The sequence below is a fragment of the Stenotrophomonas sp. YJH_SMC_37 genome, from assembly GCF_059370035.1.
The window spans coordinates 167,360-222,264 of record NZ_JCAFTG010000008.1 but is presented as its reverse complement, the minus strand read 5'-3'; the positions used below and the strand labels follow the sequence as shown (position 1 = coordinate 222,264).

General features: G+C 67.1%; 53 protein-coding genes (2 of these 53 running past the window's edge). 33 read left to right on the top strand and 20 right to left on the bottom strand.

What is annotated here, in order from left to right; genetic code table 11:
* The 10 genes from queF to AC5P8J_RS13515 form a co-directional block, all read left to right on the top strand.
* Window positions 1-725, top strand: partial view of an NADPH-dependent 7-cyano-7-deazaguanine reductase QueF gene (gene queF / locus AC5P8J_RS13560; RefSeq protein ID WP_019660849.1) — the 3' portion only. 94 nt of this gene lie to the left of the window's left edge; the window shows 725 of its 819 coding nt (coding positions 95-819); its start codon lies beyond the left edge, outside the window; its stop codon occupies window positions 723-725.
* Window positions 726-939: 214 nt separating this feature from the next.
* Window positions 940-1,233, top strand: coding sequence for a LysM peptidoglycan-binding domain-containing protein (locus AC5P8J_RS13555; protein WP_005419771.1), 294 nt, complete (start codon window positions 940-942; stop codon window positions 1,231-1,233).
* A gap of 43 nt (window positions 1,234-1,276) precedes the next feature.
* Window positions 1,277-1,789: a hypothetical protein gene (locus AC5P8J_RS13550; RefSeq protein WP_019660848.1), complete on the top strand. Its 513-nt coding sequence runs from the start codon at window positions 1,277-1,279 to the stop codon at window positions 1,787-1,789.
* 912 nt (window positions 1,790-2,701) lie between these two features.
* Window positions 2,702-4,924 (top strand): NADP-dependent isocitrate dehydrogenase, encoded by a 2,223-nt coding sequence (locus AC5P8J_RS13545; protein WP_495216860.1) that lies wholly within the window; start codon window positions 2,702-2,704, stop codon window positions 4,922-4,924.
* A 278-nt stretch (window positions 4,925-5,202) separates the two neighbouring features.
* Entirely contained in the window at window positions 5,203-6,168 is a 966-nt protein-coding gene (locus tag AC5P8J_RS13540; protein ID WP_495216859.1) for a hypothetical protein, read from the top strand.
* Window positions 6,161-6,709: a GTP-binding protein gene (locus tag AC5P8J_RS13535; RefSeq protein WP_134730120.1), complete on the top strand. Its 549-nt coding sequence runs from the start codon at window positions 6,161-6,163 to the stop codon at window positions 6,707-6,709. The genes AC5P8J_RS13540 and AC5P8J_RS13535 overlap by 8 nt, the downstream gene beginning before the upstream one ends.
* Entirely contained in the window at window positions 6,702-7,118 is a 417-nt protein-coding gene (locus AC5P8J_RS13530) for a roadblock/LC7 domain-containing protein (protein ID WP_019660844.1), read from the top strand. Before AC5P8J_RS13535 ends, AC5P8J_RS13530 begins: the two co-directional genes overlap by 8 nt.
* 53 nt (window positions 7,119-7,171) lie before the next feature.
* Window positions 7,172-7,531 (top strand): hypothetical protein, encoded by a 360-nt coding sequence (locus AC5P8J_RS13525; RefSeq protein ID WP_134735087.1) that lies wholly within the window; start codon window positions 7,172-7,174, stop codon window positions 7,529-7,531.
* Window positions 7,532-7,697: 166 nt separating this feature from the next.
* On the top strand, window positions 7,698-9,428 hold the full coding sequence (gene aceK, locus AC5P8J_RS13520; RefSeq protein ID WP_134735086.1) for a bifunctional isocitrate dehydrogenase kinase/phosphatase: 1,731 nt from the start codon (window positions 7,698-7,700) through the stop codon (window positions 9,426-9,428).
* Window positions 9,429-9,489: 61 nt separating this feature from the next.
* A complete protein-coding gene (locus AC5P8J_RS13515) occupies window positions 9,490-10,380 on the top strand; it encodes an energy transducer TonB (protein ID WP_134730138.1) in 891 nt (296 codons plus the stop codon).
* Between the two features lie 34 nt (window positions 10,381-10,414).
* On the opposite strand, the gene AC5P8J_RS13510 is transcribed toward AC5P8J_RS13515, so the two are convergent.
* The 3 genes from AC5P8J_RS13510 to trxA form a co-directional block, all read right to left on the bottom strand.
* A complete protein-coding gene (locus tag AC5P8J_RS13510; RefSeq protein ID WP_134730114.1) occupies window positions 10,415-11,989 on the bottom strand; it encodes a sensor domain-containing diguanylate cyclase in 1,575 nt (524 codons plus the stop codon).
* Between the two features lie 207 nt (window positions 11,990-12,196).
* Window positions 12,197-13,948 (bottom strand): transcription termination factor Rho, encoded by a 1,752-nt coding sequence (gene rho / locus AC5P8J_RS13505; RefSeq protein WP_019660840.1) that lies wholly within the window; start codon window positions 13,946-13,948, stop codon window positions 12,197-12,199.
* A gap of 228 nt (window positions 13,949-14,176) precedes the next feature.
* A complete protein-coding gene (gene trxA, locus AC5P8J_RS13500; RefSeq protein ID WP_005411275.1) occupies window positions 14,177-14,506 on the bottom strand; it encodes a thioredoxin in 330 nt (109 codons plus the stop codon).
* A gap of 509 nt (window positions 14,507-15,015) precedes the next feature.
* On the opposite strand from trxA, the gene rhlB reads away from it, so the two are divergent.
* The 8 genes from rhlB (at window position 15,016) to AC5P8J_RS13460 (ending at window position 23,046) form a co-directional block, all read left to right on the top strand.
* Window positions 15,016-16,740 carry an ATP-dependent RNA helicase RhlB gene (gene rhlB, locus AC5P8J_RS13495; RefSeq protein WP_019660839.1) on the top strand — a complete coding sequence of 575 codons (1,725 nt, stop codon included), beginning with the start codon at window positions 15,016-15,018 and terminating at the stop codon, window positions 16,738-16,740.
* Between the two features lie 144 nt (window positions 16,741-16,884).
* A complete protein-coding gene (ftsE, locus tag AC5P8J_RS13490) occupies window positions 16,885-17,571 on the top strand; it encodes a cell division ATP-binding protein FtsE (protein ID WP_032129538.1) in 687 nt (228 codons plus the stop codon).
* A 2-nt stretch (window positions 17,572-17,573) separates the two neighbouring features.
* Window positions 17,574-18,521 carry a permease-like cell division protein FtsX gene (gene ftsX / locus AC5P8J_RS13485; RefSeq protein ID WP_019660838.1) on the top strand — a complete coding sequence of 316 codons (948 nt, stop codon included), beginning with the start codon at window positions 17,574-17,576 and terminating at the stop codon, window positions 18,519-18,521.
* Window positions 18,522-18,528: 7 nt separating this feature from the next.
* Complete coding sequence (locus AC5P8J_RS13480; RefSeq protein ID WP_019660837.1) at window positions 18,529-19,371, top strand: response regulator; 843 nt, start codon at window positions 18,529-18,531, stop codon at window positions 19,369-19,371.
* The gene (gene ung, locus AC5P8J_RS13475) at window positions 19,368-20,081 is read left to right on the top strand and encodes a uracil-DNA glycosylase (RefSeq protein WP_099559903.1); all 714 of its coding nucleotides are present in this window, start codon (window positions 19,368-19,370) and stop codon (window positions 20,079-20,081) included. Before AC5P8J_RS13480 ends, ung begins: the two co-directional genes overlap by 4 nt.
* Before the next feature lie 278 nt (window positions 20,082-20,359).
* The gene (rpoH, locus tag AC5P8J_RS13470) at window positions 20,360-21,235 is read left to right on the top strand and encodes an RNA polymerase sigma factor RpoH (protein WP_099559904.1); all 876 of its coding nucleotides are present in this window, start codon (window positions 20,360-20,362) and stop codon (window positions 21,233-21,235) included.
* Between the two features lie 350 nt (window positions 21,236-21,585).
* Window positions 21,586-22,557, top strand: a complete 972-nt coding sequence (locus AC5P8J_RS13465; protein WP_227854145.1) for an RHS repeat domain-containing protein — start codon at window positions 21,586-21,588, stop codon at window positions 22,555-22,557.
* Between the two features lie 6 nt (window positions 22,558-22,563).
* Window positions 22,564-23,046, top strand: a complete 483-nt coding sequence (locus AC5P8J_RS13460; protein WP_494540016.1) for a DUF2247 family protein — start codon at window positions 22,564-22,566, stop codon at window positions 23,044-23,046.
* Between the two features lie 149 nt (window positions 23,047-23,195).
* Here AC5P8J_RS13460 and purD read toward each other — a convergent pair whose 3' ends face one another.
* Window positions 23,196-24,479, bottom strand: coding sequence for a phosphoribosylamine--glycine ligase (gene purD, locus AC5P8J_RS13455; RefSeq protein ID WP_021203249.1), 1,284 nt, complete (start codon window positions 24,477-24,479; stop codon window positions 23,196-23,198).
* Between the two features lie 60 nt (window positions 24,480-24,539).
* Window positions 24,540-26,123: a bifunctional phosphoribosylaminoimidazolecarboxamide formyltransferase/IMP cyclohydrolase gene (purH, locus tag AC5P8J_RS13450; protein WP_227852519.1), complete on the bottom strand. Its 1,584-nt coding sequence runs from the start codon at window positions 26,121-26,123 to the stop codon at window positions 24,540-24,542.
* A 224-nt stretch (window positions 26,124-26,347) separates the two neighbouring features.
* On the opposite strand from purH, the gene AC5P8J_RS13445 reads away from it, so the two are divergent.
* Genes AC5P8J_RS13445 through AC5P8J_RS13420 form a run of 6 tightly spaced genes read left to right on the top strand, consistent with a single transcriptional unit; the run spans window position 26,348 to window position 32,148 of the window.
* The gene (locus tag AC5P8J_RS13445) at window positions 26,348-26,965 is read left to right on the top strand and encodes a CDP-alcohol phosphatidyltransferase family protein (RefSeq protein ID WP_483017052.1); all 618 of its coding nucleotides are present in this window, start codon (window positions 26,348-26,350) and stop codon (window positions 26,963-26,965) included.
* 34 nt (window positions 26,966-26,999) lie between these two features.
* Window positions 27,000-28,751, top strand: coding sequence for a bifunctional alpha/beta hydrolase/class I SAM-dependent methyltransferase (locus AC5P8J_RS13440; protein WP_483017053.1), 1,752 nt, complete (start codon window positions 27,000-27,002; stop codon window positions 28,749-28,751).
* Window positions 28,751-30,079 carry a phosphatase PAP2/dual specificity phosphatase family protein gene (locus AC5P8J_RS13435; protein ID WP_483017054.1) on the top strand — a complete coding sequence of 443 codons (1,329 nt, stop codon included), beginning with the start codon at window positions 28,751-28,753 and terminating at the stop codon, window positions 30,077-30,079. Before AC5P8J_RS13440 ends, AC5P8J_RS13435 begins: the two co-directional genes overlap by 1 nt.
* Entirely contained in the window at window positions 30,076-30,513 is a 438-nt protein-coding gene (locus AC5P8J_RS13430) for a hypothetical protein (RefSeq protein ID WP_021203254.1), read from the top strand. Before AC5P8J_RS13435 ends, AC5P8J_RS13430 begins: the two co-directional genes overlap by 4 nt.
* A 13-nt stretch (window positions 30,514-30,526) precedes the next feature.
* Window positions 30,527-31,156: a lysophospholipid acyltransferase family protein gene (locus AC5P8J_RS13425; RefSeq protein WP_021203255.1), complete on the top strand. Its 630-nt coding sequence runs from the start codon at window positions 30,527-30,529 to the stop codon at window positions 31,154-31,156.
* The gene (locus AC5P8J_RS13420) at window positions 31,153-32,148 is read left to right on the top strand and encodes a phosphatidate cytidylyltransferase (protein WP_021203256.1); all 996 of its coding nucleotides are present in this window, start codon (window positions 31,153-31,155) and stop codon (window positions 32,146-32,148) included. The genes AC5P8J_RS13425 and AC5P8J_RS13420 overlap by 4 nt, the downstream gene beginning before the upstream one ends.
* A 130-nt stretch (window positions 32,149-32,278) precedes the next feature.
* Here AC5P8J_RS13420 and fis read toward each other — a convergent pair whose 3' ends face one another.
* The 3 genes from fis to prmA all read right to left on the bottom strand — a co-directional run bounded on the left by fis (window position 32,279) and on the right by prmA (window position 34,402).
* A complete protein-coding gene (gene fis / locus AC5P8J_RS13415) occupies window positions 32,279-32,554 on the bottom strand; it encodes a DNA-binding transcriptional regulator Fis (RefSeq protein ID WP_005419706.1) in 276 nt (91 codons plus the stop codon).
* 114 nt (window positions 32,555-32,668) lie between these two features.
* A complete protein-coding gene (locus tag AC5P8J_RS13410) occupies window positions 32,669-33,439 on the bottom strand; it encodes a DUF3426 domain-containing protein (RefSeq protein ID WP_019660828.1) in 771 nt (256 codons plus the stop codon).
* Window positions 33,440-33,481: 42 nt separating this feature from the next.
* Window positions 33,482-34,402 carry a 50S ribosomal protein L11 methyltransferase gene (gene prmA / locus AC5P8J_RS13405; protein WP_026347109.1) on the bottom strand — a complete coding sequence of 307 codons (921 nt, stop codon included), beginning with the start codon at window positions 34,400-34,402 and terminating at the stop codon, window positions 33,482-33,484.
* Window positions 34,403-34,565: 163 nt separating this feature from the next.
* Here prmA and AC5P8J_RS13400 point away from each other — a divergent pair, with 163 nt between their 5' ends.
* Entirely contained in the window at window positions 34,566-35,531 is a 966-nt protein-coding gene (locus tag AC5P8J_RS13400) for a hypothetical protein (RefSeq protein ID WP_495216866.1), read from the top strand.
* Window positions 35,528-35,902 (top strand): hypothetical protein, encoded by a 375-nt coding sequence (locus tag AC5P8J_RS13395; protein WP_010481078.1) that lies wholly within the window; start codon window positions 35,528-35,530, stop codon window positions 35,900-35,902. The genes AC5P8J_RS13400 and AC5P8J_RS13395 overlap by 4 nt, the downstream gene beginning before the upstream one ends.
* A gap of 97 nt (window positions 35,903-35,999) precedes the next feature.
* Here the strand turns inward: AC5P8J_RS13395 and accC are convergent, their stop codons facing one another.
* The 4 genes from accC to AC5P8J_RS13375 form a co-directional block, all read right to left on the bottom strand.
* Window positions 36,000-37,367, bottom strand: coding sequence for an acetyl-CoA carboxylase biotin carboxylase subunit (gene accC / locus AC5P8J_RS13390; protein ID WP_019660825.1), 1,368 nt, complete (start codon window positions 37,365-37,367; stop codon window positions 36,000-36,002).
* Window positions 37,368-37,377: 10 nt separating this feature from the next.
* Window positions 37,378-37,857: an acetyl-CoA carboxylase biotin carboxyl carrier protein gene (accB, locus tag AC5P8J_RS13385; RefSeq protein WP_019660824.1), complete on the bottom strand. Its 480-nt coding sequence runs from the start codon at window positions 37,855-37,857 to the stop codon at window positions 37,378-37,380.
* A gap of 58 nt (window positions 37,858-37,915) precedes the next feature.
* Window positions 37,916-38,359, bottom strand: a complete 444-nt coding sequence (aroQ, locus tag AC5P8J_RS13380) for a type II 3-dehydroquinate dehydratase (protein WP_495216858.1) — start codon at window positions 38,357-38,359, stop codon at window positions 37,916-37,918.
* 360 nt (window positions 38,360-38,719) lie between these two features.
* On the bottom strand, window positions 38,720-39,436 hold the full coding sequence (locus tag AC5P8J_RS13375; protein WP_483017055.1) for a DOPA 4,5-dioxygenase family protein: 717 nt from the start codon (window positions 39,434-39,436) through the stop codon (window positions 38,720-38,722).
* A gap of 166 nt (window positions 39,437-39,602) precedes the next feature.
* Between AC5P8J_RS13375 and AC5P8J_RS13370 the strand changes: the two genes are divergently transcribed.
* Window positions 39,603-40,430, top strand: coding sequence for an isocitrate lyase/PEP mutase family protein (locus tag AC5P8J_RS13370; protein WP_134735081.1), 828 nt, complete (start codon window positions 39,603-39,605; stop codon window positions 40,428-40,430).
* 57 nt (window positions 40,431-40,487) lie between these two features.
* Here the strand turns inward: AC5P8J_RS13370 and AC5P8J_RS13365 are convergent, their stop codons facing one another.
* The gene (locus AC5P8J_RS13365; RefSeq protein ID WP_134735080.1) at window positions 40,488-41,021 is read right to left on the bottom strand and encodes a hypothetical protein; all 534 of its coding nucleotides are present in this window, start codon (window positions 41,019-41,021) and stop codon (window positions 40,488-40,490) included.
* 123 nt (window positions 41,022-41,144) lie between these two features.
* On the opposite strand from AC5P8J_RS13365, the gene AC5P8J_RS13360 reads away from it, so the two are divergent.
* Window positions 41,145-41,741, top strand: a complete 597-nt coding sequence (locus AC5P8J_RS13360; protein ID WP_019660820.1) for an NAD(P)H-dependent oxidoreductase — start codon at window positions 41,145-41,147, stop codon at window positions 41,739-41,741.
* A gap of 16 nt (window positions 41,742-41,757) precedes the next feature.
* On the top strand, window positions 41,758-42,351 hold the full coding sequence (locus AC5P8J_RS13355) for a TetR/AcrR family transcriptional regulator (protein WP_021203264.1): 594 nt from the start codon (window positions 41,758-41,760) through the stop codon (window positions 42,349-42,351).
* A 13-nt stretch (window positions 42,352-42,364) separates the two neighbouring features.
* Here the strand turns inward: AC5P8J_RS13355 and AC5P8J_RS13350 are convergent, their stop codons facing one another.
* Window positions 42,365-43,147 (bottom strand): D-alanyl-D-alanine carboxypeptidase family protein, encoded by a 783-nt coding sequence (locus AC5P8J_RS13350; RefSeq protein WP_134735091.1) that lies wholly within the window; start codon window positions 43,145-43,147, stop codon window positions 42,365-42,367.
* Window positions 43,148-43,276: 129 nt separating this feature from the next.
* Here AC5P8J_RS13350 and AC5P8J_RS13345 point away from each other — a divergent pair, with 129 nt between their 5' ends.
* The gene (locus tag AC5P8J_RS13345) at window positions 43,277-43,843 is read left to right on the top strand and encodes a GIY-YIG nuclease family protein (protein WP_021203266.1); all 567 of its coding nucleotides are present in this window, start codon (window positions 43,277-43,279) and stop codon (window positions 43,841-43,843) included.
* A 7-nt stretch (window positions 43,844-43,850) separates the two neighbouring features.
* On the opposite strand, the gene AC5P8J_RS13340 is transcribed toward AC5P8J_RS13345, so the two are convergent.
* The gene (locus AC5P8J_RS13340) at window positions 43,851-43,994 is read right to left on the bottom strand and encodes a hypothetical protein (RefSeq protein WP_167692756.1); all 144 of its coding nucleotides are present in this window, start codon (window positions 43,992-43,994) and stop codon (window positions 43,851-43,853) included.
* A gap of 98 nt (window positions 43,995-44,092) precedes the next feature.
* On the opposite strand from AC5P8J_RS13340, the gene AC5P8J_RS13335 reads away from it, so the two are divergent.
* On the top strand, window positions 44,093-44,992 hold the full coding sequence (locus AC5P8J_RS13335) for a LysR substrate-binding domain-containing protein (protein ID WP_134730090.1): 900 nt from the start codon (window positions 44,093-44,095) through the stop codon (window positions 44,990-44,992).
* Between the two features lie 98 nt (window positions 44,993-45,090).
* On the opposite strand, the gene AC5P8J_RS13330 is transcribed toward AC5P8J_RS13335, so the two are convergent.
* Window positions 45,091-45,807: a transporter substrate-binding domain-containing protein gene (locus tag AC5P8J_RS13330; RefSeq protein ID WP_134730088.1), complete on the bottom strand. Its 717-nt coding sequence runs from the start codon at window positions 45,805-45,807 to the stop codon at window positions 45,091-45,093.
* Between the two features lie 82 nt (window positions 45,808-45,889).
* Between AC5P8J_RS13330 and AC5P8J_RS13325 the strand changes: the two genes are divergently transcribed.
* Window positions 45,890-46,261 (top strand): VOC family protein, encoded by a 372-nt coding sequence (locus AC5P8J_RS13325; RefSeq protein WP_134730086.1) that lies wholly within the window; start codon window positions 45,890-45,892, stop codon window positions 46,259-46,261.
* A gap of 65 nt (window positions 46,262-46,326) precedes the next feature.
* Here AC5P8J_RS13325 and AC5P8J_RS13320 read toward each other — a convergent pair whose 3' ends face one another.
* The gene (locus tag AC5P8J_RS13320; protein ID WP_111102229.1) at window positions 46,327-47,166 is read right to left on the bottom strand and encodes an arylamine N-acetyltransferase family protein; all 840 of its coding nucleotides are present in this window, start codon (window positions 47,164-47,166) and stop codon (window positions 46,327-46,329) included.
* Between the two features lie 203 nt (window positions 47,167-47,369).
* On the opposite strand from AC5P8J_RS13320, the gene AC5P8J_RS13315 reads away from it, so the two are divergent.
* Window positions 47,370-49,907 carry a methyl-accepting chemotaxis protein gene (locus tag AC5P8J_RS13315; RefSeq protein ID WP_134735079.1) on the top strand — a complete coding sequence of 846 codons (2,538 nt, stop codon included), beginning with the start codon at window positions 47,370-47,372 and terminating at the stop codon, window positions 49,905-49,907.
* Window positions 49,908-49,983: 76 nt separating this feature from the next.
* Here the strand turns inward: AC5P8J_RS13315 and AC5P8J_RS13310 are convergent, their stop codons facing one another.
* The 3 genes from AC5P8J_RS13310 to AC5P8J_RS13300 all read right to left on the bottom strand — a co-directional run.
* Entirely contained in the window at window positions 49,984-52,506 is a 2,523-nt protein-coding gene (locus AC5P8J_RS13310; protein ID WP_134735078.1) for a PepSY domain-containing protein, read from the bottom strand.
* A 790-nt stretch (window positions 52,507-53,296) separates the two neighbouring features.
* Window positions 53,297-53,860, bottom strand: coding sequence for a TlpA family protein disulfide reductase (locus AC5P8J_RS13305; RefSeq protein WP_111104312.1), 564 nt, complete (start codon window positions 53,858-53,860; stop codon window positions 53,297-53,299).
* Window positions 53,857-54,905, bottom strand: the 3' end of a protein-coding gene (locus AC5P8J_RS13300) for a protein-disulfide reductase DsbD family protein (RefSeq protein WP_227852508.1). It continues 1,333 nt past the right edge of the window; only the last 1,049 of its 2,382 coding nucleotides appear in the window; its start codon lies beyond the right edge, outside the window; the stop codon is at window positions 53,857-53,859. The genes AC5P8J_RS13305 and AC5P8J_RS13300 overlap by 4 nt, the downstream gene beginning before the upstream one ends.

Here is a 54,905-nt window from a genome sequence, read left to right as displayed (position 1 = left end):
CCCGCGCCGAGATCGGTCTCGATGACGGCGCGCTGCCGTTCGTCGGCCACGACCGCTGGCACGCCTTCGAGCTGAGCTGGCTCGACCCGCGTGGCAAGCCGCAGGTCGCCGTCGCCACCGTCCAGGTGCCGTGCACCTCGCCGCGGTTGATCGAATCGAAGTCGTTCAAGCTGTACCTGAACTCCCTCAACAGCACCCGCATCGACAGCGCCGAGGCGCTGCGCGCGCGCATCGTGGCGGATCTGTCGGCCTGCGCCGGTGCGCCGGTCCAGGTGGAGTTCGGCCTGCCGGAGCTGCAAGAGACGCCGCTTGGCGAATCCATCGACGGGCTGGACGTGGAGATCGACTGCTACGGCCCGCCGCAGGCGGACTTCCTCGCCGCCGATGCGGGCGAGGTGGTGGAGGAGACTCTGGTCTCGGCGCTGCTGAAGTCCAACTGCCCGGTCACCGGCCAGCCGGACTGGGCCACGGTCAGCCTGCGTTACCGTGGGCCGAAGATCGACCGCGCCGGCCTGCTGCGCTACTTGGTCAGCTACCGCGAGCATGCCGAGTTCCACGAGCAGTGTGTTGAGCGGATCTTCAGCGAGGTGTCCGCGCGCTGCCAGCCGCACTGGCTGGAGGTTGAGGCCCGCTACACCCGCCGTGGTGGCCTGGACATCAACCCCTGGCGTGCCAGCCCGGGCATCGTCGCCCCGGCCGCGACCTACCGCGAGCTGCGGCAGTAACCGCCGCAGGCGGTTACCGGTAGTGCCGGCCGCTGGCCGGCAATCGGCCAAGGCCGGATCCCGTGGCACAGCCGGCCAGCGGCCGGCACTACCGGGTGTCCATTCCCCCGATTGTTCAGCCGCCCCCGGGGCCGGCTTCACATCTGCACCATCCCCATTTAACAACCGCCATGGCACCGTGCCAATCACGTAGTCATGCAGACGGGAGTTGTGGATGAGTACCGAGAAGAAAGCCGATTTCTCCGGCGTCAGTGGCAGTGTCGACAGTACCGCCGAGCAGGTGCCGAAGGCGGACTTCTCCGGCGTCAGCGCTTCGGTGGACAGCACCGCAGACGTTGTCAGCGGCGGGACCTATACCGTGCAGAAGGGTGACTCGCTGTCGAAGATCGCCAAGCAGCATCTGGGCGACGCCAATGCCTGGAAGAAGATCTTCGAAGCCAACCGCGATGTGCTTGATGACCCGGACAAGATCTTCCCGGGCCAGACCCTGAAACTGCCGCCGAAGTAAGCCGGCCAGAACGCCGTCCGACAATCCCTGGGAGGAACCCCGAATGATCAAGACCACCCCGCTCCAGACCGCCCTGATCGCCGCCCTGCTGGGCAGCGTCGCCCTGGTCGGTTGCAAGAAGAAAGAAGAGTCGACCGACAACAATGCCGCTCCGGCAGCGACCGCTCCGGCCGAACCGGCAGCACCGGCCCCGATGACCGGCGCGCCGCCGCCGATGGCCGAAGCCGCTGCTGTCAGCGTCTCGTCGGTCACGGTCGGAAAGACCGCCGCCGCCGACAAGTCGGTTGCGACGACGGCTCTGTTCGCACCGAAGGACGACATCATCGTCTCGGTCAAGACCGACGGTGCGGCAAACAATGTCAACGTTGGCGCGAAGCTGACCTATCAGGACGGCCAGGTGGCCGGCGAACAGACCGCCACCCTGAACACCAGTGGTGCGGAAACCACCAACGTCACGTTCAAGAATGCAAAGGGCTGGCCGGCCGGCAAGTACCGCGCCGAGGTCACCGTCGATGGCAAGGCGGCCGGAACGCCGCAGGAGTTCGAGGTCAAGTAAGTCCTGCCGACTCTCTCCCGGCAGGGCTCACGATGGACGCAGCCGCGAGGCTGCGTCCTTTTTTATTGGGCGATGTCCGCTTTGGGGCCTAGCGGGATACGCTGAACGGACCACGGACAGATCGGGCGACAGGATGCTCAGCTGGATTGCGCTCACACTCGCAATGGGACCTGCGAATCTCTGGAGCTACAGTTGCGACCACTTCCTATACGGCGCCTGTGTGCGGGTGCCGACAGGAATGTCTGTGACCTACGAGGTACCTGTTGACTCTGGTCTGCACCTTATCAGGCACGATAGTAAGGAAGTCGCCCTGATCTACGAGGGCGACGCCCCCGAAAAGCCTGCAGGAAGCACGCCGGATCTGCGTTTCACGGACGGCGGATATGCCGTGTCGGGATACGTAAGGTCGGAAGGACCTTCCACCCGGTACGACGTCTACGTTCGGCCCGGATCGTCTGGCGCCGGTTCGCTGCACATCCGAGGTTCTGCAGCGACGGCGGATGAACTCGCCAGCCTGGCCGCCGTCGTCGGGGGATTCCGTGTCTGCAACTTCCAGCAAAGCAAGCGCGCACAGACGTTGACCTGTCCAAGGCGTGCCGAGTGGGGGCAGCGATTGTCGGAGTGGGTCATGCGTGCCTCAACGAGCGAGGAGTCGAACTAGCCATCAAGCCTCAGCTTCCTGACCGGAAGCGAGCCAACGACGAAACACAGCGGTCCAGTACCGCCGCGTATGGCGCGGCTTTGCCCCGCGCGGCTGAAAACGCGACAATGCAGGGGTTTCCCCTGCCGCGCGCCCACCCTGACGGCGACGGGGGAAAGCGTGGGGCCCGGCCCCGCGCGCGACACGGTTGCACGTGGCCCGGCGCTGGCGCCGGCCTTCCCCTGAGCATTGCTACAGAGTCCAAGTCCCCCATGTCCAAGATCCTCTACACGCTGACCGACGAAGCACCGTTCCTGGCCACCCAGTCGCTGCTGCCGATCGTTGACGCCTACACCGCCACGGCCGGCATCGTGGTGGAAACCCGTGACATCTCGCTGTCCGGCCGCATCCTGTCGCAGTTCCCGGAACTGCTGTCCGATGCACAGAAGGTCAGCGACGACCTTGCCGAACTGGGCCAGCTGGCAACCACCCCGGACGCCAACATCATCAAGCTGCCGAACATTTCCGCCTCGGTGCCGCAGCTGAAGGCGGCCATCAAGGAACTGCAGGACCAGGGCTACCCGCTGCCGGATTACCCGGAAACCCCGGCCGACGACCAGCAGCGCGACTACAAGGCGCGCTACGACAAGGTCAAGGGCAGCGCGGTGAACCCGGTGCTGCGCGAAGGCAACTCCGACCGCCGTGCACCGCTGTCGGTGAAGAACTACGCGCGCAAGCACCCGCACCGTATGGGCGCCTGGGCGCCGGATTCGAAGTCGCATGTCGCGCACATGGCCGCCGGTGATTTCTACGGCAGCGAGAAGTCGGCCACCCTGGCCAATGCCGGTTCGCTGAAGATCACCTTCCACGGCAATGACGGCAGCACCGCTGTGCTGAAGGAAAAGACCGCGGTCAAGGCCGGCGAGATCGTCGATGCCGCCGTGATGAGCCGCAAGGCACTGGCCGCGTTCATCGGCGAGCAGATTGCCGATGCCAAGGCCCAGGGCGTGCTGTTCTCGCTGCACCTGAAGGCGACCATGATGAAGGTCTCCGACCCGATCATGTTCGGCGTGGCGGTGAACGAGTTCTACAAGGACGTGCTGGCCAAGCACGCCGACGTGCTGAAGCAGGCCGGTTTCGATGCCAACAACGGCATCGGTGACCTGGCTGCGCGCCTGCCGTCGCTGCCGGAAGCCACCCGTGCTGCGATCGAAGCCGACCTGGCTGCCGAGTACGCACAGCGCCCGGGCGTGGCCATGGTCAACTCGGACAAGGGCATCACCAACCTGCACGTGCCGAGCGACGTCATCGTCGACGCCTCGATGCCGGCGATGATCCGCGACTCCGGCAAGATGTGGAATGCCGAAGGCAAGCTGCAGGACACCAAGGCCGTCATTCCGGACCGCTGCTACGCCGGCGTGTACCAGGCCGTCATCGATGACTGCAAGGCGCACGGCGCCTTCGACCCGGCCACCATGGGTTCGGTGCCGAACGTCGGCCTGATGGCACAGAAGGCCGAGGAGTACGGCTCGCACGACAAGACCTTCCAGATCGCTGCCGATGGCGTGGTCAAGGTCACCGACGATGCTGGCACCGTGGTGTTCGAGCATGCCGTCGAAGCCGGTGACATCTGGCGCATGTGCCAGACCAAGGACGCGCCGATCCAGGACTGGGTGAAGCTGGCCGTCGAGCGCGCCCGCCTGAGCAGCACCCCGGCCGTGTTCTGGCTGGATGCCGCCCGTGCCCACGACGCGCAGGTCATCGCCAAGGTCGAGCAGTACCTCAAGGACCACGATACTGCCGGTCTGGACATCCGCATCCTGCCGCCGGTGGAAGCCACCGCGTTCTCGCTGGACCGCATCCGCAAGGGCGAGGACACCATCTCGGTGACCGGCAACGTGCTGCGTGACTACCTGACCGACCTGTTCCCGATCATGGAGCTGGGCACCAGCGCCAAGATGCTGTCGATCGTGCCGCTGATGGCCGGTGGCGGCCTGTTCGAGACCGGTGCCGGTGGTTCGGCTCCGAAGCACGTGCAGCAGTTCGTCGAGGAAGACTACCTGCGCTGGGATTCGCTGGGTGAATTCCTGGCCCTGGCCGCGTCGCTGGAACACCTGGGCAACCGCTACGACAACGCCGCTGCCCGTGTGCTGGCCAAGGCGCTGGACGAAGCCAACGGCCAGTTCCTGGACAACGACAAGTCGCCGTCGCGCAAGCTGGGTGGCATCGACAACCGTGGCAGCCACTTCTACATCGCGCTGTACTGGGCCCAGGCCCTGGCCGCGCAGGACGAAGATGCTGCACTGAAGGCGCGCTTCGCCCCGCTGGCCAAGGCACTGACCGACAACGAGCAGAAAATCGTCGAAGAGCTGGTCGCGGTGCAGGGCAAGGCCGTGGACATCGGCGGCTACTACCGCCCGGACGTGGCCAAGGCCAGCAAGGCGATGCGCCCGAGCGCGACCTTCAACGCCGCGCTGGAGCAGCTGCGCGGCTGATCCGTCGCCGTTCGGTCGTGACCCCGGAACCCGCGCTTCGGCGCGGGTTTCTTTTTGGGCGGCCCCATTCGACCCGCGTCCAGAACCGTGACATCCGTTGGCCGTCGGAATGCCGTCAAAGCGGCATGAAACTTGCCCGCGATGGCCGTCGCAGAACCGATCGGACACCGTCTGCAACCGCTCCCGATCTGAGCAGTCGATCACGACGGGTGCTGCTGGCGATGTCCTAGCCTTGGCGACGCGAGGCCACCGGGGAGGTGGCCGCACGGGGAACACGGATGGCACGCGTGCTGGTAGTGGGAACCGACATCCAGGGCGAGCAGGCCCTGCTGCAGCGGCTACGCGTAGCATCGGCGCTGCCGGACGGCCAGATCCGCCGCAGCCAGGATCTGGAAGATTGCGACCTGCTGGTCATCCGCGATACGCCGGCGCTGCGCAACGCGGCCCTGCGCATGCGCCAGCAACGCCCGCGACTGCAGTGCTGGATCGAGGATCTGGGGGGCCAGCTGCGCGACGGCGATGGCCCTCAGGACATACTTGATGACGGTGCCATCGGCCGCGCCCTGCGCGGGATGCAGTTGGCAGTTGAGCCCCTGACCATGCACGCACCCGCACCGATCCGTCTTGCCGATGGTGCACACGCCATCACCCGCCTGCTGCGCGAGCGGCTGCCCCTGCGCCAGGGGCAGGCACTGCTGAGTGACGCGGGTGACCCCGTCCTGCTGATGGACCTCGAGCATGACCAGGCCGTGCTGTTGCAGGAGCCCGCGAGCGCGCTGGTAGAGCGCCTGGCCGATGCCTTCGAACGCCTGCAGCTGGATGCGCTCACGCCGGCTCGCCTGCAGGCCCTGGCCGGTGAGCGGCCGCGCCAGCCACTGCGGCCCCTGCTGTGGCAGTGGGCACAGCGCAGCCGACATTGGCAGGCACTGGACGAACGCCTGCGTGGCGCCTCGGTGAAGCTGCTGCGCTGGCCGGATTTCCGCGTGCTGGGTCACGACCACGATGGCTTCCGCCTGTGTTCGCTGCTGCTCAAGCGCGCGTGCACGGTTGAAGAATGCGCGATGCTGCTCGAGTTGCCGGCTGCGGCGGTGCGTGATTTCATCCATGCCGCCTATCTCTGCGGTTACGCGCAGTTGCAGAGCGCCCCGGCGGCACCGATGACGGCCCTACGCGGCAATGGCACCGACAACGGCCTGCTTGCCCGCCTGTGGCGCCACCTGCGTGGGAGCGAGCGCAATGCGTGAGCACAAGGTGGTCGTGCTCGGTGGCATGGGCAGCGGCAAGTCGACACTCGTGCGCAGCATCGCGGCCGGCGCGGTGATCGACACCGATGTGGCCAACAGTGATCGCCTCGGTGCCGACAAGGCCTCCACCACCGTCGCGCTGGACTACGCAGACATCGACCTGCCCAACGGCGAACGCCTGCGGCTTTACGGGACACCCGGCCAGCAGCGTTTCGATTTCCTGTGGCCGATCCTGCTGCAGGGGGCACGTGGTGCGGTGCTGCTGCTGGACGCGCGCCGCGCCGGCATTGCCAGCGAGCTGCAGGACTACCTGCAGGTGCTGCAGCCGTTCGCAGCGTCATTGGCGCTGGTGGTGGCGGTCACCCATCTCGACCAGGCGCCGCACGCTGCGCTGGACGACTGGGCTGCACGCGCCAGCCTGGATGATCAACCGCTGCCTTTGCTGGCAGTGGATGCCCGCGACCGCGAGCAGGGATTGCTGCTGATGGATGTACTGATGAGCGAAATGGAAGCGCACGCACTGGTGGCCGCGCATGGCTGACGGGCAGATGGCGGTGCTGCCCGATGCCGGCCAGCGTGCGCGCCTGCAGCCGCTGCTGCAGGACCTGCAGCAGCGGGTGGAAGGCGTGCGCACGGTAGTGCTGGCCAGTGTCGATGGCTTTGCCCTGGTCAGCGCTGGTGCCGAAGGGCGCGGCGAACGGCTGGCGGCAATGACCAGCGCGATGCTGGCGCTGGCCGCGGCGGTCGGGCGCGAACTGCTGCTGGGGGATCTGCAGACGCTGATGCTGGAAGCGATGGGCGGGAAGGTGCTGATGCTGGCGATCCAGGCCGAGGGACGTGCACCGCTGCTGCTGATGGCGGCCTGCGACCAGCGCAGCGTGATCGGCCAGGTGCTGTGGCAGAGCAGGGAATGTGGCCAGGCGATCCTGGCCGAACTCGGCGGATCGTGAGCCCGGCCGCAGGGGAACGAGGGGCTCGAACCAACATCGACAAGGGGTGCGACGTGGCTGGATTGAATGAATCGTTGAACGCACTGATGGACATCGACGGCGCGCAGGCAGTGGCGCTGGTCGACTACGAAAGCGGCATGCTGCTGGGCGAAGCCGGTGCCGGCATGGACATGGAGGTGGCCGCTGCCGGCAACACCGAAGTGATCCGGGCCAAGATGAAGACCGCCGCCTCGTTGAACCTCAATGACAGCATCGAGGACATCCTGATCTCGCTGGGCAAGGCGTACCACATCATGCGACCGGTCGCGAAGAAGAAGGGACTGTTCTTCTACATCGTGCTGGACCGGACTAAGTCCAACCTTGCACTGGCCCGACGCAAGGTGCAGGACGTGGAGGCCGAACTGGCGATCTGAGCCATTGGCTTCGGTAGAGTCGAGCCCGCCCGACTGCTCTTTGCAACTGTAGAGCCGAGCCATGCTCGGCTGCTTCTGCCTGGATCAGCCGAGCATGGGCTCGGCTCTACACAAGCAACCCCACGCCAGCGTATGGTGAAGCCGGTCCTCCCCGGGTTAGCTACGCATGTCCAAGCCTGACATCGCTACCGAGCTGGCGCCGCGTATCGCCGGTGCCATCCGCGATGGTTTCGAGCAGTACCATGCCCGCTTCGCGGCGATCACCGCGCGGGCGCGGCAGCGCTTCGAGCAGCGCGACTGGGCCGGTGCGCGACAGGATGCAGTCGAGCGCATCGCCCTCTACGATCTGTGCATCGCCGAGCAGATGGATGCGTTGCGCCGCCTCGCCGGTGACGCGATCGGCGAGCGCGCGCTGTGGCTGCAGGTGCACGCGCGGTACAGCGCGCTGCTGCAGGGCCTGATTGACGCCGAGCTGTACAAGACGTTCTACAACACATTGGCGCGGCGCCTGTTCGCCACCCGCGGCGTGGACCCGGCGCTGGAATTCATCGCTTTCGACGTCGAGCCGTCCGATGCGATCACCCATCCCGTCGCGCGGCATACCTACGCGGTGTCGCCGACGCGACCGGTGGAGGCCCTGCAACGCGTGCTGGCCGACTACCGCTTCGACATTCCCTACGCGCACCAGTTGCGTTGCGCGGCGGCCATTGCCGTGCGCCTGCAGGACGACCTCGCCCATTGGGGGGACACGCCGGTGCGCAGCATTGAACTGCTCGACACGGTGTTCTACCGCGAGCGCCGCGCCTACCTGGTTGGCCGCGTGTTCGGTGAGCATCGCTTCTCGCCCTGCGTGATCGCGCTGGTCAACGATGAGCGCGGGCTGCGAGCCGATGCGGTGCTCACCCGGCGCCGTGATGTCGCCCATCTGTTTGGCGTGTCGCGCAGCTACTTCCAGGCCGACCTGGGCACGGTGGGCGATGCCGTGGTGTTCCTGCGCAGCCTGCTGCCGGGCAAGCCCATCGATGAGATCTACACGGTGCTGGGGCGCGCCAAGCAGGGCAAGACCGAGCGCTACCGCACCTTCTTCCGCCACTTCAGCGAGCACCCGCAGGAGCGGCTGGTGCATGCCGAAGGCACGCCGGGCATGGTCATGGCGGTGTTCACCCTGCCCAGCTATCCGCTGGTGTTCAAGCTGATCCGCGACCGCTTCGCGTGGCCCAAGGCGATGTCGCGGCAGCAGGTGGAAGAGAAGTACGCGCTGGTGTTCAATCTCGATCGTGTCGGCCGCCTGCTCGATGCGCAGCCCTATCGTCATCTGCGTTTTCCGCGCGCGCGTTTCGCGCCGGCCTTGCTGGACGAACTGCTGCAGCAGTGCGCGCAGAGCGTACGCGTTGATGGCGATGAGGTGGAGATCGCACTGTGCTACGTGCAGCGCCGTTTCCGTCCATTGAACCTGTACCTGCGCGAGCAGGGCGGGGAGGCGGTACGTGCAGCGGTGCTAGACTACGCGCAGGCGATCACCGACATGGCGCGCAACAACATCTTCCCCGGTGACATGCTGCCGAAGAACTTCGGTGTATCACGGCACGGCCGGGCCGTATTCTACGACTACGACGAGCTGTGCCTGGTCAGCGACTGCGTGTTCCGTGCGTGGCCGCAGCCGCGTACGCCGGAGGAGGCCATGGCCGACGAGCCCTGGTTCCATGTTGGCCCGCGCGATGTGTTTCCCGAGCGCTTCGGTCCGTTCATGGGCCTGCCGGCTGCGGAGCTGGCAGCCGTGCGCGAGCACTACCGGCACCTGTTCGACCCGGGCTGGTGGCAGGGCCTGCAGGAACGCTTCGCACGAGGGGACTATCCGGATACGCCGCCCTATGCGGGTGCACACCGGCTGGCCTGAGCCGGCTGTCATGGGTATTGGGACTGAGGTACGCTCGCTGTTCATCACCAAGGATCCGGCAATGATGCGTTCTCCACTGTTTCTCGCCCTCGCGCTGGCCGTCGGTGCCGGCGCCCCCCTGCTTGCAGGTGACGCCACTGCGCAGACCGCACGTGCTGTGCGTGCGACTGCGGAAATGAGCATGGTGCTGTCCGGTCATATCGAGGTCACGCCGGAAGGCGCTGTCAGTTCGCTGGTGCTGGACCAGAAAGCCATGGTCGCCCCGGGCATCGCCTCCTTCGTCGAAGGCACCATCGGGGGCTGGCGCTTCGAGCCCACGCTGCGCGCTGGCCAGGCGGTGGCCACGCGGGCCCCTTTGCGCGTTCGCCTGCGCGGCAAGGCTGCGGCCGATGGCGGTTATGAAATCAGCATGACCAGTGTCGACTTCAGCGAGTACGATCCGAAGGCCACTGATTCGGTGACCCCGCTGCACATGACACCGCCGCGCTACCCGGAGGCGGCCTACCGAAACGGTGGCCAGGGTGAGGTGCTGCTGCTGGTCAAGGTGGCGCGCGACGGAACAGTGGCCGACGTGGCCGCCGAGCAGGTGAACATGGCTGTGGTCGCGTCCGAGCGGACCCTGGCCAAGATGCGCGACATCCTGGCCAGAGCCAGCGTCAGCACCGCCCGTACCTGGACCTTCAAGCCGCCGACCACCGGCGAGGACAGCACCCGGGACAGCTGGACGGTTCGCATCCCGGTGAACTTCGCCCTGAACCATGATCCCAATGCAGAGGCGGAACGCTATGGCCGCTGGCGCGCCTTCATTCCGGGGCCGCGGCAGAGCGTGCCGTGGCACGAGGCTGACCCGGTCGAGCAGGCCGGCAGCGATCTGCTGCCGGAAGGCGGCGTCTACATGGTGGACGGCGCCAAGCGCGGCCTGCGCCTGCTGACCCCGCTGCAACAGAGCTGAGACCCGCTGCGGAGCCGGGCAGCCCGGCTCCGCGTCAGTCCGCGTATGGGTAGACCACCACTCGGTTGCGGCCCTGTTCCTTGGCCATGTACAGGGCCTTGTCGGCCAGCCGCAGTGCCTGCTCGGCATCGACATGGAAGCTGGGGAAGTGGGCCACGCCCAGTGACACGGTGATGGTGCCGACCGGTTCGAATGGGTGATCGGCGATGTGCTGGCGCAGGCGTTCACCGGCCTGGCGGGCCGAGTCGGTACTGATGCCCGGCAGCAGCAGCAGGAATTCCTCGCCGCCGGCGCGGCAGAGGATGTCGCTGTCGCGCGAATAGCGGCGCATCTGGTCGGCGATGTGGACGATGGCGGCGTCGCCGACGTCGTGGCCATGGCTGTCGTTGATCGACTTGAAGCGGTCGATGTCCAGCGCCAGGATCGCGAACGGGATGCCCTGCACCTGCAGCGCGTCCAGCGCCTGCTGCAGGCCGCGGCGGTTGAGCAGGCCGGTCAGCGGGTCGGTACGGCTGGCACGGTTGAGCGTACCGATACGGTCCTGCAGGGCATTGAAGCTGTGCAGCACTGCCTGCTTGAGTTGGGCGACCTCGAAGTACCACGCGCGGATGCCGCTGACGTGGCTGATCGCATTGCCAGTGTCTTCGCCGCCCTGCACGTTGCGTGCGAGCTGCCACAGTGGCAGCGAGATGCGGCGGGCGAACCACCAAGTGACCAGCAGTGACAGCAGGCCGAGCGGGATCGCGTTCCAGATCACCGCGGTCATCAACCGCGACAATGGCTGCAGCGTGGCCTCGGTCGGCCGCTGGGCGACGATGCCCCAGCCGGTGGCCGGTACCGGCGCATAGCCGGCCAGCATCGACACGCCCAGGTTGTTGCGGACCTGCTGCGCACCGCGTTCACCGCGCACGACTGCCTTCACCGCCGGGTTGCCGACCACGTAGTCGCCGACCCGCTTGCCATCGGCGTGGTACAGCAGGCGGCCATTGCGGTCCACCACGTACAGGTACGAGCCGTCGCGGTAGTAGTGCTTGCCCAGCAGCGTGTGCAGCGCACTGCGCTGGCGCAGGTAGAGGGTGCCGCTGACGTAGCCGCGATAGCGGCCCTGGCGGTCGAAGATCGGGTGCGACAGCGAGACCAGCAGCTTGCCGGTGGCCGACTGGTACGGGTCACTGATCATCGGCTGGCGCGCGGCCAGTGCCGCGTTGTTGCCGACGCTGTGCAGGATCTCGCCCTGCAACTGCAGGGTCTGTGGCGAGGTGGCGATCACCAGGCCATCGGCATCGACCACCAGCGAGGAATTGAAGCTGTTGGTCTGCAACTGCAGGCGGCTGGCTTCGTCCTGCGCCTGTGCCGGATCGAGATTGCTCTGGCCCAGCCGGGTGGCCGCATACGCCAACTCCTGCTGCGCGGCCAGCAGGAAGTTCTGGGTGGTCTCGGCCAGCTTGGTGGCATAGACGCGGTTGGCTTCCAGGGTATTGCCGACCAGCTGGTCGCGCTGCACCCGGTAGCTGGCCAGCAGGGTATTGGCCAGGGCGATGATGGCGCTGAGCAGGGCCAGGGCGAGGATCAGCTTGCCCAGGTTGAGGCGGGGAGACAGCGTTCGCATGCGTCGACGGATCCGGCAGGAGGCTGGACCCGACCGGTTCTCCGGAAGGGGCGACAGCGGGAATCGGTGGCCAGGCCCTCGGGACCGGGCAGGGTATAGGGCGAATTATCGCCAAAAGTCGGAGGCGGCAAAGTGAAACAGGTCGCCCTGCAGGCAAAAAAAAACCTGCCGCAGCGAGCGGCAGGCTTCTTCCGATGCAACGCCGGATCAGCGCTTCATCGAACCGAAGAACTCGTCGTTGGACTTGGTGTTCTTCATCTTGTCCAGCAGGAATTCCATCGCGGCCATTTCGTCCATCGGATGCAGCAGCTTGCGCAGGATCCAGATCTTCTGCAGCAGTTCCGGCTCGATCAGCAGGTCTTCGCGGCGGGTGCCGGAACGGTTGATGTCGATGGCCGGGAACACGCGCTTTTCAGCAATACGACGGCTCAGGTGCACTTCGCTGTTGCCGGTGCCCTTGAACTCTTCGTAGATCACCTCGTCCATCTTCGAGCCGGTGTCGACCAGCGCGGTGGCGATGATGGTCAGGCTGCCGCCTTCTTCCACGTTGCGCGCGGCACCGAAGAAGCGCTTCGGGCGGTGCAGGGCGTTGGCGTCCACGCCACCGGTCAGCACCTTGCCCGAGCTCGGCACCACGTTGTTGTAGGCGCGGGCCAGGCGGGTGATCGAGTCGAGCAGGATCACCACGTCCTTCTTGTGCTCGACCAGGCGCTTGGCGCGCTCGATGACCATTTCGGCCACCTGCACGTGGCGCGCGGCCGGCTCGTCGAAGGTCGAGCTGATGACCTCGCCGCGCACGGTGCGCTGCATTTCGGTCACTTCTTCCGGGCGCTCGTCGATCAGCAGCACGATCAGGTGCACGTCCGGGTGGTTGGTGGTGATGGCAGTAGCGACCTGCTGCATCATCATCGTCTTGCCGGCCTTCGGCTGCGACACGATGAGCGAGCGCTGGCCCTTGCCCTGCGGCGCCATCAGGTCGAGGATGCGGCCGGTGATGTCTTCCGACGAACCGTTGCCACGCTCCAGGGTGAAGCGGCGGCGCGGGAACAGCGCGGTCAGGTTCTCGAACAGCACCTTGTTCTTCGACGCTTCGATCGGCTCGCCGTTGATGGTGTCGACGATGTTCAGCGCGAAGTAGCGCTCGCCGTCCTTCGGGAAGCGGATGCGGCCGGAGATGTGGTCGCCGGTGCGCAGGTTGAAGCGGCGGATCTGGCTGGGCGAGATGTAGGTGTCGTCCGGGCCGGCCAGGTAGCTGGCTTCAGCCGCGCGCAGGAAGCCAAAGCCATCCGGCAGGATTTCCAGCACACCGTCGGCGGCAACGCCATCGCCGTGGCGGGTCAGCACCTTCAGCAGGGCGAAGATCACATCCTGCTTGCGGGCGCGGGCCACGCCTTCGGAGATCTGCAGCTGCTCGGCGATTTCCAGCAGCTTCTGTGCCGGCATGCGCTTGAGGTCGCTCAGCGAATAGACCGGGAAGCCCTCGGGCACGTTGGCGTGCGGGCGCGGCACGAACGGCTGCTGCTCGCCGCCGTCGTTGGGCATGCCCTCGTCGCGGAAGCGGTTGTTGCGGTCACGGTCGCGGCGGTTGCGGAAGCGGTCGCGGCGGTTGCCCTGCCCCTGGCCCTGCTGGCCATTCTGGTTGTATGGGTTCTGGCCCTGGTTCTGGCCGCCCCCCTGATGGTTGTGCTGCTGGCGCGGCTGGCCGGATTCGCGGCCTTCGCTGCCTTCGCCACCGCCACTGCTGGCAGGGGCCTCGGCGGCGGGCGCGCTCGGTGCAGGTGCTGCGGCAGGCGCCGGCGCGGGAGCTTCGGGCGCGGAGGCCAACGGCAGCGTCGGCTGCGCCGGAGCGGCGCTGGTTTCGGCGGCTGCCGGGGCGGCGGCCTTGCTCACGCGGGGCTTGCGCACACGCTTTTCGGCGGGCGCATCGGCGCTGCCGGTTTCGGAAGTGTTATCGGACAAGAGCGTTATTCCTCGCTTGAAGGTGCGAGCGCCCGGCTGGGGCGGCGAACGTTGGGAATGGGTCTGGAAGAAACTGCGTCCAGAGGGTGCGGCACGCGAACGCGGCCGGATATGCCGACACTATCATCGGCCTGCGGCGCCATGCAAGGGTCGCCGGGAACAGCATTCATCATGGGCGCAGGGGCGCCGCCGGCAGCCGCGTTCGGCGGCTGCCGGAGAACCGCAGGATCAGGCCAGGGCCTTGTCCAGCAGGCCGGCCAGCTGGGCCTTGCCCACCGCACCGATCTGCTCGCCGACCTTCTCGCCGTCCTTGAACACGACCAGGTACGGAATCGAACGCACGTGGTACTTGGCGGCCAGCGCACGGTTGTGGTCAACGTTGACCTTGGCGATCTTGGCGCGGCCCTGGTAGGCATCGGCCAGTTCGTCCAGCGCCGGGGCGATCATCTTGCACGGGCCACACCACTCGGCCCAGAAATCGACCAGCACCGGTTCCTTGGAATTCAGCACTGCGCTATCAAAGTCGGCATCGCCGACATGTACAACCTTGTCGCTCATCTTGGTTTCTCGTCTTGGATTGCACCCGGCCATGCCGGAGGTGGGTGAACTGGGCCATGCCCGGTGGCGCGACCCTCGTCGTTGCCTCGCGGCGCACTGCCGCGGTGCGTTCGGCGGGATGCCTGGACGCTCACGGCCGGCAGTGTACCCCTATCGCAGGGCAGGGACAGGCGCCGGTTGGAACCCAGCGTATCGTGATCGCTTCGATGGCCGGTATGTGTCGGATTTCACTGTCTTCCTGTACATGGGGCTGGCAGTGGGCGACACCAGCGAACCCGGGCAGGCCGTTCAAGTCCGGTGTGGCTGGGTGAAGGTAGCGTCTCTGGATGCCATGAGACGCCGCATTCCGGTTTGCCTGCCCGAGTGCGGTAAACTGGGGCATTGTGCGGCGCGCGGACCAGGTGGTCCCAGCCTGCCAACCCGCCGCAGGGGCCGCAGTTTGCGACGGTGCCCCCAGACGCTGAAGTGCCAGCCGCCCCACGGGCCGGCGGCCATACCAAGACGGACTCATGAGCGACAAACCGCTGACCGATTTGACCTTCTCCTCCTTCGAGCTGCATCCGGCCCTGCAGGCCGGCCTTGAAGGAGCCGGATTCACCCGTTGCACCCCGATCCAGGCGCTGACCCTGCCGGTCGCGCTGCCCGGTGGTGATGTTGCCGGCCAGGCCCAGACCGGCACCGGCAAGACCCTGGCCTTCCTGGTCGCTGTCGTGAACCGCCTGCTGACGCGTCCGGCCCTGGCCGACCGCAAGCCGGAAGATCCGCGCGCGCTGATCCTCGCCCCGACCCGCGAACTGGCCATCCAGATCCACAAGGATGCGGTGAAGTTCGGTTCCGACCTGGGCCTGCGCTTCGCCCTGGTCTACGGCGGCGTGGATTACGACAAGCAGCGCGAACTGCTGCAGCAGGGCGTGGACGTGATCATCGCCACCCCGGGCCGCCTGATCGACTATGTGAAGCAGCACAAGGTGGTGTCGCTGCACGCCTGCGAGATCTGCGTGCTGGACGAAGCCGACCGCATGTTCGACCTGGGCTTCATCAAGGACATCCGCTTCCTGCTCCGCCGCATGCCCGAGCGCACCACCCGCCAGACCCTGCTGTTCAGTGCCACCCTCAGCCATCGCGTGCTGGAGCTGGCCTACGAGCACATGAACGAACCGCAGAAGCTGGTGGTCGAAGCCGAGACCATCACCGCCGCGCGCGTGCGCCAGCGCATCTACTTCCCGGCCGACGACGAGAAGATTCCGCTGCTGCTGGGCCTGCTGTCGCGCAGCGAAGGCGCGCGCACCATGGTCTTCGTCAACACCAAGGTGTTCGTCGAGCGCGTGGCGCGTTCGCTGGAAAAGGCCGGCTACCGTGTCGGCGTGCTGTCCGGTGATGTGCCGCAGAAGAAGCGCGAGAGCCTGCTCAACCGCTTCCAGAAGGGCCAGCTGGAAATCCTGGTGGCCACCGACGTGGCTGCGCGCGGCCTGCACATCGACGGCATCAAGTACGTCTACAACTACGACCTGCCGTTCGACGCCGAAGACTACGTGCATCGCATCGGCCGCACCGCGCGCCTGGGTGAGGAGGGCGACGCGATCAGCTTCGCCTGCGAGCGCTACGCCATGGGCCTGCCGGACATCGAGGCCTATATCGAGCAGAAGATTCCGTCCGAGCCGGTCACCAAGGAACTGCTGACCCCGCTGCCGCGCCCGGAACGCCCGGCGCCGGCGGCAGGCGAGGAAGGCGAGGACAACGAAAGCGTCGGCCAGATCTTCCGCGAAGCGCGCGAAGCCCGCGCCGCCGAGGAAGAGCGTCGGGGCGGTGGCCGCAGCGGCGGCCGCTCAGGCAGTGGTGGTGGCCGCGGTAGTCGCGACGGTGAACGCAGCGGCGAACGCCGTGCGCGTGGCCCGCGCAAGCCGCGCGTGGAAGGCGAGCAGGGCGCTGCCGCCGCGGTTGCCGGTGCCGAAGGCGCCGCCGCCCAGGCCCCGCGTCCGCCGCGCCCGCCGCGTGCCGAAGGCGCACCGGCAGCCACGGTGGACGGTGAGCACAAGCCGCGCAAGCGCCGTCGTCGTCGCCACGGCCGTCCGGTCGAAGGTACCGAGGGTGTACAGGCCAACGCCGGCAACGGCGCCAGCCCGGTGACCCCGGTGCAGGTGGTGGCCAAGCCGGTGCGTACCGCCGCCGATACCGGTGACTCGTTCCTGACCCGCATCGGCCGCAAGATCCGCCGGATGCTGTCGGGCAGCTGATCGGCGCTGCCGATCAGCGGGTAGCACCCGACCGTTGGTCGGGTGGCTTTGAAAGGTGTGCCGACCAACGGTCGGCACCCACCAGGCGGGGCCGGTGGCACCCACCGTCTCCACGACGTCGCGCCGGTCCTGCATAATCGGGGCATGAGTGTCCTGCGCTTCGACAATGTCAGCAAACAGTACGCCGGTGGCCACGAGGCGCTGACCGATGTCAGCTTCGAGGTCGCGCCGGGCGAGATGCTGTTCGTCACCGGCCATTCCGGTGCGGGTAAAAGTACGCTGCTCAAGTTGATCCACCTCGACGAGCGGCCCAGCCGCGGCGCGGTGGTGTTCGACGAGCGCAACCTGCTGAAGGTGCGCGGCGGCGACGTGCCGCGCCACCGACGCGCGGTGGGGGCGGTCTACCAGGACCACCGCCTGCTGATGGACCGCTCCATCGCCGAGAACGTTGCACTGCCGCTGATCCTGCGCGGTACCCGCCGTAGTGACATCAACAAGCGCGTGCGCTCGGTACTCGAGCGGATGGGGCTGGGCCATCGCGAGAAGGCGCTGCCCTCGCAGCTGTCGGCCGGCGAACAGCAGCGCGTCGGCATCGCCCGCGCGATCGTCGGCGAGCCCAAGCTGCTGGTGGCCGATGAGCCGACCGGCAATCTCGACCCCACCCTGGCAGCGGAGATCATGGCCCTGTTCGCCGAGCTGCCCGCGCGCGGCACCAGCGTGCTGGTGGTCAGTCACGACCTGCCGCTGCTGCGCCGCATGCGCAAGCGCGTGCTGATCCTTGACCACGGCCGGCTGGTGGATGACATCTCGCCGCAGGACCTGGCGGAGTAACCATGGCGAAGAACGAAAACAGCGAAGCCGCCGCCCCCTCGCGCGTGGGCGTCTGGTTCCAGCACCACGTGCACAGCGTGGTGTTCAGCCTTGGCCGCGCCTGCCGCAAGCCGTGGGCGACCCTGCTGACGGTGATGGTCATGGCGCTGGCACTGGCCCTGCCGCTTGGCCTGTCGATCGCGCTGGACAACCTCAAGCAGTTCGCCGGCAGCGTGCAGCAGTCGCGCGACATCAACGTGTTCCTGAAGGGCAACGTCGATGGTCCCGGCGCACTGCGCCTGGCCGGCCAGCTGCGCGACCGCGACGACGTGGCCGAAGTGAACGTGCGCACGCCCGAGCAGGGCCTGCAGGAACTGCGCGATGCCGGCCTCGGTGAGGCGATCGACGCACTCAACGACAATCCATTGCCCTCGCTGCTGGTGATCACCCCGGGCCAAGGCAAGGACGACGCACGCCTGGCGCGCGCGCTGGAGAGCCTGCCCGAGGCCGACCTGGTGCAGCACGATGCACTGTGGCGCCAGCGCCTGGATGCCTGGCTGGCGTTCGGCGCGCGGCTGGTGCAGGTGCTGTCGGTGCTGCTCGGCGCGGGTGCCGCGCTGGTGGTCGGCAACACGGTGCGCCTGGACATCCAGGCGCGCCGCGAAGAGATCGGCGTGCTGCAGCTGCTTGGCGCCAGCGATGGCTTCATCCGCCGCCCCTTCCTGTATCTGGGTGCGTGGTATGGCCTGGGCGCAGGCGCGGTTGCACTGGCCCTGATCGGCGCCGCCGGTGCCGCGCTGCGCGTGCCGCTGGCCGAACTCTCGCGCAGCTACGGCAGCCCGTTCGTGCTGCATGGCCTGGACCTGCTGCATGGTGGCCTGGTCCTGCTCGGCACGCTGCTGCTGGGCTGGCTGGGTGCCTGGCTGGTGACCGGCCACTTCCTCCGCCAGACCCGCCCGACCGATACCTGAGACCGGCATGCAACCGCAAGCGCTGAAGCACCTTGAAGGGCCCGCGACGCGGGTGATGGTGGTCGATGGCTCGAAGCTGGTCCGCAAGCTGATCGCCGACGTCCTGCAGCGCGACCTGCCGGGCGTGGAGGTGATTGGCTGCGACAGCATCGAAGACGCGCAGCAGGCGCTGGCGCAGGGCCCGGTGGACCTGGTGACGACCTCGCTGACCCTGCGTGATGGCGACGGCCTGGCGCTGGCGCGCATGGTCCGCGAAGCGGCCGGACAGGCCTATGTGCCGGTGATCGTGGTTTCCGGCGACGCCCAGCAGCACCTGGAGCAGCGCCGCTTCACCGAGTACGTCACCGACTATTTCGACAAATCCCTGGGCCATGAAGCGCTGGCGACCTTCATCCGTGGCTATGTGCAGCCGCAGACCATCCCCGGCGCCACCATCCTCTATATCGAGGACAGCCGCGTAGTGGCCGAGGCCACCAAGCGCATGCTCGAGCGGCAGCAGTTGAACGTGCTGCACGTGGTCAGCGCCGAAGAGGCCTTCACCCTGCTCACCGCCGAGTCGCTGGGCCGCAGCCGCCACCGCATCGACCTGGTGCTGACCGACGTCACCCTGAAGGGCGAGCTGAGCGGCCGCGACGTGGTGCAGCGCGTGCGCGTGGACTTCGGCTACGGCAAGCGCCGCCTGCCCGTGCTGGTGATGACCGGCGACGGCAACCCCCACAACCAGACCGGGCTGCTGCAGTCCGGTGCCAACGACCTGGTGCTCAAGCCGATCGAGGAGCGGCTGCTGGTCACCAAGGTGCTGTTCCAGCTGCGCCTGGCTCGATTGAATGATGGACCTTTATTGCGATGATCGATGAAGTAACCGACACCCCGACGATCCAGCTGGAACCGAGCTGGAAGCAGCACGTCGGTGAGTACCTGTTGCAGCCGCAGATGCGCGAGCTGTCGGCCTTCCTGCGCCAGCGCAAGGCCAGCGGTGCGGCGGTGTTCCCGCCCGGGCCGCAGATCTTCGCAGCGTTTGACGCCACGCCGTTCGAGCAGGTGAAGGTGGTGATCCTCGGCCAGGACCCGTACCACGGGCGCGGCCAGGCCCACGGCCTGAGTTTCTCGGTACCGCCCGGCGTGCCGGTGCCGCCGTCGCTGCTGAACATCTACAAGGAGATCGAGAGCGATCTCGGTATCCCGCGCCCGGACCACGGCTGCCTGATCCCGTGGGCGCAACGGGGCGTGCTGCTGCTCAATGCCGTGCTGACGGTGGAGGAGGGCAAGGCCGGCGCGCACCAGGGCCGTGGTTGGGAAGGCTTCACCGATCATGTGGTGGACGTGCTCAACCGCGAGCGCGAAGGCCTGGTGTTCATGCTCTGGGGCGCCTACGCGCAGCAGAAGGGCAAGGTCATCGACACCCGCCGCCATCGCGTGCTGAAGGCCCCGCATCCGTCGCCGCTGTCGGCCCATCGTGGCTTCCTCGGCTGCCGCCATTTCTCCATGGCCAACGAGTACCTGCAGCGCCGCGGCCAGGCCCCGATCGACTGGTCGCTGCCGCCGCGCTCGGCGCTCTGAGCGCCGGCGAGTGGCCGGGCCTGAACGCCGGGCAACGTTCCCCGTCCTGAATGGGCCTCCGGAACGGCGCGTTCAGCTCCGCTTGACCGGAATCGGCAGGTTTTCAGTGGGTAATTGCTTGAATTCCAAGGGATTGTGAATCCCGAAAAGCGTGCTCGCCACTGTCATCAAATCGCGCTACGGTAGGGTTCTGTTTGGGACCAGTGTTGCATCAATAGGATGCTGGAACTTTTTCCTCCTTTAGCAGTCCAAATCCCGGACTGCTAAGATGGGTGCCTATGAGCCAGAACACCTCTACTGCCCTTGTGGCAAACAATCTCCCGATTCCCAGTGCGCTCGGTTCGCTGGACGCCTACATCGGTGCCGTGCACCAGATTCCGGTGCTGTCGGTCGATGACGAACAGGACCTGGCCCGTCGCTTCCGCGACGGCAACGATCTGGACGCCGCCCGCGAGCTGGTGCATTCGCACCTGCGCTTCGTGGTGCACGTGGCCCGCGGCTACAACGGCTACGGCCTCGCCCTGGGCGACCTGATCCAGGAAGGCAACATCGGCCTGATGAAGGCGGTCAAGCGCTTCGACCCGGACATGGGCGTGCGCCTGGTCTCCTTCGCCGTGCACTGGATCCGTGCCGAAATGCACGAGTTCATCCTGAAGAACTGGCGCATCGTGAAGGTCGCCACCACCAAGGCGCAGCGCAAGCTGTTCTTCAACCTGCGCAAGTCGAAGACGCGCCTGGGCTGGATGAACGCGGCGGAAGTCAGCGCGGTGGCCAAGGATCTGAACGTGTCCGAGCGCGAGGTCATGGAAATGGAGTCGCGCCTGTCCGGCCGCGATATCGGTTTCGATGCGCCGTCCGACGAGGACAACGAACACGCACCGCCGTCGCCGGCTGCGTTCCTGGTTGCCGATGATGAAGACCCGTCGATGGCCTACGAGCGCGAGGACAACGAAGACAACCAGATGCAGCTGCTGCGCGAAGGCCTGGCCGAATTGGATGCGCGTTCGCGTGACATCATCCGCCGCCGTTGGCTGGATGCCGACAGCAAGGTGACGCTGCAGGAACTGGCAGACGAGTACGGCGTGTCGGCCGAACGCATCCGCCAGGTCGAGGCGAATGCCCTGAAGAAGATGAAGGCGCTGTTCACCGCGTAAGGCATGGATCTTAGGTTCGGTTCCTATTTCCGGAACCCGTTCTGATGAAATGCCCCGGCGTTGGTCGGGGCTTTTTTTGTTCGGCCGGCATGGCAGTTGGTAATGCAGGCCGCTGATCGGCTGCTTCAGTAGTACCAGCCCATGGCTGGCAGTCATGCGCTTCCGGTGGCCGTTCAAGCCCTCGCGAGGTTCATAGCCAAGGGCCTGGTCCAATTCAGAATGGTCCCTTTGGCCTCAGTCCTGGAGTTGGACTCCGATGACTGCCTTCCTGTGCTATGAATGCCAAGCCTTGCTTCAAGGCTCTTTCATGGATTGGAATGATGCGCAGGTTCGGGAGAACTGCAGGCGGTGTGTCCACCCGCTTCGGGGCATTTGAAGGTCGAACTCGCAAGCTTGGTGTCATAGGCGCCTGGCTGTGCTGCTTGCTGCTGATGGGCCTTGGCCTGTCACCATCCGCAATCGCCCAGACAACGATCACATACATTCACACTGATGCCCTCGGCTCGGTTGTGGCCGAAAGCGATGCCAACGGCAACGTCATCAAACGATATGACTACGAGCCCTACGGGGCCGTGGTAGGCGGTCAGGTCACGGATGGACCTGGGTACGCCGGACATGTGAGTGACTCGGCCACAGGGCTGAGCTACATGCAACAGCGCTACATGGATCCACAATTGGGTGTGTTTTTGTCAGTGGACCCAGTCACCGCTCACCAAAAGCCAGTTGAGCAGTTCAATAGGTATCGGTACGCGAACGGGAATCCCTACAGGTTCGTCGATGCGGATGGAAGGCAGGCCGCAGAGCGATTCGTTGAGCAGCATCGGAGGGATATTGCTGCCGGAAATGGCGCCGTATACGAGCCGATGAGACCGGCCGCAATCGCTGTTACAGCGGCAATGGCTGCCCCAGTGCTGATCGAAGCTGGCATGGTTGCGATGGCCAATCCAAGTGTCATATCAGCAGCTACCAGTATCGCTGCTGATATCGCAGGAGTTACAGGTGCCGGTGGAGCAGGTGTGGCGGCATCCAATGCTCTGAGTGTTGAAGGTCGGGCACTTCTGAATTCCCGACCTGTGGGAAGTGCACTCAAAGCCGACGCTGGGCACAATTCGGCGACCTTTATGCGAGAGACGGCTGCAGAAGCGGGTGTTCATACTCCGTTGACAGGGGGTGACGGCGTGGTCCGCACTCTGACGCAGCTGCCAGGTGAACTCAATGGAAAGGCCGGTCGATTTGAATACATAGTCGACAAGGCTGGCGACTTGACCCATCAAAGATTTGTGGAAGGTGGCAGCATGAACGGAATACCAAACAAGAAGTGAGTGTCCATGAGAACGTATGACTCTATTCAACCCTATGGACCCTGGAATCAGACCGAGGTGGCATGGGCACTGGGGCGCCATCTGATTGACTTTGAGGTTGTGAAGCACTGCGCGTCGGAGCAGAAGGAACTGGAAGGGAAGTTCAATCTGAACGCCTTGATTGAAAGGCTTGAAGGGGTTCTTCCCGATGAGCGTAATAGCGTAGCTGCGCAGTTGGCGGCATTCGATAAGAACTCAAACGAGGATGAGATTCTCAGAAGATGGCTTGTTGCATTTCTCGCGGACGCCTACGCCAAGCGCGATGAGATTGCTGATCCGCTCGGAGAGGTTGAGAGGATCTACGCTGATTTTGATTACCCGGAGTCTCTGGGGAGCTTTGTCAGGTACATGCCAGCTTCTGATGGGTATGATCCGTCTGCTCACTCACATGAGCAGAACGTTGCGCGGCTCTTCGAGAACTGGAAACGTTATCTTGACTCGGCGAAATAGCGGATTCAATCAGCGTAATTTCCTTCGCTTGACGTGCGTCGCCTCTTCCCGAAGCGCACCGTCCCGGCTTCCATGCCGAGGACGGTGAAGACTCCCAGAATCCGTGATCTGGTTCCATGCAGGAGGCTGCGTGGTGGATCTATCAGGCCTTACCCCTCACGCGCGATCGCGCGCCAGCCGATGTCGTTGCGGTGGAACTCGTTGGCCCAGCTCACCTTGGCCACGCCGGCATAGGCCTTCGTCTGCGCATCACGCACGCTGTCGCCCAGTGCGGCCACGCACAGCACGCGGCCGCCGGCACTGACCACCTGGCCCTGCGCATCCAATGCCGTACCGGCATGGAACACCTTGGCGCTGGCCGGCACGTCGCCGAGGCCGGAAATCACATCACCGGTGATCGGCGATTCCGGGTAGGGCTTCGCGGCCAGCACCACGCCCAGTGACGGGCGCGCATCCCACTGCGCTTCTACCTGGTCCAGGCGGCCATCAATCGCCGCTTCCACCAGCTCGACCAGGTCCGACTGCAGGCGCAGCATCACCGGCTGGGTTTCCGGATCGCCGAAGCGCACGTTGAATTCAATTACCTTCGGCGCGCCGCTGGCATCGATCATCAGGCCGGCGTAGAGGAAACCGGTGAACGGGATGCCGTCGGCGATCATGCCCTGCACGGTCGGGTTCACCACTTCGCGCATCACGCGTGCATGCACCTCCGGCGTCACTACCGGCGCCGGCGAGTACGCGCCCATGCCACCCGTGTTGGGGCCGGTGTCGCCGTCGCCGACGCGCTTGTGGTCCTGCGAGGTGGCCATCGGCAGCGCATGCACGCCGTCCACCATCGAAATGAAGCTGGCTTCCTCGCCATCGAGGAATTCCTCGATCACCACGCGGGCGCCGGCATCGCCGAACGCGTTGCCGGAGAGCATGTCACGCACCGCGTCTTCGGCCTCGGCCAACGTCATTGCGACGATCACGCCCTTGCCGGCGGCGAGGCCATCGGCCTTGACCACGATCGGCGCACCCTTCTCGCGGATGTAGGCCAGGGCAGCGTCCACGTCGGTGTGCACGGCATAGAACGCGGTGGGGATGTTGTGGCGGGCCAGGAAGTCCTTGGCGTAGGCCTTGCTGCCTTCCAGCTGCGCGGCGGCGGCGGTCGGCCCGAAGATGCGCAGGCCGGCGGCGCGGAAGCGGTCGACCACGCCGGCCACCAGCGGTACTTCCGGGCCGACCACGGTCAACGCCACGCCTTCGGCCTGGGCCAGCGCCAGCAGGCTGTCGATATCGGTCACCTTCACCGCCACGTTGCGGCACTTGTCTTCGCTGGCGGTACCGGCGTTGCCGGGCGCCACGATCACTTCGGTGACACGGGAGGACTGGGCCAGCTTCCATGCCAGGGCGTGTTCGCGGCCGCCAGAGCCGATGACGAGGATCTTCATGGGACAGGGTTCTCGGGTGCGGAAAAGAAAGCCGGGCAGGGCCCGGCTTGGTGATGCGGATCAGTGGCGGAAGTGGCGCACGCCGGTGAACACCATGGCCAGGCCATGTTCGTCGGCGGCGGCGATCACTTCGGCATCGCGCATCGAACCGCCCGGCTGGATGACCGCCTTGATGCCGGCGGCAGCGGCGGCATCAATGCCATCGCGGAACGGGAAGAACGCATCGGAGGCCATCACCGAACCTTCCACCACCAGGTTCGCATCGGCGGCCTTGATGCCGGCGATGCGGGCCGAGTACACGCGGCTCATCTGCCCGGCACCGACACCGATGGTGCGGTTGTCCTTGGCATAGACGATCGCGTTGGACTTGACGAACTTGGCTACCTTCCAGGCGAACAGCAGGTCGGTGAACTGCTTGTCGGTCGGCGCCAGCTTGCTGACCACCTTCAGCTCGTCGCGGGTCATGCCGCGGTTGTCCGACGACTGCAGCAGCAGGCCCGAGCCGACGCGCTTGCTGTCGAAGTTGTTCAGGCCATCGCCATGCGGGATGCGCAGCACGCGCACGTTGGCCTTCTTCTGCGCGTACTCCAGCGCGGCCGGCTCGTAGTCCGGGGCAATCAGCACTTCCACGAACTGGCGGTCCAGGATCACCTTGGCGGTGGCGGCGTCCAGCGGCGTGTTGAAGGCGATGATGCCGCCGAAGGCGCTGGTCGGGTCGGTGGCGTAGGCCAGCTCGTAGGCATCGCCGTTGCCGGCACCGACGGCCACGCCGCACGGGTTGGCGTGCTTGACGATGACGCAGGCCGGCGCATCGAACTGGCGCACGCATTCCCACGCCGCGTCAGCATCGGCCAGGTTGTTGTAGCTCAGTTCCTTTCCCTGCAACTGCTGGAACGTGGCCAGCGTGCCCGGCACCGGGTACAGGTCGCGGTAGAACGCGCCGCTCTGGTGCGGGTTTTCGCCGTAGCGCAGGTCCATCACCTTCACGAAGGTCGAGTTCATCTGTGCCGGGTACTCGGCACGCACCGGCACGGCGGCGTCGGTGGCGGTGACCGCCGACAGGTAGTTGCTGATCGCCGCGTCGTACTGGGCGACGCGGTTGAACGCGGCCACCGAGAACGCGAAGCGGGTGGCGGCCGACAGCTGGCCGTCGTTGGCGTCCAGCGAGGCCAGCAGTTCGGCGTACTGCGACGGGTCGGTGGCCACCGCCACGCGGGCGAAGTTCTTGGCTGCCGAACGCAGCATGGCCGGACCGCCGATGTCGATGTTCTCGACCGCGTCGGCCAGGGTGCAGTCGGCCTTGGCGGTGACCGACTCGAACGGGTACAGGTTCAGCACCAGCAGGTCGATGGCACCGATGCCATGCTCGGCCATCACCGCATCATCCAGGCCCGAACGGCCCAGCAGGCCACCGTGCACCATCGGGTGCAGGGTCTTGACCCGACCGTCCATCATTTCCGGGAAACCGGTGACCTCGGCCACGTCCTTCACGGCCAGGCCCGCCTCGCGGATCGCCTTGGCGGTGCCGCCGGTGGACAGCAGCTCCACGCCGCGTGCCGCCAGCGCAGTGGCCAGCTCGACCAGACCGGTCTTGTCGGAAACGGAGAGGAGGGCCCGGCGGACGGGCAACAGATCAGCAGTCATGGGACGGAATCGGCAGCGGAGCGGGGCCGATATTGTAGGCGGTGGGGGCCGGTGGCGGGCGCCGCAGGGGCAGATTTGCCGTGGCAGTTGACGTAAAGGCGGGTCGGGCACATCGATCCGGCCCGATCCGGGGGCTGGGCTGCGGACCGGAGCAGGGTTGTTGGAATCTGCCAACGATGGGGTAGGCTGTGCCCCGCACTGCCAAGGATCAGCGGGTACGGATCATGTCGATCTACGCATTGAAAGGACGTTTCCAGGACCTGTTGCGTCCGGCCGTACGCGGTCTGTTCCGCATGGGGATCACTGCCAATACGGTGACCGTGGCCGCTGCCGTGGTCTCACTGCTGGTGGCCGCGGCCGTGTGGTGCTGCGCGCCTGCCCAGCCTCTGCTGTACCTGCTGCTGCCGTTGTGGATGCTGCTGCGCATGGCGCTCAACGCGGTGGACGGCATGCTGGCGCGCGAATTCGGCCAGCAATCGCGGCTGGGCGCCTATCTGAACGAATTGTGCGATGTGATCGCCGATGCGGCGCTGTACCTGAGCCTGCTCAGCGTACCCGGCGTGCGCCCGGAGGCGCTGTGGCTGCTGGCCTGGACGGCGGCGCTGAGCGAGTACGCCGGCGTGCTGGGGCTGATGGTCGGTGCCAGCCGCCGCTATGACGGCCCGATGGGCAAGAGCGACCGCGCCTTCGTGATCGGTGCGCTGGGCTTGCTGCTGGCCTTCGGCTGGGGCGGTGCACTGACGGCCAGCGGCGTGGCTGCAGCCATGGCAGTGTTGTGCGTGCTGACGATGATCAGCCGCGTCCGTCGCGGACTGCGGGAAGCGGCGGTTTCGCCGAATTAATCAAGCAGATACAAAAAGACAATCAGGAGATTGCATGCGTCAGGCGCAGGAACGGGAATTCCACAGCTTCGACCAGGTACCGCTGTTCTACCGGTACTGGGCGGGCACCACCGCAACCCCGGCCACCAAGGCCATCGTGCTGCTGCACCGCGGCCACGAGCACTCCGGCCGGGTCACCCACCTGGTCGATGAGCTGGACCTGCCCGACACCGCCTTCTTCGCCTGGGATGCGCGCGGCAATGGCCGTTCGCCGGGCGCACGTGGCGATGCACCGGGCTTCCCGGCGCTGGTGCGCGACCTCGATAGCTTCATTGCCCACATCGGTGCCGAGCACGGCATCGCGGTGGAAAATATCGTGGTGATCGCGCAGAGCGTGGGCGCGGTGGTCGCCGCGACCTGGGTGCACGATTACGCGCCGCGCCTGCGTGCGCTGGTGATGGCTTCGCCGGCGTTCAAGGTGAAGCTGTACGTGCCGTTCGCGCGCCCGGGCCTGGCCTTGATGCAGAAGCTGCGCGGCAACTTCTTCGTCAACAGCTATGTCAAGCCGCAGTGGCTGACCCATGATCCGGCGCGGGTGGAAAGCTACCGTACCGATCCGCTGATCACCCGGCCGATCTCGGTGCGCGTGCTGCTGGGCCTGTACGAAGCGGCTGACCGCATCGTCGCCGATGCGCAGGCCATCAGCGTGCCGGTGCAGCTGCTGGTGTCCGGTTCGGACTTCGTGGTGCACCGTGGCCCGCAGGATCGCTTCTATGAACGCCTGTCCAGCCCGATCAAGGAGCGGGTGCATCTGCCGGGCTTCTTCCACGACACGCTGGGCGAGCGCGATCGGGCACCAGCACTGGCGCGCATCCGCAGCTTCATCCAGACGCGTTTTGCCGAGCCGCTGCGCGAACTGCCGCGGCGTGACGCGCACCGTCATGGACCGACCTTCGAGGAATCAGAGATCCTGGCGTGGCCACCCGAACGCAACAGCCTGGCCGACCTGCGCTGGCGCGTGGTGCGCGGCGGCCTGCGCTTCGGTGGCACGCTGTCCGAAGGCATTGCGCTGGGCCTGAAGACCGGTTTCGATTCCGGCAGCACGCTCGACTACATCTATCGCAACGAAGCGCGCGGCAAGGGCCCGCTGGGCCGCATGGTCGACCGCAATTACCTGGACGCAATCGGCTGGCGCGGCATCCGCATCCGTGGCCAGCACCTGCAGGAACTGCTGCGCGATGCCGCCCAGCGCCTGCGCGGGCAGGGCACGCCGGTGCGCGTGCTGGACGTGGCCGCCGGCCATGGCCGCTATGTGCTGGAAGCGCTGGGCCAGGGCGAACAGCGCGCCGACCGCATCGTGTTGCGTGATTTCAGCGACTTGAACGTGACCCAGGGCCAGGCGTTGATCGAGCGCCTCGGTGCAGCCGACATTGCGCGCTTCGAGCAGGGCGATGCGTTCGACCCGGCACAGCTGGCCACGGTGGACCCGGCGCCGACGCTGGCGGTGGTGTCCGGCCTGTACGAGCTGTTCCCCGACAACGATGCGGTGCTGCGATCGCTGCAGGGCATCGCTGCGGCAGTGCCAGTGGGCGGCTACCTGGCCTACACCGGCCAACCCTGGCACCCGCAGTTGGAGTTCATCGCCCGCGCGTTGACCAGCCACCGTGGTGGTGCAGCATGGGTGATGCGTCGCCGCACCCAGCAGGAGATGGATGAGCTGGTGCGCCTGGCCGGGTTCGAGAAGGTGACGCAGCGTATCGACGACTTCGGCATCTTCACCGTGTCGCTGGCGCGCCGGACCGCGTGATGGCGATGCTGGCTGCAACCCCGTTGGCCGTGGAAGGGCGCCCTTGGCGGCGCGCGCTGCTGTGGCTGGCGCTGCTGGGTCCGTTCTTCTTTGCCAGCTACGGCTTCGCCAACTGGATGGCCGGCCGCCACGCTACGCTGCCGGTGATGGCGTTCGCCTGGGAGACGCGCATTCCCTTCGTGCCGTGGACGATCGTGCCGTACTGGTCGATCGACCTGTTCTACGCGGTCTCGTTCTTCCTGTGCCGTCAGCGCCTCGAACTGGACCGGCACGCGCTGCGGCTGCTCAGTGCACAGCTGATCGCGGTGACCTGTTTCCTGCTGTGGCCACTGCGCTTCAGCTTCGAGCGGCCGGAGATCGGCGGCGTGTTCGGTTGGCTGTTCGATGTGCTGCTGGGCTTCGACAAGCCGTTCAACCAGGCGCCATCGCTGCACATCGTGCTGCTGATCGTGCTGTGGGTGAAGTTCGCGCAGTACCTGCACGGCGTGTGGCGTTGGGTGCTGCATGTGTGGGCACTGCTGATCGGTGTTTCGGTGCTGACCACGTTCCAGCATCATTTCATCGATATCCCGACCGGCCTGCTGGCCGGCTGGCTGTGCGTCTGGCTGTGGCCGGAGCAGGGTACGCCGCCGCTGCGGGCCTGGCGCACGGCGCGTGATCCAAAGCGCTGGCGTCTGGCCTCGTTCTATCTGCTGGGCGCGGGGGTGCTGCTGGTGCCGGTGGTGGTGCTGGGGGGCACGGCGCTTTGGCTGCTGTGGCCGGTGGTGTCGCTGCTGCTGGTGGCGCTGGCCTATGCGGGGCTGGGTACGGCGGTGTTCCAGAAACGCGCCGATGGTCGCCTGACCGTGGCCGCGCGCTGGCTGCTGGCGCCGTACCTGGGTGCAGCCTGGATCAATTCGCGGCTATGGACGCGGCGTGTGCCGCAGCCGGTGCCGGTGATGGACGGCGTGTGGCTGGGGCGCATTCCCGACGGCGCGTTGCCGCCGCCACTGTCGGGCGTGGTGGATGCCTGTGCCGAGCTGTCCTGCCGCGCGCCAGGCGCGGCGTACGCCAGTGTGCCGATGCTGGACCTGGTAGTGCCCACGCCGGAGCAGCTGCGCGAGGCAGTCGAGGCCATCGAGCGGCTCCATGCGCACGGACCGTTGCTGGTGTGCTGTGCGCTGGGCTATTCGCGCAGTGCGGCCAGCGTGGCCACCTGGCTGCTGCGCAGCGGTCGTGCGGCCGATGCTGACGCTGCGGTCGCGATCGTGCGTGTGGCACGCCCCGGCATCGTGCTGGGCGCGGCGCATCTGCATGCCATCACCGCTGCAGCAGGAGCGCGCGCATGAGCACCGTTCCCGATCTGGCGACCATGCAGCTGCTGCTGCGGCAGGGGCGTTGGCCGGCATGCCTGTCGCTGGGCCTGTTGCTGGTGGCGTTGCTGCTGCTCGGCATCGAGACGGGGCTGGCGATGATCGCTGCCGGGCTGTTGCTGCTCAGTGTTGCCGCGGGCATCGCACAGGCCTACCACGCGTGGCGTGTGGGGCTGGATGCCGACCTGCTGCAGCTGCTGCGCGATGAGGGCCTGCACGACGAAGCCGCCGCGCGCCGCACCGATCAGCTGCTGCACGACAGTGGCCTGCGCCGTGCCTCGCCCGCTGCACAACTGCGCGGCTGGGATGCGCGTTGGGCCGGCATGCGCCGCCTGCTGCTGCGCCAGTACCTGCTGACCGCAGTGCAGTTCGTACTGCTGGTGGTGGCCGTGTTGTGGCCGCAGACGTGAACGGGAGGGACCGATGCTTGCCGAACTGATTGCCCGCGCCTGCAGTGGCGCGATCCATGTGGTGACCGGCGCCCGCGCGCTGTGGATCGGCTGTGCGCCGTCCAGCGAGCGTCGCGTGTACTACGGCAACCATGCCAGCCATGGTGACTTCGTGCTGATCTGGTCGTCGATGCCACCGGCATTGCGACGGCAGGTGCGCCCGGTGGCCGCGGCCGAATACTGGCAGCGCGACGGCCTGCGTCGCTACCTGATCGACGCGGTGTTCAACGGTGTGCTGGTCGAGCGCGAGGCCGGGCATCGTCAGCAGGATCCGCTGCAGGTACTGCGCGAGGCCGTGGACGAAGACTGCTCGCTGATCCTGTTTCCGGAAGGCACGCGCAATGTGGGCGATGAGCCGCTGCTGCCGTTCAAGAGCGGCATCTACCACCTGGCACGGCAACGACCGGAACTGGAGTTCGTGCCGGTGTGGATCGACAACCTGAAGCGGGTGATGCCCAAGGGCCGGTTCCTGCCGCTGCCGCTGCTGTGCACGGCCACCTTCGGTACGCCGCTGCGGCTGCAGGCTGACGAGGACAAGGCCGCCTTCCTGGCCCGCAGCCGACAGGCGCTGCTGGACCTGGCGCCGAATGGAGGTCGTGCATGAGTTTCGTGCTGGATGTATCTGGCGATCTGGCAACGCAGAGTGTCGGCCAGCAGACCGGCCTGCTGTTTGCCGGTGTGGGGGCGGTGCTGGTGCTGGCCACGCTGGTGGCCGAGACCCTGCGCTGGCGCCAGCGCGGCCAGCCCAGTGCAGTCATCGCCAACCTGGTGTCACGCATCCGCGCCTGGTGGGTGATGGCGATCGTGGTCGGGCTGGCGCTGTTCTTCGGACGTGCCGGGGTGATCGTGCTGTTCGCGATCATCTCGCTGTTCGCGTTGCGCGAGTTCATCACGCTGGCGCCGACCCGCTCGGGCGACTACTACGCGCTGCTGGCCGCGTTCTACATCGTCCTGCCGTGGCAGTACTACCTGGTGTGGATCGACTGGTACGGCATGTACACGCTGCTGATTCCGGTCTATGCGTTTCTGTTCCTGCCGATCCTGTCGACCATCGGCGGTGATACCACGCACTACCTGGAGCGGACCGCGAAGGTGCAGTGGGGCCTGATGATCTGCGTGTTCTGCATCTCGCACGTGCCGCTGCTGCTGAACCTGCACGTGCCGGGCTACGATCCGGCGCGCAACGTATTGCTGTTCGCTTTCCTGGTGATCGTGGTGCAGTCCTCGGACGTGCTGCAGTACATCTGGGGCAAGCTGCTGGGCAAGCATCTGATTGCGCCGAAGCTGTCGCCATCGAAGACGGTGGAGGGCTTCGTCGGTGGCGTGCTGAGTGCCAGCGCGCTGGGCGCAGCGCTGTGGTGGATCACCCCGTTCACGCCGCTGCAGGCGTTCGGCCTGTCGCTGCTGATCAACCTGATGGGGTTCTGGGGCGGCCTGGTGATGTCGGCGATCAAGCGTGATCGTGGCATCAAGGACTGGGGCCACATGATCGAGGGCCATGGTGGCATGCTCGACCGGCTGGATTCGGTGTGCTTCGCCGCGCCGGTGTTCTTCCACGTGGTGCGGTATTACTGGAAGGCGGGCGGCGGCGGTTGATTCTGCCGGCTTCCATCCACGCATGGCGTGGATCTACCGGTAGTGCCGGCCGCTGGCCGGCAACTGCAACATCGTGCCATCGTGCATCATTGGGTTGCCCGCCAGCGGCTGGCGCCACCCACGCGCGCGCTTACGCGCTGATGCCGTATTCCTTCAGCTTCTTGCGCAGGGTGGCACGGTGGATGCCCAGCATCGCCGCGGCGCGGCTCTGGTTGCCTTCGCAGTGGTTGAGCACTTCCACGAACAGCGGGATCTCCATCTCGCGCAGCACGATCTCGTAGACATCGTCCGCATCGCAGCCATCAAGGTCACGCAGGTAGCGGCGCACGGACTGGGCGACGTGTTCACGCAGCGGTGGCCGGGGAGCGCCACGACTGTTGTCAGGACGAGAAAGGACAGCGTTCAAGGGGGTTCCCGATTCGGTTGGCCCGTGCGCGCGGAGCGCGCGGCCGGACGAGGTGGTGGCGGCCAGTCTAGCGCGAGCGTGCCCGGCCTGCCACGGCTGGTCGCCTGCCCCCGGTCAGAGAAAGTCGAAGGTGAATGCGACGGTGGACGCAGCGGGCTCCTGTACCCGGAACGCGACGCGCGCGCTCTGGCCCGGTTCCAGCAGGGCTGCGCCGGGGTTCTCACCCAGGTATTGCGCGGGCGTGAACACGCCGCTGCCGATCACCCGGCCATCGGCATCGGACAATGACAGCCGCAGGTCCGGCCACGCCTGTGCCCAGCGCGCATCATTGCGGATGCTGGCCTGCACCTGCAGCACGCCGGCCTGGCCTGGCAAGGGGCGGATCTCGCGGCTGGTCATGGTGAACGCAGCGGGCTCGTGCCAGGCGGGCAGGCTGCAGCGCAGCACGCCACACAGTGCACCCAGCCATACGCGGTTGCCGGCGTCGGCAGCCAGCCGCGCACGGTCGGCCAGCACACTCTGCAGGACCAGCAACAACGCCAGCCCGGCGACCAGCAGCCAGTGCCAGCGGGGGGCTGGCAGCGTGCGCTGGCGTGCGCTGCCGAGGAAGCTGGGGGCATCGCTGGTGACCGCCGTTGCCTGCACCGCGGCCAGCGCCGGTTCGATGGCTGCAGCTTCAGCAACGATGACAGCGTCATCGTCGTGTCGCATTTGTGTGGCCGGTGGTTGCGCCAGATTGCTGGGCTCGGCCTGCACCTGCTCCACAGGCGTTGTCTGCCCGGTTTGATCCTGCATGCGCGGATCGGACGCAGGCGCAACCTCACCTTCCGGGGTCTTGCGCAGGAAGGTGGCCAGGGGGCGGCGGGGTGGGTTCGGCTCGGACATGCTCAGGGCGCGGGCTCGGATCCAGCGGTCATTCAACCACGATCAGGCGCGGCGCACGCCAGTGATGCGCATCCAGTCGCCGTCCTGGGTGGCCTGCAGATCATCGAACCAGGCCGCGTAGCGCTGCAGCAGTTCGCCTTCCTGGCCATGCAGGATGCCGGACAGGGCGATGCGGCCGCCGGCGGCGACGCGTGCGGCCAGCAGTTCGGCCAGCGCATCCAGCGCCGAGGCGAGGATGTTGGCGACCACGATCGGATAGGTCGCGGCCGGTTCGTCCTGCGGCAGGTACACGTGCATGCGGGCCTGTTCGCCGTTGCGCTCGGCATTGTCGGCGGTGGCGACCAGCGCCTGCGGATCGTTGTCCACGCCGATGGCTTCAGCGGCGCCCAGCTTCAGCGCGGCCAGTGCAAGGATGCCCGAGCCGCAACCGAAGTCGAGCACGCGCTGGCCCTGCAGCAGGCCATCCACGGCCAACTGGTCCAGCCAGCGCAGGCACAGTGCGGTGGTCGGGTGGGTACCCGAACCGAACGCCAGGCCCGGGTCCAGCCGTACCACGGCGGCGTCGGCGGCCTGTGCGGCGTCGGGCAGTTCGTGATTCCACGGCACGATCCAGGTACGGCTGCCGAAATCCATCGGCTGGAACTGGTCCAGCCAGGCGCGTTCCCAGTCTTCATCCTCGACCGCGCGGAAGCTGCCGCTGCTCCAGTCCAGTTCCGGATCGAAGGATTCCAGTGCGGCCAGCAGCAACAGCGCGTTGCTGTCGGCGGGGAACAGCGCGCTCAGCACCAGGGTGTCCCACAGCGGGGTCTCGCCCACGCCTGGTTCGAGAATGGCCTGTTCGTTGCTGGTATCGGCCTCGGCATCGAGCAGGGTCACGGCCAGTGCACCCACGTCCTCCAGCGCATTTTCATAGCGGGGCTGGGTGGCTTCGGTGCAGCGCAGGGTCAGTTCCAGGAACGGCATGGTGGTGGGGGCAATCGCAGGAAAGGGGGCCATGCTAGACCATCGGAGCGTCTCCGTATTGCCTGAGATGCTGTGCCTGGATGAACGAAGCCCGTTCAGACAGGCCCGTCGGGCCTTGCTAAACTTCGTGCTTTCCTGTGTGCCGTATCGCCCGCCGCCGCCGATGGCCTTCGCTCCTACCCTGAAAACCTGGTTGCTCGTGCTGCCGGCCGTGGCCGTGCTGGGCGTGGCCGGCTATCGGGCCAGCGGCCATGCTCCGGCTTCTTCGGTAGCCTCGGCGGATCTGGCGGCTGGAGGGGCGGCCACTGACAGTGCGGCACCGCTGCCGGTGATGCCGGAGGCGCTCGCGCGCCGGCTGGCACCCTTCGAGCGTGGCGGTGCATTGCCGTCCGGGCTGCCCCTGGATATCCGCGCCGATCTCGAAGAGGCCACCGACCTCTACGCCTATGCGCAGCGTTTGCGTGCGCAGGCGGACGAAGGCAATCACGAGGCGCGCTGGATGCTCAGCCGTGTCTACGACTATTGCGCGCAGTATGCGGTCGATCCGGGTGGCTACCGCCTGGACAACAACGTGCTGGCCGGATTGGGCCTGACTGCCGCACCGGCGATGGTGCAGGCGCGCGAACGCGTCGCGCAGCGTTGCGGCGGGTTCGTGCCGGGCGACAAGCTGGGCACGGCCCTGGTGCTGTCCGAACGGCGCAAGGCGGCTGCACAGGGCAACCTGGCTGCCGAGGCTGCGCTGTTCGCCGAGGGCGAACCGCTGCAGGACAGCCCCGAGTACCGCCGTGACCTGGTTGAACGGGTGCGCACCTCGCGCGACCCGGAGGCCTTTATGGCCATCGCTCCGGGGATGGGCGTGCGTGCCTCGGGTGACCGCGCGCTCAGCGGGCTGGTGGCGGGCGAGCAGCTGAGTGAACTCGCATGGCGGCTCGCGGCCTGCGAACTCGGTCTACCGTGTGGGGCAGACAGTGTGCTGGTCAACAGTTTTTGTGCGAACGGAGGGATCTGTTCGCAGGATGGTACGCAGGATTTCCGGGATTTCGTGTATGACGCTGCGGTATCGCGGCAGGGCGCTGGGAAGATGAAGGAATGGATCAAGCGATTGGTTAGAAAGAGGAACGAGCAATGAACTACCGCCGATTCCTGCACGGGGCCAAGTTCTGGTTCTGGGTGGCCCTGTTCGTGGCCTACTCGGCCGGCGCCGTTGGCCTGTTGATGATCGATACCTATGAAGATCGCTACCGGCATCTGTCGAAGGTGGAACTGACTACTGTGAAGGCGCAGGAAGACGTGCGCCGTGCCGGCGCCAGCCAGGTGGCCGCGGTCTATCGGGCGCAGAGCGGCATGCCGTTTGCGTCGCTGCCGGCGGGCAGCACCTTCCAGGTGGTGTGGCCGGACGGTTCGACCGAGACCATGGTGATCGTCGACCCGACCTCGCCCAACGGCGTGCGTCCGCTGGCGAACTCGCAGATCCCGGCCGAAGCTGCCGACAAGCGCTGATGCGCCTGCTGTAGCGCCGGGCATGGGCTCGGCGCTGCAGCAAACGGAAAAGGGCGGGGATATCCCCGCCCTTTTCATGTCCAGCACGCGGCGCCGATCAGGTCAGCGCGATCGGCTTGTTCTTGCGCTCGGCCAGGCGCTTTTCCAGATAGTGGATGTTCTGGCCACCGGCCTGGAAGCCCTTGTCGCGCATGATCCGCTGCTGCAGCGCGACGTTGGTCTTGATGCCATCGACCACCATTTCGCTCAGTGCCACGCGCATGCGGGCAATGGCGGTTTCGCGGTCCGGGCCGTGCACGATCAGCTTGCCGATCATCGAGTCGTAGTTCGACGGCACGCGGTAGCCACTGTAGATGTGGGTGTCCACGCGCACGCCGGGACCGCCCGGCGGATGGAAGCCGGTGATGGTGCCCGGGCTCGGCACGAAGGTTTCTGCATCCTCGGCGTTGATACGGCATTCGATGGCATGGCCGGTCAGCACCACGTCACTCTGCTTGATCGACAGCTTCTGGCCGGCGGCGATCTTCAGCTGCTCGGCCACCAGGTCGATGCCGGTGACCATTTCGGTGACCGGATGCTCCACCTGGATGCGGGTGTTCATTTCGATGAAGTAGAAGCGGCCGTCCTCGTACAGGAACTCGAAGGTGCCGGCGCCGCGATAACCAATGCGGATGCAGGCTTCCACGCACACCTTGCCGATCTGCTCGCGCTGCTCGGCGGTGATGCCCGGTGCCGGCGCTTCTTCCACCACCTTCTGGTGACGGCGCTGCATCGAGCAGTCACGCTCGCCCAGGTGGATGGCGTTTCCCTGGCCGTCGGCCAGCACCTGGATTTCCACGTGGCGCGGATTCTCCAGGAACTTCTCCATGTAGACCTCGCCATTGCCGAACGCGGCCTTGGCCTCGCTCTTGGTGGTTTCGATCGAGGTCTTCAGCGAGGCTTCGGCGTGCACCACGCGCATGCCGCGACCACCGCCACCGCCGGCCGCCTTGATGATGACCGGGTAACCGATCTCGCGGGCGATCTTGGTGTTGGCGACGATGTCCTCACCCAGCGGGCCGCCCGAACCGGGCACGCACGGCACGCCGGCGGCCTTCATCGCGCGGATGGCCTCGACCTTGTCACCCATCATGCGGATGGTGTCGGCCTTGGGGCCGATGAAGATGAAGCCGGACTCCTCCACGCGTTCGGCGAAGTCGGCGTTCTCCGAAAGGAAGCCGTAGCCCGGGTGAATGGCCTGGGCGTCGGTGACTTCAGCGGCGGCGATCAGGGCCGGGATGTTGAGGTAGCTCTGCGGCGACGGCGCCGGACCGATGCAGACCGACTCGTCGGCCATGGCCACGTGCTTGAGGTTGCGGTCGACCGTGGAGTGCACGGCCACCGTGCGAATGCCGAGGGTGTGGCACGCGCGCAGGATGCGCAGCGCGATCTCCCCTCGGTTGGCGATGACGACTTTGTCGAGCATGGCGTGCCCCTCAGCCGATCACGAACAGCGGCTGGTCGAATTCGACCGGCTGGCCGTTCTCGCCGAGGATGGCGACGATGGTGCCGGACGTGTCGGCTTCGATCGGGTTGAACATCTTCATCGCTTCGATGATGGCCAGGGTCTCGCCTTCCTTGACCTGCTGGCCAACGGTGACGAAGGCCGGCTTGTCCGGGGCGGACGAGGCGTAGAAGGTGCCGACCATCGGCGAGCGCAGCACGTGGCCTTCCGGCAGTGCCGGGCCCGGCTTGGCGGTGCCGCCGGTGGAGGCTTCGGTCGGCGACTGCATCGGCATCGCCTGCGCCGCCGGAGCGGCCGGAGCGGCATACACCGGGGCGGCGACCGGGGCGGCGTAGCCGGCCACCGGCGCGCGCGACAGGCGCACCGACTCTTCGCCTTCCTTGATTTCGATCTCAGCCAGGTTCGACTCTTCCAGCAGGTCGATCAGCTTCTTGATTTTGCGCAGATCCATGAGGGCCTCTTTGGTTTCTTCTAGGTGAGGAGAGCGCCGTGGGCGCCCGGGTCGACAATCAGGTGGCGGATACCCGCAGCAGCGCCGCGTCCATCGCGTAGCGGTAGCTGTCGGCACCGAAGCCGCACACCACGCCCATCGCCTTGTCGCTGAAGTAGCTGTGCTGGCGGAACGGTTCGCGGGTATGCGGGTTGGACAGGTGGATTTCGATGAACGGCACCGCCACCGCCGCCAGCGCATCGCGCAAGGCCACTGAGGTGTGGGTGAACGCGGCGGGGTTGATCAGGATGAAGGCAGTGCCGTCGTTGCGCGCAGCCTGCACGCGGTCGACCAGCACATGCTCGGCGTTGGACTGCAGGCTCTCCACGGCGTGCCCGGCAGCCGATGCCTGCGCGGCCAGGGCCTGGTCGATGTCGGCCAGCGTGGTGTGGCCGTAGACCTCCGGCTCGCGGGTGCCGAGCAGGTTGAGGTTGGGGCCGTGCAGGACCAGCAGCTTCGCCATGGGATCCGGAAGACGGGAAAGGGCGGCAGTCTGGCGGAACCGGCGGATGCTGTCCAGTTCGGCGAAGTTTGCAGCGTTTCAATCGACCGTTTGAAATCTGCGGAAGCGCTTGCGGCCCTATGCGGGGCGGCGGATCAAGGCGCGCTGAATGCCTTGCGGGCGGGGGATGGATGCACGTAGGCCGACGATGGCGGCAAGGGCCACGCCGGGGGATCCGCGCCAAGCGCGGGCGACGGGGCCGGCGGTCAGTAGATCCACGCCATGCGTGGATGAAGGAAGTTCCATATGCAGCAAGCTACGTACGCACCGAAGGGCAGGCCCAGGTTGCGCAGCAAGCTACGCACCCACCGGAAGGGCGGGTCAGGTCTCCAGCGGCACCGTCGGCACCACGTTCGGGAACACCTCTTCCAGCGGTTCCGGCTGCCCGGGCTTCGGCGCCGGCCAGTTGTACGCGTTCACCGGCTGCGCGCGGTTCACCCACAACGCGTAATGCAGATGATCGGCGCGACCGTCGCCGGTGTTGGGATGGATCAGGATGGTCAGGCCCAGGCTGTTGAGCTGCAGCCAGGGCACCAGCACGGGGAGCAGGTCGTTGGTAAAGCCGAAATAGAACGAGGGCGTGACATGCGGCCCACGCGGCTCAAGGTTCCAGTTGCCCAGCTCCACCGGGAATCGCTCGGCGGCCCAGCGCCGTAGCAGCGCGGCCTTTTCGAAGCTGTCCTCATCGAAGTAGATGTGAGCGTGGTAGCTCTTGATGTCGGTGTAGGCGCGCGGGCGCGTGGGAAGCGTGGCCTCGCCGGGACGCACGCTGGCCGGGCGCGGGGTAGGCTCGCTGGCCGTGGCCTGGCCCCAGGGGCTGCGCCCTTCCGGTGCTGGCGGCACGATGGCGCGGAAGCCGGGGCGGCCAGGCTCGGTGGTGTTCACCGCGTCGTTGCCGCGCGGTGCTGCGGCGGCGGTCGAGGCACTGGCCAGGCCGCCAGCGGCCAGACCCGCCGAAGCGATCAGGCGTCGGCGTGCGGGCGAGAGCAGGTCGGCCCAGTGGGTGTCATCGGTGAGGGTCTGCGGGTCCGGGTGCATGAAGGGCTCCGTGGCGGCATCGTGTGGGCAGGCAAGCACGCTCGGGCACCCGCATCCACAGCGTCCAATAAGCAGGGGGCATCACCTCATGCAGGTGCGCCCCGTTGTCGTTGAGCGTGGCCGCTGGGCGGGCTAGGGTGCAGGTCTGCCGCCCCGGAGACCTTCCATGATCTCGCCCGATGCCGACACACAGCAAAAGCGCGCGTTTTTCCGCCAGCTGCACGCGCAGGGTTGCTTCGTGCTGCCCAATCCGTGGGACGTGGGCAGCGCCCGCTACCTGCAGCGGCAGGGCTTCCAGGCACTGGCCACGACCAGTGCCGGCTGCGCCTGGAGTGAAGGGCGGCCGGATGGGGCGGTTTCGCTGCAGGCCACACTGGAACATCTGCGGCTGATGGCGGCCGCGACACCGCTGCCGTTGAACGCCGATTTCGGTGATGGCTTCGGCGCCACGCCACAGGCAGTGGGCGAGGCGGTGGCGGTGGCCATCGACACCGGTATCGCGGCGCTGTCGATCGAGGACGCCAGCGGCGTGGCCGATGCGCCGCTGCGGCCGATCGGGCAGGCGGTCGAGCGACTGTGTGCAGCACGTGCGGCCATCGACCGCGCGGGGGGCGATGTGCTGCTGGTCGCGCGGGCCGAGAATTTCTTCGTTGGCGTGCCGGATCTGGAGGACACCCTGCAGCGCCTGCGCGCCTATGCCGAGGCCGGCGCCGATGTGCTGTATGCACCGGGCATCAGCACGCGCGAACAGATCAGCGCGGTGGTTGCCGCTGCGGGGGCGAAGCCGGTGAACCTGCTGGTGGGTGGACCGACACCGCTGAGCCTGCAGGACATCGCCGCACTCGGCGTGCGACGGGTCAGCCTGGGCGGTGCGCTGGCGCGAGCTGCGTGGGGTGGGTTGATGCAGGCGACCCAGCCGATCGTGCAGGACGGACGCTTCGATGGCCTGCAGCAGGCGGCTTCGGGCGCGGCGTTGAACGCGCTGTTCCGCTGACACACACCCAGGCCTGCAATGGATCCAGCCCGGGCGTGGATGGACGCGCGCCTGCGACTACAGCGCTTCCATCCCACCCCTGGGCAGCGTCACGCCCGGCTCCAGTGCCGGCAGCAGTTGCCGCAGCAGTGCCGGGTTGTCCAGCATCGCCGCGCCGTCCAGATGGCGCCATTGCGTTGTACCGACGCGTCGCACAGCAACCATGAATGACGTGCTGCGCATCGGCGCTTCGCGCACGCGCAGCAGTGACTGGCGCGGTACGAAGCAGACTTCCTCGTCACCGGCCGCATAGGTGCGGCCCGGCACGCCTGCCTCGTCGCTGATGATGGTGACGCCGGCCTTGCGCAGCGCCTTCACCGTGTCGCGGGTCGCCCGCGCATAGGCCTCGTCGCCACCGGCCAGCTGCTTCAGGCTGGGATGGGTACGCGCGATGATCAGCTCGGTATCGCCACGGGCGAAGGCGCCCATCATCGCCTGCACCTCCTTGCGCAATGCGGCCGAGTCTTCCGGACTGAGTTCACCGGCCAGCGCGGGCGTAACGTCCATTGCCATCGGCAGGGCCAGCAGAAGGGCAAGCAGATACCGGTGCATCGTCGGGCAGCTCAGCGGGAACGCCGCACTATACGTTGGACACGAAACAGCGTCCCATCGGTGGCGCTGGTTTCCCCGGAATCAATACTTACCATTGGTAGGTATTGATGTCTGGAGATCCCCATGCACAGCCTCATTGTCATCGCCCACCCTGAGCCCGGTTCACTGACCCACGCGATGGCGCGTCGCATCGGTGATGCCATTGCCGCGGCCGACACCGGCAACACCGTGGCCTATGCCGACCTGATGGCCGAAGGCTTCGATCCGCGCTTCAACCCGCAGGACCAGGCGTTGTTCCGCAGCACCGGCGCGGTACCCGCCGATGTCGCTGCCGAGCACGCGAGGCTGGATGCCACCGATACGCTGGTGCTGGTGTTCCCGTTGTACTGGTGGTCGTTCCCGGCGCTGCTGAAAGGCTGGATCGACCGTGTGTTCACCAACGACTGGGCCTACGCGCAGGACGCGCAGGGCAGGCTGGTGAAGAAGCTGCAGCGCCTGAATGTGCATCTGGTGGCGCTGGGCGGCGCCGACGCAGCCATGGTCGAACGTCGTGGCTACGACGCGGCAATGAGGACGCAGATCGACATGGGCATCTTCGACTATTGCGGCGCACGCGTGCTGTCGTCCGACCTGCTGTTGGACGCCGATACCGGTGCCGCTGAAGCGCATCTGCAGACCGCGCTGGCGATCGGCCGTAAAATCGGTGTTCCGATGCGCTGATCGCCGTGCTCCGCCGATGCCCGCCAACGCCACCCCCACGCGCCGCCGAATGACCCGGGAGCAACGCACCCGCCAGTTGCTGGATGTGGCCTGGGCACTGGTTCGCGGAGAAGGTACCGGAGCGTTGACGCTGGGGCGGCTGGCCGAGGCGGCGGGCGTGACCAAGCCTGTGGCCTACGATCACTTCGTGACCCGCAATGGCTTGCTGGCGGCGCTCTACGATGACTATGACGGACGCCAGACAGTGGTCTTCCACGAGCGCATCGGCCGCGCCCGGGCTCAACTGGTCGATCGGGCGGCGGCCATCGCCTCCGGCTACATCGACTGCGTCCTCAGCCAGGGCAGCGAAGTGCAAGGCATCCTCGCCGCGCTGGTGGGGGCGCCGGAACTGTATGAGGTGCGACGGCGCTACCAGCAGGATTTCATCGACAACTGCCAGGTCTGGCTGGGCCCGTTCGCAACCGGCGGCACGGTGTCGCTGGCGGGGCGCTGGGCCATCCTCGGTGCGGCTGAAGCCCTTTCAGAGGGTGTTGTTGCCGGCGCGTTGGACAAGGCCGGTGCCGTGGCCGAGCTGCAGCGGCTGATCGTGGCGACGGTCAAGCGGCGCTGAGCCGCACGAGCGGTCAGCCGCCGGCCAGAGCGGCGAATCCCGCGGCCAGCCGGTCGCGCACCAGTGCGTCGCGCGCGTCGCGGCTTGCAGAGCCCAGCACCACGGTGATCAGCCGTACCGGCTGGTCCCGCCCGGGTACTGGCCGGCACGCGGTGGCGGCCAGGCAGAAGCCTGCGGCCTGGGTGTAGCCGGTCTTCAAGCCGTCCACGCCGTCTTCGCCGAGCAGGGCGTTCTGGTTGTTGCGGTTGAAGCTGCCATGGGCGAACGCGCGCTGCGCGGTGATCGCCAGGATCTGCGGATGATCGTTCAACAGGCGGGCGGCCAGCACCGCCATGTCGCGCGCGCTGGAGGCATGGTGCGGTGTGGTGATGCCCGACACGCTGGCAAAACAGGTGCTGCCCAGCCCGAGCTGGCGTGCGTGCCGGTTCATGCGTTCCAGGAATGCCGCCTGCGATCCGTCCAGGTGGCGCGCGATCGCCAATGCAGCGTCATTGCCGGAAACCACCATCAACCCTTCCAGCAGGCGCGCCAGGGAGATTGTCTCGCCGGGCACCAGGCCCATGCGCGTTTCATCGTCGGCGACCGCATGCACGTCGTCGGCGGCGATGGGGACTTCGTCGTCCCACGAACGCCCGCGCTCTTCCACACATTCGTAAGCCGCATAGGCGGTCATCAGCTTGGTCAGCGAAGCCGGTTGCCTGGCGATGTCCGCGTTGTACTGGTGAATCACCGCAAAGGTGGCCGCTTCCAGAGTGATGGACGAGGCCGGTAGGGGGGCAGGTGCAGCAGAGGGCATGGCGGCGGTGATGACAGCGACAGCCAGCAAGGATAGTCCGCAGCGGCATGAAGCCGCACTGCCCAAGCGCCGCAGTGCACACGGTAACGCCCGGTTGCGCCCGGGCTGTTGACGAGGCAGCCTGCGCACATGCAATCGGATATCCGCATCGACGGTCGTGTCTTTGCCTATGTCTTCCCCTGTGCGTGGGAAGACTACGCGAAGATCGGCTTTTCACGTGATCCGCTCGGACGCATCAGCGCATTGCACCGGCGCTGGTTCGAGTTCTTCGACCTCGACGCCGGTGCACTGGTGGAAGCGGAAAGCGAGCGCGATGCGCGGGATCTGGAGCTGCAGCTGCGTTCGCCGTTCAAGGCGCACCGCGCACCGGCGCCGATGACGGTCCAGGACAAGGCCGGAGGCCACACCGAGTGGGTACGTGGTGCCAACCAGGCGTTGTTGCTCGCGGTTGATGCGTTGGGCGAACAGGGCTATCGCTGTTTCCCGCTGAAGGCATGGCTGCGGGCTGCGCTGCGCGTGCGCATGGACCGGCTGCACGACTGGGCGGCGGTGCAGCTTCCGGAAGAGGAAGGCCTGCGGATGCCGGGCGGCCCCGGCGAGGGTGTGCTGCGGGACACCCTCGACGGTTGTCGGGCATTGGATATCGATCCAATGCCGTGGCTGCCTGAACACGTCCAACGCTGGTATGCAGGTTGAAGAGCGTTCAACGGGTTCGCGGCCGCTGAACCGGCCTGGCCGGTTGCAGCGCGCGCGGCGGAGCCGGTGTGGACGGGCCGGCCAGCTGGCGTGCCAGCTCGGCGCTGGCCACGTGGCCGTGCAGGAACAACAAACCGCCGAAGATGTTCATGAGCGCGCCTCCACTTGAGTGGATTGCACGATACGGGCAGCATGAAGCGTCAAGAAGCGACATTTCCGCAAGCGTGACGTGAGAGGATTTCAAGCCTGATGTCCCGTGCTCCGCTCCATGCCCTGCAGGGCTTCGTGGCTGCCGCCCGGCTGGGCAACCTGTCGCGTGCGGCAGCGTCGATGAACCTGACCGTCAGCGCGCTCAGCCATCAGATGCGGCAACTGGAAGAGCGGCTCGGGCAGCCGCTGCTGATCCGTCAGCCGCGGGGTGTCTCGCTCACCCTGGAGGGACAGCGCCTGCTCGACCAGGTGGGGCCGCACCTGGATGCGATCAACGAAGCCTTCCAGCCCTATGCGGCGCGTGCCGAGCACGTACTGACGATCAGCGCGGTGCCATCGATGGCGTCGGCGTGGCTGGTACCGCGCCTGGGTCATTTCGTGGCTGAGCACCCACAGATCGAGATCAACCTGCAGTCGAGCGAGCGCCTGGTCGATTTCGAGCGGCAGCGCCAGTTCGACGCCGCGCTGCGTCTGGGCAGCGGGCAATGGCCGGGCCTGGTGGTGGAACCGTTGTTCGATGAATGGCTGCTGCCGATGGCCAGCCCGGCGCTGATCGAACGCATGGGAGGGATCGAGCGCGTGCCGCTGAACCAGTGGCCGCTGCTGGGTGATCCGGACGGCGCCTGGGGCGCGTGGTTTGCATTGAGTGGGCAGAGTGCGCCGGCGCGGTTCGTGGCGGTGCTGGATGATTCGGAGGCGCACCATCGCGCCGCTCTGGACGGCGTGGGCGTGGCCCTCGGCCGAGTGACGCGGGCGAGGCTGCTGCTCGACTCCGGCCAGCTGGTCGCACTGTCCAGCCAGCGCCTGAAGACGGCGTGGCCGCATTGGTTGGTGTACCCGCAGCGCTCGGCCAGCCATCGCGGCTTCCTCGCCTTTCGCGACTGGTTGCACGCGCAGGCTGCTGAGCATGTGCGACACATGGCAGACGCGCATCCGTAGCGTCGCGGCATGCTCGACCATCGCATCTGCATCTGTAGAGTCGGGCCACGCTCGACTGCGCTTGCGGAGGGCGAGTCGAGCATGGCTCGACTCCAAACTCATCGCACCAGCGTGACCGCCTGCCCGCCACGCGCGAACGCTTCCTCCAGCAACGGGCCCGCCTTGATCGCTTCCACTTCCTCGAACAGCGCCCGCAGTGCATCGGCGGGGCGCGAGGCCGGCGCCGCGACCGCCTGCTGGATCACGGTGAAACGGTCGGCCAGCACGCGGTGGCCGGGATGCGCCTGCGCCCAGGCGGCCAGCGGCTGGCGCACGCCGGCAGCGGCATCCAGGCGCTGCAGATCGAACAGGGTGATGGCAGCGGCCGACGTCTCGGCTCGCTCGATCATCGCGTGGCGCAGTTCACGGCTGAGAAACAGGTCGTAGGCTGCACCGCGGCCCACCGCGATGCGCAGCCCCTCGCGGTCGAGGTCGGCCACCTGTTGCGCAGGGCTGTCCTCGCGCACCAGGTAGGTGCCTTCGATCTCCACATAGGGGGCGCTGAAGGCGATGCGGTCGGCACGCGCCGGATCGATCGCCAGGAAGGCCAGATCCCAGGCATCTTCGGCGGCCGCGGCAACCACCGAGGCTGCGGCGTCGTGGCAGGTGAAGCGGGCCTGCACGCCCATCCGTTGCGCCAACGCGGTCGCCAGTTCCAGTGATGGACCGCGCGGTGAGCGCGCATCGCCCTGTGCCAGCACAGGGTTGCCCAGGTTGATGGCCACGCGCAGGAAGCCCAGCGGTGCCAGCGCACCACGATGATCGGCCAGGGACATGCAGGACTCCGCGGGGAAAGGGCGGTTCAGCATGCCAGTACGGACCTGCAAGGCAGTGTCAGTATCCGGTTATCCTGCGGACATGAACCCCATCCTGCACGTCGAGATACCGGTCACTGACCTGGCCCGGGCCATCACGTTCTACCAGCACTGGCTGCAGGTGGCGGTGGACGAACCGATCCTGCAGCACGACTGCCGGATGGCCTACCTGCCGTTTTCCGATGAGGCCGCCGGTGCCAGCATGGCGCTGGTGCGGGGGGCCGACTATCTGCCCTCCGTCCACGGTGCGCGCATCTACATCGGCGTCGATGACCTGGACGTGAGCCTGGAGCGTGCACTGCAAGCGGGCGCTGCGCTGCGCTTCGGACCGGCCGACGCGGGCGACTGGCGCGTGGCCGAGATCTTCGACAGTGAAGGCAACCGTATCGCGCTGCAGGCGCGCGCGGTTGCGTAGAGCCGAGCCCATGCTCGGCTGCTGTTGACCCAGCAGCCCAAGCTCAGCCGAGCATGGGCTCGGCGCTACAAGGTTTCGGCGCGTGAGCGCTGCAGCCAGTCATTGATCGCCGGGTCAAGCCGCGGGTCTTCGGGCAACTGCATGCCGAAGCGTTGCTGCAGTACCTCGCGCACGTCGGCAACATCGTGCAGCGGACGCTTGTCCGGTACCTGGCCGGGGCGGTACTCGGTGTAGTTGCCGCTGCCGATCGTGCGGCGCCAGTCCGGCCCGGTCAGCGATGCGCGCAGCTGGCCGGGGAAGCTGGAATCGGGATGGGTGCACACGTACCAGTTGCCCACCACGTTGTCGATTGGTGCCGGCGCCTGCCGGTCGAACCGATACATCGCCCGCCAGCCATCGTGGGACTCGGCCGACAGCACGAAATCACCGTTGCCAGGCAGTCGGCGCAGCAGGTAGCGCTCGTGCGGCGTGGCCTGTGGCTGCGGATCATGCAGGCGCAGCGGCACGGTCGGGGTCAGGCTGCCGAAACCGGCATCCACCAGCCAGTCATCGCCGTCCACCTGCACGCGCAGCAGCAGGTGGGTGCGTGCGGTCAGTTCGCCGTCCTGGGCGGCCAGCAGCACGCGCGCGCTCAACGGCTGTGCATCGAAGCCCAGCGCCTGCAGCAGTGCCAGCAGGCCGCCATTGAGTTCGAAGCAGTAGCCGCCACGACGGTCGTCGAGCAGCTTGCGCTGCACGCTGTCCAGGTCGATCGGTACTGCATCGCGCAGCAGGCAGCTGAGGGTTTCGAACGGCAGCAGTGCGTTGTGGCGCTGCTGCAGCAGGGTCAGGCCGGCCAGGGTCCGCGGTGGCGGTGCATCCAGCTGCAGGCGCTGCAGGTAGCGGGGGACATCGAGCGTCGTCATGGAGACACCGGGCGGGGGAGGGATGCCCACTGTGCTCCCCCAACCGGGGTTGAGGTCAAGCGCGGCGGCCGTGTCATGCCTCCGTCGCCTGCACCCGGTACAAAGGCCGCGTCCACCAGCGATGGGGGGACGCAGACGAAGAAAGCCCTAAAGTTGTCCTGAGTCAGGCCGATAAAGATGCGTCTTTCCGCCTGGAGTCTGTCATGTCGGCCGTTGTCCCCCACCTCCGGTCCCTGCGCACGCGCCTTGCTGCGTTGCACTCGGCGTCCCCTGGGCTGCTGCGCTGGCTGCAGCCACATCGGCTCAGCGTGGCCAACAAGCTCAACGCCACACTGTGGATCTGCGGCCTGGGCCTGGTGGCGATCGCTGCTGTCTACGCCTGGACTGGCCATGCCAACGCACTGGCTGCGCGCAGCCAGGCCAGCTACCAGCGCGGCAGCGATCTGGCTGCCAGCCTGTCCACGCGGGTGGCCGAAGCGCGTCGCCTGCAGGCCCAGTATGCACGCAGTTTCGATGATGCCGACCGCGCGCAGCTGTTGGCCACGCAGAAGGCGTTGCAGACCGATCTGCAGGCGCTGCGCGCGATGCCGATGGATGCTGGCCGGCGCAAGGCCCTGCAGGCGCTGACCGAAGCCGCCGACGCGTTCTCGCAGGGTGTGGCCGCCCTGTTCGAACGGGTCGACGAGATGGGCCGTGGTGATGCCGGCCTCGCTGCGCAGCTGCAGCAGGCCGCCGACACTCTGCAGGCGCAGGTGGATGTGCAGCAACGGCCCGCGCTGGCGCTGTCCCTGCAGAAGATGCGAAGGCAGGAGGCACTGCTGCTGCTCGACGGTGATTCCACCCACGCCGACCGCGCCAGCGAGGAGAAGCTGCCGTTCGACCTCGCGCTGGCGGGCCTGCCTGCGGATGTGCAGGACACCCTGCGCACCGGGATGGAGGCGTATCAGGCCGCATTGCTGGGGTATGCCGCTGCCCGTGTCGGCCTGGATGTGGAAGCGCAGTCGCTGCTGGGTGCCGCTGCGGACGTAGCGCCTGCACTGGCCGCATTCCAGCGGGCGCAGGTGGCGGCGCTGGCCAGGGCGCAGGCACGCCAGCAGGCCGGCGCGCGCACCATGAGCGTGCTGTTCGCACTGACCCTGCTGCTGGTGGCCGGCGTGCTGATCACCAGCCTGGTGCTGGTGCTGCGTGCGGTGCGCCGGCCGATCCAGGACACCCTGCGCTTCGCCAGCGACATCGCCGACGACCGCCTCGACACCACCCTGCGCGTCTACAACGCCAACGACGAGATCGGCCAACTGGCCCAGCGCCTGGTCGACATGCAGCAGCGCCTGCGCGCGCGCATCGAGATCGAGCGTGCGGTGGCCCGCGGCAACACCCGCGTGCGCCAGGCATTGGACAGCGCGCAGACCGGCCTGATGGTGATCGATGCGGAAGGGCAGGTCGCCTACGCCAACCCGGCATTGCTGCAGCTGCTTGAACTGCCGAACGAAGCGCTGGTGGGCAGCGACGCGGTACGCCTGCATCCGGCGTTGGCCAGCTTGGCCGGCGTACGCCAGCGCGAGGAGCGCGAGATCGGCCATGCCGGCGTGCGCTACCAGCTGATCGCCAATGCCATCACCGACGAAGGGCATTTCCTCGGCGTGGCAGTGGAGTGGCGCAGCCGCGCGCTGGAAACGCTGCTGGAAACCGAAGTGGCAGCACTGGTCGACGCCGCCGCACATGGCGACCTGCACGGCCGCATCGCGCTGGAGGGAAAACAGGGCTTCGTGCGCACGTTGTCGACCAGCATCAACCGCCTGCTGGCGACCTTCGAGACCAACCTCGGCGATCTGCAGGCGCTTCTGGCGGCGCTGGCCCGTGGTGACCTCAGCGTGCGCATGGAAGGTGAGCTGCAGGGCGTGTTCGCACGCATGCGCGACGATGCCAACGCCACGGTCGCGCAACTGGGCCGCATCGTCACCCGCATCCAGCAGGCGACGTCCAGCCTCGACACCGGTGTGGGTGAGATCGTTGCCGGTCACCATGATCTGTCGCAACGTACCGAACAGCAGGCGGCCAACCTGGAAGAGACGGCAGCGTCGATGCACGAGTTGACCGACACCGTTGGCCGCAATGCCGATGCCGCGGGCCGCGCCGATGCCCTGGTGCAGGGGGCGGCCGCGGTGGCCCAGCGCGGTGGCGAGGCCGTCGGCCAGGTGGTCGCAACCATGCATGGCATCAGCGAGGCCTCGCGGCGGATCGGCGACATCACCCAGCTGATCGATGGCATCGCTTTCCAGACCAACATCCTCGCGCTGAATGCCGCGGTGGAAGCTGCGCGCGCAGGTGAGCAGGGCCGCAGCTTCGCCGTGGTGGCTGCGGAAGTGCGCCTGCTGGCCCAGCGCAGTGCCGAAGCGGCCAAGCAGATCAAAGGACTGATCGAGGATTCGGTGGCGCGTGTTGGCCAGGGCAACCAGCAGGCCGAGCAGGCGGGCATCACGATGGGCGAGATCGTTGGCAGCGTGCAGCAGCTGGCCGAGCTGCTGGCCGGTATCCGCAGTGCATCGCAGGACCAGCATGCCGGCATCGCGCAGGTGAAGCAGACCATCGTGCAGATGGAAGCCAGCACCCAGTGCAACGCCAGCCTGGTGGAAGAGGCTGGTGCCTCCACCGCGCAGATGCAGGCGCAGGTACACGCGCTGGCCGAAGCGGTGGGCGCGTTCCAGTTGCAGTCGATGCCACAGGCGCGCGCTGCGGCCTGATCGTGCTCCGGTAGTGCCGGCCGCTGGCCGGCACGCCCTGATCATGCCGGCCGGCGGCCGGTACTACCCTTGTGGCTCAATACACGTCGCGACGGTAGCGCCCGGTCTCCAGCAGCGTTTCCACTGCTTCATCACCCAGTGCTTCGCGCAGCACCTGGTCCACACCTTCGGCCATGCCCAGCAGCGAACCGCAGACGTGGATGACCGCACCGCGCTGCATCCAGTCGCGCAGGGCATCGGCTGCTGCACGCAGGCGATCCTGCACATAGCCGCCCTTACCATCGCGCGAGAACGCCAGGTCCACCCGCGCGAGATGGCCATCGCCCTGCCACGCTTCGATCTCATCGGCGAACAGGAAGTCGTGCGCGCGCTGGCGTTCGCCGAACAGCAGCCAGTGCCCGTGCTCACCTGCATGCGCGGCTTCGCGCAGCAGGCTGCGCAGGCCCGCGATGCCGGTGCCATTGCCGATCAGCACCATTGGCGCACCGCCAACGCGATGGAAACCGGGGTTGCGGTGCACACGGGCCACGATGCTGGCACCGACAGGCGCATGCAGCGACAGCCAGCCCGAACCCAGGCCGGTGCGTCCGGTTTCGTCATGGACCAGCCGTACCACCAGTTCGACCGCACCGTCATCCGTACAGGATGCGATGGAGTACTCGCGCCCCGGCAGCAGTGGCAGCCCTGCCAGCCAGAGGCAGGCATCCTGCACCGCCAGCGCAGCATCGGCATCGGGCAGCTCGCGCTCGCTGGCCAGCGCCAACAGCGTGCGCGGCTGGCCGTCAATCAGCAGCGGCTGCTGGGGATCCAGCCCATGTGCCTTCAGCACCGCAACGGCGTGCCGCGCGTTGTGGCGGGGCGCGATGTGCAGGATGTCGCCCGCCTGCCACTGCACATCGGCCGGTGGCGCAAGACGGATGTGCCAGATGGCGCCGCCCACGCTGCCTGGATTGAGGCGGTCACGGCCGAGCAGGCGCCACTCGTGCATCTGCGTCGCGGTCGGCAACACGCTGTCATCGGTGGCGATGCCGGTCAGCGCGCCGAGATGTTGCTGCCACTGGCGCAGCGCCGGTATCGCAGCGGCATCGACATCGATGCGCTCGAACAGCGCACGTGCCCCGTTGCCCAGCAGCCAGCCATCGAATTGGCGGCCAAAGCCGCAGTAATGCGGGTACTGGCGGTCACCCAGGGCGAGCAGGCCGAACTGCAGGCCCGACAGATCCCGCGCTTGTGCCAGCAGCCGTCGCGCAGCGCCCCGTGCCGCATCCGGAGGTTCGCCATCACCAAAGGTGCTCAGCACGAACAATGCCTGTGCGGTGCGTGCCAGTCGCGCGGCATCGACGCGGGCCAGCGGCAGAACCTGCACTGCATGGCCGGATGCTTGCAGCTGCGCGGCAGCGCGCCATGCGAGTTGTTCGCCCAGTCCGCTCTGGCTGGCATGCACCACCAGCCACGGCGTGCCATCGCCATCTGCAGGTGTTGCTGGTAGCGACTTGCGCAGCCCGCGCGCAGCGCGCTGGCTGCGGCGCCGGTCCAGGTACAGCAGCCAGCCAGTGATGAAGAACAGGCTCATGCCCAGGCTGCTGAGCATCACCACCACCCGCCCGGGCATGCCGAAGTAACTGCCCGAGTGCAATGCGAACACGCTGGTGGCCAGCTGTCCTCCGGTGCCCTGGCGCGCGTAGGGGCGTGAATCGAGGATGGCCCCGCTGGCCGGATCCAGCTGCAGCAGATCGTGCGCGCGGTCATGCCGCCCACCGCGCTGCGACGGGTCACCGGCCATCACGCGCACATTCAGTACCTGCCCCGGTTTCTCCGGCAGACGCAGGTCGATGTAGCCGGTGCGCACGCCGGGCAGCGCATACAGCGTGGCTTCGATGCGCTCCAGGTCCAGGGCGGCGTCGGCGGCGACCTTGTGTTTGGCGGCCGGTGCGACGCCCAGCAGGGTGTTGGCGGCGCTGCGGTACCAGTCGAAGGACCACCACAGGCCGGTCAGCGCACTCATCAGGTAGATCAACAGCACCCAGGTGCCGGCCACGGAGTGCAGGCTCCACAGGAAGCCGCGTCCACTGCGCTTCCACTCTACTGCCAGCCAGCTGCGCCAGTGCCCCCAGCGTCGTGGCCAGCGCAGGTAGAGCCCGGACAAGGTGAAGAACACCAGGGCGATGGCGCAGCTGCCGGTGATCCATTTGCCGCGCTCACCGGCGGCAAGATGCCGATGCAGGTCCTCGACGAAGTCAAAGAGCGCCTGCCCGCGCAGGGCGCTGAAGCGCTCACCGCTGTAGGGGTCGAAGTACACCCAGTGTTCCTTGCCGCCAGCAAAGCGCGCCACCGACGGTCGCTGGCCGGTGGCATCCACGCGCAGGCGCTGTAGGGGGCGATCACCGCCGGCCTGCAGCAGCGTTGCCAGTTCGCTGAGTTCGAGCGGAAGCTGGCCATCAGCATGGTGTTCAGCGATCTCGGCGAAGCCGGGGTTGGCCGCTCGCAGCAGCTCATCCTCGAAGGACAGCACGGCGCCGCTGAGGCCCATCACGGCCAGTACGGCGCCGGCGGTGATGCCCAGCAGCCAGTGCAGTTGGAACAGGACGTTCTTGAACATCGAAGGAGGGGGCCCCGAAGGCTGCCGCCCGCATCCTGCGCAACAGCAAATGAGAATTAATCGCGGAATTCTCCGTGGCGGACGGGCTACGGTCAAGGAGGGTCTTGTTGCAGGGCTTTGCAGCCCTGCACCCGCTACAAGCCGGAGCAACGTCAACGTCAAAAGCTGGCTTTCCGTGGGTTGGCGGGGTGGGTCCGGTTGAGGGGGACGCTGCAAGTACGTCCATGTAAGCTCGGTCGCCGCTTGCTCGTGTGCGCTGTCCTGCGCACACGGCAAGACCAGGGTTGGGCGTCCTGCCCAACCCGCCCGAGGCATGCCTCGGGCCCATGCGGCTCACGCCCCCTCAACCGGACCCACCCCGCCTTCGACAGATTTCCGCGATCTGTCGGAAATACTCTTGGGGTCAGATCCGTTTTCCGTAGGAAAACGGATCTGACCCCGGAATTTCATTCGATATCTGACAGATGTGTCGACCAAGGTCGACACCTACCAACAGCCGGCGGAATCTGTCGAAGGTGGGGCGGTGTGGCTGTGCAGGACCGTTGGCGCCATGGATGGCGCCATCGAGCCCCCATGGGTGAGGGCGCTTTGCTTGCGAAGCACTGCTTCGCAAGCGCCCGAACGCACAGCCGCCAGCGGCTGGGCCGGACCCCGGAGGGGGGTTTACGGCGTGTCCTGCACAGCCACAGCGCCCCGCCATCCCACGGAAAGCCCGCTTTGGCTTTGGCTCTGGCCGTTGCCGTTGCATTGAGCAGGGTGCAGGGCTGCAAGCCCTGCAAAACCCCCCCCCTCACTTCACCCAGCTGTCGATCTCGCCGTGGGCGAACGGTCCCAGCTTCGCCTTCACCAGCCGCCCCTGTGCATCGAACAGCACGCTGTAGGGCAGCAGGCCCTGTGTATTGCCAAGCTGCACGCTGGCATCGCGCGGCCCCGGGGTCTCGATCACGATCGGGTAATCCACCGGTACCCGCTGCAGGAAACGGCGCACGTCCTCCGGCGTATCCAGCGCCAGTCCCAGCACCTGCACACCGTGCTCGCCCTGGACATGTGCGAAACGCGCCAGTTCGGGCATTTCTTCAACGCAGGGCGCGCACCAGCTGGCCCAGACATTGATCAACAGCGGGCGACCGCCAGCGTGCTGGCGCAGGTCCAGCGGCCGGCCTTCAAGATCCGGCAGCGACAGTGCGGGCAGGCTTTCGCCGACCTGCAGGGTGGGTGCGGCAGCCGCCACAGCAGGCGCTCCCGGCACGGCCTCAGGCGCCACCGGCGCCGGTGTCAATCGATGGCCGGCCCACAGGCCAAGGCCGGCGGCCAGCACCGCTGTCCACAGCAGCGCTGGCCGTTGCCACTTCATCGTGCGGTGCGCAGCAGCGCTTCCTCCACCACCGCCTGGGTCAGCAGGGTCGGCAGCACGGTCGGCGGCGCGCCGGGGCCGTACACCACGTACAGTGGCACGCCGACGGCCTTGTGCTCTTCCAGGAACGTGGTGATCTGCGGGTCGACATTGGTGTAGTCGCCGCGCATGTACACCGCGTTGGTGCGCTTGAGCAGTTCCTTGAATTCCGGCCGCGACAGCACGGCGCGCTCGTTGGCCTTGCAGCTTACGCACCAGTCGGCGGTCATGTTGACGAACACCACCCGGTTGTCGGCGCGCAGGCGGTCCAGCAACTGCGGTGAATACTCGACCACGTTGTCGCTGGCGGCCTGTGCGGCCCGCGCCGGCGGTGCGAGCTGGGTCACACCCCAGGCCGGCACCAGCGCGCCGATCGCCAGCAGTACGCCCAGCAGTGTCACCGCACGCGAGCCGGTCCAGCGGTTGCGCTCGAACAGCCACAGGCCGAACGCCAGCAGCAGCAGGCCACCCAGCACCAGCGCCATGCCATCCACGCCACGCTGCTTGCCCAGCACCCACAGCAGCCACAGCGCGGTGGCATACATCGGGAAGGCCAGCACGTGCTTGAGCGTTTCCATCCACGGGCCCGGCTTGGGCAGGCGGCGTGCGAGCGCCGGCACGAAGCCGATCAGCAGGAACGGCAGCGCCAGGCCCAGGCCGAGGAACAGGAACACGGTCATCGCCTTCAGCGGCGGGGCAATGAACGCATAGGCGATCGCGCCACCCATGAACGGGCCGACGCAGGCACTGCCGACCACGCAGGCCAGCGCACCGGTGAAGAAGTCACCGGCCGGGCCGCTGCGGCTGGCCAGCGACTGGCCCAGATTGCCGATGCCGCCGCCCAGGGTGAACACGCCGGACAGGCTCAGGCCTACCGCGAACATGATGTAGGCCAGCGCCGCCACCACACCCGGGTGCTGCAGCTGGAAGCCGATGCCGACGGCATTGCCGATCGCGCGCAGGCCGACCATCAACGCGCCGATCACGGCGAACGCGACCAGCACGC

What these genes read in the sequence shown, in the direction of transcription:
- AC5P8J_RS13555 (WP_005419771.1), top strand. Translation starts at nt 940, where the DNA reads ATGAGTACCGAGAAGAAAGCCGATTTCTCCGGCGTCAGTGGCAGTGTC.
- AC5P8J_RS13550 (WP_019660848.1), top strand. Translation starts at nt 1,277, where the DNA reads ATGATCAAGACCACCCCGCTCCAGACCGCCCTGATCGCCGCCCTGCTG.
- AC5P8J_RS13545 (WP_495216860.1), top strand. Translation starts at nt 2,702, where the DNA reads ATGTCCAAGATCCTCTACACGCTGACCGACGAAGCACCGTTCCTGGCC.
- AC5P8J_RS13540 (WP_495216859.1), top strand. Translation starts at nt 5,203, where the DNA reads ATGGCACGCGTGCTGGTAGTGGGAACCGACATCCAGGGCGAGCAGGCC.
- AC5P8J_RS13535 (WP_134730120.1), top strand. Translation starts at nt 6,161, where the DNA reads ATGCGTGAGCACAAGGTGGTCGTGCTCGGTGGCATGGGCAGCGGCAAG.
- AC5P8J_RS13530 (WP_019660844.1), top strand. Translation starts at nt 6,702, where the DNA reads ATGGCTGACGGGCAGATGGCGGTGCTGCCCGATGCCGGCCAGCGTGCG.
- aceK (WP_134735086.1), top strand. Translation starts at nt 7,698, where the DNA reads ATGTCCAAGCCTGACATCGCTACCGAGCTGGCGCCGCGTATCGCCGGT.
- AC5P8J_RS13515 (WP_134730138.1), top strand. Translation starts at nt 9,490, where the DNA reads ATGATGCGTTCTCCACTGTTTCTCGCCCTCGCGCTGGCCGTCGGTGCC.
- AC5P8J_RS13510 (WP_134730114.1), bottom strand. Translation starts at nt 11,989, where the DNA reads ATGCGAACGCTGTCTCCCCGCCTCAACCTGGGCAAGCTGATCCTCGCC.
- trxA (WP_005411275.1), bottom strand. Translation starts at nt 14,506, where the DNA reads ATGAGCGACAAGGTTGTACATGTCGGCGATGCCGACTTTGATAGCGCA.
- rhlB (WP_019660839.1), top strand. Translation starts at nt 15,016, where the DNA reads ATGAGCGACAAACCGCTGACCGATTTGACCTTCTCCTCCTTCGAGCTG.
- ftsE (WP_032129538.1), top strand. Translation starts at nt 16,885, where the DNA reads ATGAGTGTCCTGCGCTTCGACAATGTCAGCAAACAGTACGCCGGTGGC.
- ftsX (WP_019660838.1), top strand. Translation starts at nt 17,574, where the DNA reads ATGGCGAAGAACGAAAACAGCGAAGCCGCCGCCCCCTCGCGCGTGGGC.
- AC5P8J_RS13480 (WP_019660837.1), top strand. Translation starts at nt 18,529, where the DNA reads ATGCAACCGCAAGCGCTGAAGCACCTTGAAGGGCCCGCGACGCGGGTG.
- ung (WP_099559903.1), top strand. Translation starts at nt 19,368, where the DNA reads ATGATCGATGAAGTAACCGACACCCCGACGATCCAGCTGGAACCGAGC.
- rpoH (WP_099559904.1), top strand. Translation starts at nt 20,360, where the DNA reads ATGAGCCAGAACACCTCTACTGCCCTTGTGGCAAACAATCTCCCGATT.
- AC5P8J_RS13460 (WP_494540016.1), top strand. Translation starts at nt 22,564, where the DNA reads ATGAGAACGTATGACTCTATTCAACCCTATGGACCCTGGAATCAGACC.
- purD (WP_021203249.1), bottom strand. Translation starts at nt 24,479, where the DNA reads ATGAAGATCCTCGTCATCGGCTCTGGCGGCCGCGAACACGCCCTGGCA.
- purH (WP_227852519.1), bottom strand. Translation starts at nt 26,123, where the DNA reads ATGACTGCTGATCTGTTGCCCGTCCGCCGGGCCCTCCTCTCCGTTTCC.
- AC5P8J_RS13445 (WP_483017052.1), top strand. Translation starts at nt 26,348, where the DNA reads ATGTCGATCTACGCATTGAAAGGACGTTTCCAGGACCTGTTGCGTCCG.
- AC5P8J_RS13440 (WP_483017053.1), top strand. Translation starts at nt 27,000, where the DNA reads ATGCGTCAGGCGCAGGAACGGGAATTCCACAGCTTCGACCAGGTACCG.
- AC5P8J_RS13435 (WP_483017054.1), top strand. Translation starts at nt 28,751, where the DNA reads ATGGCGATGCTGGCTGCAACCCCGTTGGCCGTGGAAGGGCGCCCTTGG.
- AC5P8J_RS13430 (WP_021203254.1), top strand. Translation starts at nt 30,076, where the DNA reads ATGAGCACCGTTCCCGATCTGGCGACCATGCAGCTGCTGCTGCGGCAG.
- AC5P8J_RS13425 (WP_021203255.1), top strand. Translation starts at nt 30,527, where the DNA reads ATGCTTGCCGAACTGATTGCCCGCGCCTGCAGTGGCGCGATCCATGTG.
- AC5P8J_RS13420 (WP_021203256.1), top strand. Translation starts at nt 31,153, where the DNA reads ATGAGTTTCGTGCTGGATGTATCTGGCGATCTGGCAACGCAGAGTGTC.
- AC5P8J_RS13410 (WP_019660828.1), bottom strand. Translation starts at nt 33,439, where the DNA reads ATGTCCGAGCCGAACCCACCCCGCCGCCCCCTGGCCACCTTCCTGCGC.
- prmA (WP_026347109.1), bottom strand. Translation starts at nt 34,402, where the DNA reads ATGCCGTTCCTGGAACTGACCCTGCGCTGCACCGAAGCCACCCAGCCC.
- AC5P8J_RS13400 (WP_495216866.1), top strand. Translation starts at nt 34,566, where the DNA reads ATGGCCTTCGCTCCTACCCTGAAAACCTGGTTGCTCGTGCTGCCGGCC.
- AC5P8J_RS13395 (WP_010481078.1), top strand. Translation starts at nt 35,528, where the DNA reads ATGAACTACCGCCGATTCCTGCACGGGGCCAAGTTCTGGTTCTGGGTG.
- accC (WP_019660825.1), bottom strand. Translation starts at nt 37,367, where the DNA reads ATGCTCGACAAAGTCGTCATCGCCAACCGAGGGGAGATCGCGCTGCGC.
- accB (WP_019660824.1), bottom strand. Translation starts at nt 37,857, where the DNA reads ATGGATCTGCGCAAAATCAAGAAGCTGATCGACCTGCTGGAAGAGTCG.
- aroQ (WP_495216858.1), bottom strand. Translation starts at nt 38,359, where the DNA reads ATGGCGAAGCTGCTGGTCCTGCACGGCCCCAACCTCAACCTGCTCGGC.
- AC5P8J_RS13375 (WP_483017055.1), bottom strand. Translation starts at nt 39,436, where the DNA reads ATGCACCCGGACCCGCAGACCCTCACCGATGACACCCACTGGGCCGAC.
- AC5P8J_RS13370 (WP_134735081.1), top strand. Translation starts at nt 39,603, where the DNA reads ATGATCTCGCCCGATGCCGACACACAGCAAAAGCGCGCGTTTTTCCGC.
- AC5P8J_RS13365 (WP_134735080.1), bottom strand. Translation starts at nt 41,021, where the DNA reads ATGCACCGGTATCTGCTTGCCCTTCTGCTGGCCCTGCCGATGGCAATG.
- AC5P8J_RS13360 (WP_019660820.1), top strand. Translation starts at nt 41,145, where the DNA reads ATGCACAGCCTCATTGTCATCGCCCACCCTGAGCCCGGTTCACTGACC.
- AC5P8J_RS13355 (WP_021203264.1), top strand. Translation starts at nt 41,758, where the DNA reads ATGCCCGCCAACGCCACCCCCACGCGCCGCCGAATGACCCGGGAGCAA.
- AC5P8J_RS13350 (WP_134735091.1), bottom strand. Translation starts at nt 43,147, where the DNA reads ATGCCCTCTGCTGCACCTGCCCCCCTACCGGCCTCGTCCATCACTCTG.
- AC5P8J_RS13345 (WP_021203266.1), top strand. Translation starts at nt 43,277, where the DNA reads ATGCAATCGGATATCCGCATCGACGGTCGTGTCTTTGCCTATGTCTTC.
- AC5P8J_RS13340 (WP_167692756.1), bottom strand. Translation starts at nt 43,994, where the DNA reads ATGAACATCTTCGGCGGTTTGTTGTTCCTGCACGGCCACGTGGCCAGC.
- AC5P8J_RS13335 (WP_134730090.1), top strand. Translation starts at nt 44,093, where the DNA reads ATGTCCCGTGCTCCGCTCCATGCCCTGCAGGGCTTCGTGGCTGCCGCC.
- AC5P8J_RS13330 (WP_134730088.1), bottom strand. Translation starts at nt 45,807, where the DNA reads ATGTCCCTGGCCGATCATCGTGGTGCGCTGGCACCGCTGGGCTTCCTG.
- AC5P8J_RS13325 (WP_134730086.1), top strand. Translation starts at nt 45,890, where the DNA reads ATGAACCCCATCCTGCACGTCGAGATACCGGTCACTGACCTGGCCCGG.
- AC5P8J_RS13320 (WP_111102229.1), bottom strand. Translation starts at nt 47,166, where the DNA reads ATGACGACGCTCGATGTCCCCCGCTACCTGCAGCGCCTGCAGCTGGAT.
- AC5P8J_RS13315 (WP_134735079.1), top strand. Translation starts at nt 47,370, where the DNA reads ATGTCGGCCGTTGTCCCCCACCTCCGGTCCCTGCGCACGCGCCTTGCT.
- AC5P8J_RS13310 (WP_134735078.1), bottom strand. Translation starts at nt 52,506, where the DNA reads ATGTTCAAGAACGTCCTGTTCCAACTGCACTGGCTGCTGGGCATCACC.
- AC5P8J_RS13305 (WP_111104312.1), bottom strand. Translation starts at nt 53,860, where the DNA reads ATGAAGTGGCAACGGCCAGCGCTGCTGTGGACAGCGGTGCTGGCCGCC.